Here is a 57,671-nt window from a genome sequence, read left to right on the forward strand (position 1 = left end):
ATTTAAAGAAATGGTGGCTCAGGACGGAATCGAACCGCCGACACAAGGATTTTCAGTCCTTTGCTCTACCGACTGAGCTACTGAGCCATATATTTTCCGTTTTCGCTAAGCAACGAATCTCTTTGTCAGCTTTACTCACTCACATTTTCACGTACTTATATACGTTTCGGTGCTCATGCGCTTGCTTCCTCAATCTTCTTGCTTATCTCAAAACTTATATATTAAATATAAGTTAGTATATATCTTTGATTAAAATGGCGGTCCCGACGGGAATCGAACCCGCGATCTCCTGCGTGACAGGCAGGCATGTTAACCGCTACACCACGGGACCAGATAATTCAAAGTTCAACCTTGAATTATTTATGATTGCGGGGGCAGGATTTGAACCTGCGACCTTCGGGTTATGAGCCCGACGAGCTACCGAACTGCTCCACCCCGCGACGAATTGTAATAGATTAAATGGTGACCCCTACGGGATTCGAACCCGTGATACCGCCGTGAAAGGGCGGTGTCTTAACCGCTTGACCAAGGGGCCATTATGTGTAAAATAATTAATGAGACTTATATGGCGGAGAGCAAGGGATTTGAACCCTTGAGACAGCGTTAGCCGCCTACACGATTTCCAATCGTGCTCCTTCGGCCACTCGGACAGCTCTCCAATGGCTCCGCAGGTAGGATTCGAACCTACGACCGATCGGTTAACAGCCGATAGCTCTACCACTGAGCTACTGCGGAATAATTATAGCCTGGCAACGTCCTGCTCTTGCAGGGGGAAACCCCCAACTACCATCGGCGCTGAAGAGCTTAACTACCGTGTTCGAGATGGGAACGGGTGTGACCTCTTCGCTATCGCCACCAGACAAAATTACTCAACATTTACTATTATAACGCTTTTTATGTATTTTTCAAGAGAAATTTTCATTCTCTCAAAACCAGATAAATGAGTAGGTAAACGCGTGAAACATCGATTTAATTCATATTTGATTAAGTCCTCGATCGATTAGTATCCGTCAGCTCCATGTGTCGCCACACTTCCACGCCGGACCTATCAACCTGATCATCTTTCAGGGATCTTACTAGCTTGCGCTATGGGAAATCTCATCTTGAGGGGGGCTTCATGCTTAGATGCTTTCAGCACTTATCCCTGCCGCACATAGCTACCCAGCGATGCTCCTGGCGGAACAACTGGTACACCAGCGGTGCGTCCATCCCGGTCCTCTCGTACTAAGGACAGCTCCTCTCAAATTTCCTGCGCCCACGACGGATAGGGACCGAACTGTCTCACGACGTTCTGAACCCAGCTCGCGTACCGCTTTAATGGGCGAACAGCCCAACCCTTGGGACCGACTACAGCCCCAGGATGCGATGAGCCGACATCGAGGTGCCAAACCTCCCCGTCGATGTGAACTCTTGGGGGAGATAAGCCTGTTATCCCCGGGGTAGCTTTTATCCGTTGAGCGATGGCCCTTCCATGCGGAACCACCGGATCACTAAGCCCGACTTTCGTCCCTGCTCGACTTGTAGGTCTCGCAGTCAAGCTCCCTTGTGCCTTTACACTCTGCGAATGATTTCCAACCATTCTGAGGGAACCTTTGGGCGCCTCCGTTACTCTTTAGGAGGCGACCGCCCCAGTCAAACTGCCTGCCAGACACTGTCTCCCAGCCGGATCACGGCTGCGGGTTAGAATGTCAGTACAGCAAGGGTAGTATCCCACCAGTGCCTCCACCGAAGCTAGCGCTCCGGTTTCTACGGCTCCTACCTATCCTGTACAAGCTGCACCAACATTCAATATCAGGCTGCAGTAAAGCTCCACGGGGTCTTTCCGTCCTGTCGCGGGTAACCTGCATCTTCACAGGTACTATAATTTCACCGAGTCTCTCGTTGAGACAGTGCCCAGATCGTTGCGCCTTTCGTGCGGGTCGGAACTTACCCGACAAGGAATTTCGCTACCTTAGGACCGTTATAGTTACGGCCGCCGTTTACTGGGGCTTCAATTCGCACCTTCGACCGAAGTCTAAGCGCTCCTCTTAACCTTCCAGCACCGGGCAGGCGTCAGCCCCTATACTTCGCCTTGCGGCTTCGCAGAGACCTGTGTTTTTGCTAAACAGTCGCCTGGGCCTATTCACTGCGGCTCATCTGGGCTATTCACCCAAATGAGCACCCCTTCTCCCGAAGTTACGGGGTGATTTTGCCGAGTTCCTTAACGAGAGTTCTCTCGATCACCTTAGGATTCTCTCCTCGCCTACCTGTGTCGGTTTGCGGTACGGGCACCTATTTCCTCGCTAGAGGCTTTTCTTGGCAGTGTGGAATCAGGAACTTCGGTACTAAATTTCCCTCGCCATCACAGCTCAGCCTTAGAGTGAAGGATTTACCTCCACTCCAGCCTACCTGCTTGGACGCGCATATCCAGCAGCGCGCTTACCTTATCCTCCTGCGTCCCCCCATTACTCAAACGGAAATAAGGTGGTACAGGAATATCAACCTGTTATCCATCGCCTACGCCTTTCGGCCTCGGCTTAGGCCCCGACTAACCCTGAGCGGACGAGCCTTCCTCAGGAAACCTTGGGCATTCGGTGGAAGGGATTCTCACCCTTCTTTCGCTACTCATACCGGCATTCTCACTTCTAAGCGCTCCACTAGTCCTTCCGGTCTAGCTTCACAGCCCTTAGAACGCTCTCCTACCATTGACACCAGAGGTGTCAATCCGCAGCTTCGGTGATACGTTTAGCCCCGGTACATTTTCGGCGCAGAGTCACTCGACCAGTGAGCTATTACGCACTCTTTAAATGATGGCTGCTTCTGAGCCAACATCCTGGTTGTCTAAGCAACTCCACATCCTTTTCCACTTAACGTATACTTTGGGACCTTAGCTGGCGGTCTGGGTTGTTTCCCTCTCGACTACGGATCTTATCACTCGCAGTCTGACTCCCATGGATAAGTCTTTGGCATTCGGAGTTTGTCTGAATTCGGTAACCCGTTGAGGGCCCCTAGTCCAAACAGTGCTCTACCTCCAAGACTCTAACCATGAGGCTAGCCCTAAAGCTATTTCGGAGAGAACCAGCTATCTCCAGGTTCGATTGGAATTTCACCGCTACCCACACCTCATCCCCGCACTTTTCAACGTACGTGGGTTCGGGCCTCCAGTAAGTGTTACCTTACCTTCACCCTGGACATGGGTAGATCACCTGGTTTCGGGTCTACGACCTCATACTTATTCGCCCTATTCAGACTCGCTTTCGCTGCGGCTCCGTCTCTTCAACTTAACCTTGCATGAAATCGTAACTCGCCGGTTCATTCTACAAAAGGCACGCCATCACGCATTAACGCGCTCTGACTACTTGTAGGCACATGGTTTCAGGATCTATTTCACTCCCCTTCCGGGGTGCTTTTCACCTTTCCCTCACGGTACTGGTTCACTATCGGTCACTAGGGAGTATTTAGCCTTGGGAGATGGTCCTCCCAGATTCCGACGGGATTTCTCGTGTCCCGCCGTACTCAGGATCCACTCTGGAGGGAACGAAGTTTCGATTACAGGGCTGTTACCTTCTCTGGCGGGCCTTTCCAGGCCTCTTCGTCTACCCCGTTCCTTTGTAACTCCGTATAGAGTGTCCTACAACCCCAAGAGGCAAGCCTCTTGGTTTGGGCTTTTCCCGTTTCGCTCGCCGCTACTCAGGGAATCGATGTTTCTTTCTCTTCCTCCGGGTACTTAGATGTTTCAGTTCCCCGGGTCTGCCTTCTATTTCCTATGTATTCAGAAATAGATACTACTCCATTACGAGCAGTGGGTTTCCCCATTCGGAAATCTTCGGATATAACGCTTGCTTACAGCTCCCCGAAGCATATCGGTGTTAGTCCCGTCCTTCATCGGCTCCTAGTGCCAAGGCATCCACCATGCGCCCTTTCTAACTTAATCATTTGGTCCATGATAAGCGATGCATTGCTGCGTCAGCTTCTCATTGCCTGATCATAAAAAAAGGTCATACATACTTACGGATAAATCCATAAGGTGATGTTTCTCGGTTTATTGCTTCTCATTTTATCTGGTTTTCAAAGAACGAATAATAAGAGAGTTTAACCTCTCAAAACTGAACGAAACAAAAACGTCTGTTTATGTTGGCACCGCGGCCAACAGTTTCCTTAGAAAGGAGGTGATCCAGCCGCACCTTCCGATACGGCTACCTTGTTACGACTTCACCCCAATCATCTGTCCCACCTTCGGCGGCTGGCTCCCGTAAGGGTTACCCCACCGACTTCGGGTGTTACAAACTCTCGTGGTGTGACGGGCGGTGTGTACAAGGCCCGGGAACGTATTCACCGTGGCATGCTGATCCACGATTACTAGCGATTCCGGCTTCATGCAGGCGAGTTGCAGCCTGCAATCCGAACTGAGAATGGTTTTATGGGATTAGCTAAACCTCGCGGTCTTGCAACCCTTTGTACCATCCATTGTAGCACGTGTGTAGCCCAGGTCATAAGGGGCATGATGATTTGACGTCATCCCCACCTTCCTCCGGTTTGTCACCGGCAGTCACCTTAGAGTGCCCAACTGAATGCTGGCAACTAAGATTAAGGGTTGCGCTCGTTGCGGGACTTAACCCAACATCTCACGACACGAGCTGACGACAACCATGCACCACCTGTCACTCTGTCCCCCGAAGGGGAAATCCCTATCTCTAGGGTGGTCAGAGGATGTCAAGACCTGGTAAGGTTCTTCGCGTTGCTTCGAATTAAACCACATGCTCCACCGCTTGTGCGGGCCCCCGTCAATTCCTTTGAGTTTCAGCCTTGCGGCCGTACTCCCCAGGCGGAGTGCTTAATGCGTTAACTGCAGCACTAAAGGGCGGAAACCCTCTAACACTTAGCACTCATCGTTTACGGCGTGGACTACCAGGGTATCTAATCCTGTTTGCTCCCCACGCTTTCGCGCCTCAGCGTCAGTTACAGACCAAAGAGCCGCCTTCGCCACTGGTGTTCCTCCACATCTCTACGCATTTCACCGCTACACGTGGAATTCCGCTCTTCTCTTCTGCACTCAAGTCCCCCAGTTTCCAATGACCTTCCACGGTTGAGCCGTGGGCTTTCACATCAGACTTAAAGGACCGCCTGCGCGCGCTTTACGCCCAATAATTCCGGACAACGCTTGCCACCTACGTATTACCGCGGCTGCTGGCACGTAGTTAGCCGTGGCTTTCTGGTCAGGTACCGTCAAGGTACCGGCAGTTACTCCGATACTTGTTCTTCCCTGACAACAGAGTTTTACGATCCGAAAACCTTCATCACTCACGCGGCGTTGCTCCGTCAGACTTTCGTCCATTGCGGAAGATTCCCTACTGCTGCCTCCCGTAGGAGTCTGGGCCGTGTCTCAGTCCCAGTGTGGCCGATCACCCTCTCAGGTCGGCTACGCATCGTTGCCTTGGTGAGCCGTTATCTCACCAACTAGCTAATGCGCCGCGGGCCCATCTGTAAGTGATAGCCGAAGCCATCTTTTAACCTTCCTCCATGAGAAGAAAGAAATTATCCGGTATTAGCTCCGGTTTCCCGAAGTTATCCCAGTCTTACAGGCAGGTTGCCCACGTGTTACTCACCCGTCCGCCGCTAACTTCCGGGAGCAAGCTCCCTTCCATTCGCTCGACTTGCATGTATTAGGCACGCCGCCAGCGTTCGTCCTGAGCCAGGATCAAACTCTCGTTAAAGTGTTTGTAGCTCATTTGCTGGTCTTACATGTATTACTTTTTGACGTTTTGTTTCGTTCAGTTTTCAAAGATCAAACTTGTCCGCTGCTTACGACAGCGACTTTATTAATATAACACGCCTATAATTAAATGTCAACATGTTTTTTAATTTCTTTTTTTTTACGCCGCCGCGTTTTCGTTTGTGTCAGCAGCGACGTCTATTAATATACCAAGATTATTATTATCCGTCAAGCATTTTTTAAAATTAATATATCATTTCTTTTATTTTAAATAGCCGTTCACATAAACCCTGGCCACCCACCTGCATTTCTACTGCTTGGATAAAGTCTTTTTCTATCAAGTATTCCATTAAAATACTTAGATCTACCCCATAATATTTAACTTCGGTATGTGAGCTAATTTCTTCTATAGTCCATAATTCCTTTCTCCCCATAATTTCTAAAAGATGTGCAGCTCCTATGGCAGCCCTATTATTAATGAGAAACTCACTCGCTAAAAATAAAAGCTCTAGCCTTTTATCAAGTGATTCTTCGCTCTTCACTAATTCCTCATATAATTTAAATATTTCAGGCTCTAACTTTTTCACCTGATTCCAAACCGTAAGTTCAGGATGAAAACCACTTTCAATAATCGAAAGTCTACCTAAATGATGTAATGAATGCACTATATGATTATAAGCATCTAAATAATGACCATTCTCAAAAAAAGTCTTTCCATCAAAATATCTTCTAATTAGTTTCGCAAATTCTAATCCGATTTTTATCTTCCTTCCATAGAAAGGAAAATCACGCAGTTCAACTCTAAGCTTTTCCAAATAATCATTTCTATCAAATAATATTTCACCTTCGTCGATCCACTCTATTACTTTTCGGTTAGAGCCGAGCAAAACCCAATTTTTCAATTGGTCCTCTTCTATTATATGAAGTGCTGCTTTTTTTTCATTATAAATATAATGTTTAATAGTTATTGGTTTTTCCTGTTCCTTCACTATAATTAATAAAATTACATCAAATGTGTCTGTCAAAGTATTGATTTTATACTTCTTATTAATTTTCAAAATCCCTAACGTATTAATTTGACTAGCCTTTTCTTGATATATCGATCTCAACATAGCTTCCATTGCATTTCCCCCAAATGGATATCTTTATGATTCCTTCTTCGACATGTTTAGAGACTTTTCCTGCTTGTTCAAAAAATCGTTTCATTTACAGTAAGATGTTATCCTTAATTATGTTATAGTTATGCTTTAGGAGGGCTTTGTATATGGCAAAAAAATATTCTAATAAAATTAACAAAATACGTTCTTTCGCGTTAAGTTTGGTTTTTATCGGCTTCATTATTATGTATATAGGAATTTTCTTTAAAACTAACCCACTGGTTATGACTATTTTTATGGTTTTGGGTTTGTTAGCTATAATAGCCAGTACGCTTGTATATTTTTGGATTGGCATGCTGTCAACTAAGGCTGTTCAAGTTGTTTGCCCTAATTGTAATAAACCCACCAAAATATTGGGGCGTGTAGATATGTGCATGCATTGTCGCGAACCGTTGACAGTGGACCCTAAACTCGAAGGCAAAGATTTTGATCAAAATTATAATCGTAAAAATAAATAATAGAGTAATGCTAATAGCAACTAAGCTTGCTTATCACTCCACAACAAACCAGACGCTAGAGCAAGATAGTATGTTTAATCAAAACAGAATGATTTCATTCAAAAAAAAGGATTGCCCTATAATGAGTTGGGCAATCCTTTTAATGTCTTCCTTTTGTGCACTCGGGGCACACTCCGTATATTTCCAAACGGTGATGCGCTACCTGGAAGCCTGTAACATGGGCAGCTAGCTGTTCCACTTCGTCTAAACCAGGATAATGGAAGTCTACAATTTTCCCACAATCTTCACAAATAACGTGATAATGATCAGACGTTACGTAATCGAACCTACTTGATGCATCTCCATATGTTAATTCCTTCACGAGGCCTACTTCCCGAAACACTCTTAAATTATTATATACAGTAGCAACACTCATATTTGGGAATTTACTTTCAAGTGATTTATAGATATCATCTGCAGTCGGATGGGACATTGACTGGATTAAATATTCTAAAATCGCATGACGCTGAGGGGTTATTCTTACTCCGGTATCTTTCAAAGTATGAATCGCTTCCTTCAATTGTATATCTGACATCGCCATGCACCTCTTTTCTAATAATAAATTGATTCTCTTTTTATAATCCTTATAAATAGTGTACTAAGAAAACAATCGCTTTGTCAATCGTTACATATTTCTTCTATATTATGGAGTATGCTTTCCTTAGCTCCAAGTTTCACATTCACAAATCTTGCTACAACAAATAACAAATCAGATAACCGGTTCAAATATGATATTACCATCGGATTTACATTATCAATGCCAACAGCACATCGTTCAGCTCTTCGAACTACTGTACGTGCAGTATGAAAAGCAGCTCCAGATGGATGACCACCAGGAAGTATGAAATTTTTCAAAATAGGAAGCTCCGCATCCCATTTATCTATAGCGTTCTCAAGCTTCGTTATATCTTCTTCTTTTACTTTCCATTTCACTTCTTTTCCCCTGGGAGTTGCTAATTCGGAACCTACATGAAAAAGGGCTGTTTGTATCTCGTGTAAAACCTGAAATACGTCTAATAATTCCATCGCCTCTTTCTCATTAATATAACTAAGTGCTAGGCCGATCATTGAATTCGCCTCATCACATGTGCCGTAAGCTTCCACATGAATATCATTTTTAGCAATTCTTGTACCATATATTAACGATGTCATGCCTTTATCTCCCGTTTTTGTATAAATCTTCATATAATCTCCTCCCTAACCTAATCAATGTATGATGGATCCGCTTTATGACTATCTTTATTGTATTTTAACATCAAGCGGATCTTTTAGAAAAGGATTGAAGGGGGTGTATTTTTCCAATAAAAAAAGGACTGAATAAAATCAGTCCAAATCATTTTTCCTGAGGAGGTATGCCTGCTGTCATTATATGCTACTACTATTGTTCTCAACATGGACAGCAGCCGGCATTTTCATAAATAGGCATAAAATTTTCACGTAAGTTCATGTTTGATAAAATTCAACGCTTCCTCTACATGCCCTTTTACTTTTACTTTTCGCCATTCATGGACAATTGCTCCGTCTTTATCGATTATAAAAGTAGAGCGCACTATACCCATATATTCTTTACCAAAAGTTTTTTTCAACTGCCATACACCGTATTTTTCCGCTACTATATGGTCTTTATCAACAAGCAGTAAAAATGGTAAGCCATGCTTATCAACAAATTTCTCATGCCTTTCAATCGGATCCGAACTAATGCCTAATATTACCGCATCCAATTCGGAAAACTCGGCATGCATATCACGAAAATCGCATGCTTGAGTTGTACAACCTGGTGTCATATCTTTCGGATAGAAGTAAAGAACGACATGTTTTTTTCCATTAAAATCAGATAGTGTAACTTTCTTCCCATTACTTGCAGTCAATTGAAAATCTGGAGCAAGATCATTTTTATTCTCTGCCATAATTAACGCCTCCTAATACATATAGAGTACAGAAAGCATAGTAATAATACAATTAAGTTTATCTCGATCTTTCTTTAGGGTTTAACCCACCTACCACTTAGTGAAGCGTAGGTGAGATTTACCAATCAGGTGGGGTAGAATCCCCACCTGATTCCACGATATTTCAGCTTGCTGAGACGAGTTCACTTCTTTTTTACTTTTGTCGGATCATAATCAATAAACGACCTTACAACAAATGCAGCCGGAATTGTATAGCCTAGCAAAGCTTCTATTATAACGAGCAGTCTCCCCACTCCTATTGGTACAACATCCCCATATCCGACAGAAAATAATGTGATCGCACTAAGATATATAGAAGTGCTTAGCAGCTCTTTCCAGTTTTCTTTTTCGCCCATGTGAGTTGCTATCATTACTTCTAAACCCTGCATTTCCAACATAAGAAACAAAAGGCCAAATCCAATCATAATTATTACATATGTGCAGCCAAGAAATATAAAGTTTTCAAATGAAACTTGCTTATAACTAAACCTTGCTGGAAAGAACAAGGTTCTAAGAGCCATTAATAAACAAAGAATGATGGCAACAAAGATGATATACCACAATGTATAGATCACCTCTTTATTTCTTGTCCAAATACTTTACGCTATTTATTGACCATCTAGACCTTATCTTTGGAATTTCTAACTATTTCTTTCTGCTTTGTTTGCGCTAGAACGACTGCTAGACTACAATAAGGAATGGAACTTTTATGTTTATGGAGGTATTATTAATGAATTTCACACAATCGGAAGCTATTCATAATGAAGCATTAAAACACATAGTAGGTGGAGTTAATAGCCCATCCCGCTCTTATAAAGCAGTTGGTGGTGGAGCTCCAATAGCAATTGAAAAGGCAAAAGGGGCATACCTTTACGATGTAGATGGTAATCGTTATATCGATTATCTAGCAGCATATGGCCCTATCATAACTGGACATGCACATCCACATATTACGGAAGCGATAAAAATTGCTGCAGAAACAGGCGTATTATATGGTACAGCTACTGCACATGAAGTGACATTCGCCAAAATGATTAAAGAGGCAATCCCGTCTCTCGATAAAGTTCGCTTTGTCAACTCGGGAACAGAAGCGGTCATGACTACCATCCGCGTGGCACGTGCTTACACTGGCAGATCAAAAATTTTAAAATTTGCCGGTTGCTATCACGGTCACTCTGATTTAGTACTTGTCGCAGCTGGATCTGGACCATCACAACTGGGCATTCCTGATTCGGCTGGAGTACCTAAAAGTATCGCTCAAGAGGTGATTACCATACCGTTTAATGACATTGACGCTTATCATGAAGCCATGAATAAATGGGGAAATGAAATTGCTGCAGTTCTAGCAGAACCAATTGTTGGTAACTTCGGCATTGTAGAACCTGAACTTGGATTTTTTGAAGAAGTGAAAAAAGTGGCACATGCTTATGGTGCCCTACTCATTTTTGATGAGGTAATTACGGCTTTCCGTTTCACTTACGGGGCTGCCCAAGATATGTTGGGTGTTATTCCTGATTTAACAGCTATTGGAAAAATCATCGGCGGCGGATTGCCAATTGGGGCATACGGTGGTCGTCAGGAGATTATGGAAACAGTGGCACCCCTTGGTCCGGCGTATCAAGCGGGAACGATGGCTGGTAATCCTGCTTCTATGCTTTCTGGAATTGCCTGCTTGGAGGTATTACAAGAAAATGGCCTATACGAGCGTCTTGATAAACTTGGCGCCATGCTTGAAAAAGGCATTTTAGAAATTGCCGAAAAATACGATGTACCCATAACGATCAATCGCTTAAAAGGAGCTTTAACCGTTTATTTCACTCGTGAAAAAGTAGTAAATTATGAACAAGCAGAAGCTACTGATGGTGAATTATTCGCGACGTTCTTCAAGCGCATGCTTCATCAATGTATAAACCTCGCTCCATCTAAATACGAAGCTTGGTTTATTACATCGGCACATACAGAAGATGATATAATCGAGACAATCAACGCTGTAGAGATTGCATTAAAAAAATAGAAACTCTCATATAAAAGTGCGAGTTCAAAAAGGTGCCAAATTAGAAACAAGAAGTTCGAGGCGAGAAGGTTTTGAGGATAGGAGTGCATGCTTTTAATACGTGAGAACCGGAAAAACCGAGCAACGAAGAAATTTGCCGTTTATCATTTGGTGACTTTTTGAACATCCTCTAAAAGAGATACAAGAAAGGATTAAACGAATATGAAGCTTGGTGCCCGCATGTTAAAAACGGGAATAGCCATTATATTGGCGCTTTATATTGCACAGCTTCTAGGAATACCAGCGCCTGTGTTTGCGGGAATAGCCGCTATTTTCGCCATACAACCAACTATTTATCGTTCTTATTTAACCGTTCTTGAACAAATACAAGGAAATATCATTGGGGCAATTATTGCTATCATTTTTGTTATGTTATTCGGTGGCAACCATATTTTCATTATTGGGCTGGCTGCCATCGTCGCAATTATTATCATGGTGAATTTGAAACTAGAAAATTCAATCCGTCTTGCACTCGTAACAATTATTGTCATTATGGAAGCTCCAGCTGATGATTTTCTTCAATTTTCCTTTTTGCGGTCATCTGCCATCTTTTTAGGTATTCTTTCTTCTTTTATTGTTAATCTTATCTTTCTACCACCAAAATACGAAACGAAGCTTTTTCAAAGTATTTCCGGCGTTACGGAAGATATCATTCAATGGATAAGGTTAACGACGAGATTTGCCTCTGAAGACAGATTACTAAAAAAAGATATTGGGAATATAAAAGATAAGTTTCGGCATATAAACCAATTATATTCCATGTATAAGGAAGAACGCCGGTATTTTAAAAAACATAAGTTTTCGGATAAAAGAAAACTCGTCATTTATCATCAAATGATCCAAGTTGCGCAAATAAGTTTTGATATATTAAAATTGCAGCACCGCTATGAAAATATTTTGTATCAACTACCTGAATCTCTCCAACTTCATACGAGGGAAAGGCTCGACTATTTATTAAGCTATCATGAACAGCTTCATTTGAAATTTCTTGGACGTGTGCGTGCGGAAGTTGAGCTTGACACATTAAATCAAGCTACTTTTAATCGAGATCAACTAATGGATGCTTTTATAAAAGAAATAAAAAATAGTGAAATAGAAAATGAATTTCAACCGTATCATTTAATGCATGTCCTTTCAGCGACAATTGAATACGAAGAACAGCTTGAGCATCTTGAATTGCTAATTCGTTCGTTCCAAACTCATCATAAAATAGACAACATCGTCGCTGAAGATAAATAAAAACTCTAAGGGTAAAGATTCCCTTAGAGTTTTTTGCATTTCTACATATCCAATTGTTGAACCTGGAATAATTGATAATAGTTCCCTTGTTTCCTCATGAGTGCCTCATGTGTGCCAGTTTCAACTATTTTCCCATGTTCGATCAATACGATTTTATCTGCATGTGTAATCGTTGATAATCGATGCGCAATAATTAATGTTGTACGATCCTTAGCTAGCTTTTCGAGCGCTACTTGAATAAGTTGTTCGCTCTCAAGGTCTAATGCTGAAGTAGCTTCATCTAAAATTAAAATAGGTGGGTTTTTTAGGAAAACTCTCGCTATTGCTACCCTTTGCTTTTGCCCTCCTGATAATTTTACGCCCCGCTCTCCTACTTTAGTATCGTATCCAGCAGGGAGGCCCATAATAAACTCATGTGCATTTGCTTGTTCTGCTGCTTTATACACTTCTTCATCGGTAGCATCCGGCTTTCCAAGTAAAATATTACTTTTTACTGACTCACTAAACAATATATTATCTTGCAGGACCATACCTACTTTATCACGGAGACTACGCACCTTATACTTTCGAATATCTGTCCCATCTAAAAGTACTCTTCCTTTCGTAACATCATAGAAGCGAGGGATTAAACTTGCTAGCGATGACTTACCTCCTCCACTCATACCAACTAAAGCAATTGTTTCACCATGGTGTACTTCTAGATTTATATCAAATAAAATTGGCTTATCTTTTTCATCATAAGTAAACGTAACATTCTCCAAGTGGATGTTACCATGCACTTTTTGTAATTCTACAGCATCTGGCGCATCATCTATATCATACTTCTCATCTAGTAATTCAAATACTCGATCCATTGATGCTATCGATTGAGTAAGCGTTGTGGAAGAATTAACTAGTCTGCGTAACGGATTGTAAAGTCTTTCTACAAAGCCCATAAAAGCAACCATTGTTCCAATCGAAAGATCCCCATGTATAACTTGATATCCCGCGTAGGTAATAACAATCAGCGGAGCAATATCGGTGATAGTATTTACGACCGAAAATGCCTTAGCTGTCCAACTCGTATGCGTTAATGCCTTCTCAAGAAAATTAGCATTGTTTTTATCAAATCTTTTTTGTTCATGATCTTCAATCGCGAAACTTTTGATAACAGACATACCAGCCACTCGTTCATGTAGATAGCTTTGCACTTCGGCAAGAGCTTGTGATCGCGCCCGTGTCAATTTCCGCAGATTTCCAAAAAAATATCTGACTGCAAATATATACAGCGGGAAAACAGCTAGAGATACGAGTGTTAGTGGTACGTCCATTGTTACCATAATAATGATCGCAATGATGACCGTGGCCGCATCAAGCCAAAGATTCATTAATCCTGTAATGACAAATTCCTTTGTTTGCTCCACATCATTAATTACTCTTGAAATTACTTCGCCTGCCCTAGTATTTGAATAAAATTTAAAACTTAACTTTTGAATATGAGTAAATAACCTATCACGTATGTCGTATAAAATATTACTTGCCGTCCATTGGGCAAAATATTGTCGGTAATATTCAACTGGCGGCCTGATAACTACGAAAATTAATAACATAATACCCATCGTTATCATTAATTTAGTTGTCTTTTCGTCCGGAGACAGTGTTTCGCCACCAACTACATCATCAATCACATACTTCATTAAAATTGGTATTAATAATGGAATAGTAAATTTTACAATTCCGATCAACAACGTAAAAAATATTTTCCAGCGATATGGCTGAACAAATTGCAAATACCTCTTTATAACCCCCAAGCATTAATCCTCCTCTGTCAGCAAAAAACATGAAATCTTTGATTATTATACAATTCAATAGCTTCGATACATCAAAAAGCGTTCATACCATGTATCGATAAAATCTGGAGAAAAAGGTCCCTTTCTTTGTCTAATCCAAAAGATGAGCTTGTCCACATTTCTCTTCAAAATATGATCAATTTCATCAGGATATTGCATCTGCTTTCTATGATATTCGTATTCATCTTCATCTAGGAGTGAAAATGTCATATCTGGATAGACTTTGATGTCTAGATCATAATCAATATATTTTATTGCTTCTTGATCATATACATATGGTGAACCTAGATTACAATAATAATAAATACCGTCTTCTCGAATCATCGCAATAATATTAAACCATAAATCCGTATGAAAATAACAAATCGCCGGTTCCCGAGTGATCCATGTTCTTCCATCCGATTCCGTCACGATCGTCCGGTCATTTCCACCAATAACCAGATGTCTCGTCGCTTTTAATATTTTCGTTTCATCCCAAACCCGATGAATATTTCCATCGTGCTTATAACTATGGATTTGAATATTTTCTCCTTCCACGGGAATAACCATCGTCCCCCCTACTTTCTGATCCAAAGGGCAAGCATGCAATTCGTGATCAATATTTTTTTTAATATGGAAAAGTCTATTCAACCGATTCTAAATTATCTTTTACTCCATCTTTAAGTGTCGTTATTATTATACCGTTTTAGACAGGTTTTTAAAACATTTGCGTTTCTACTATAAAAAAACAACGTATCGAATAACACTAGAAGTGAGGTTAACAGCGTTTTTCCAGGTTGATAAAAACGGGCGTCCTCCATACGAAAACAAGAGGAAATTGGGGTAAGGGCCTTATATTGAGTATTTAAGCTATCAATACGAATAAGGCGATGTTGGGGAATTAGAATCAACGAAAAAAATATGATTATAAAGGATATTCAAAAAATCACCAAATAATAAACGGCGGTTTCTTCGCAGGTAAATAGGTACTTCTACTAAAGTAAGGAACCTCATTTAGGAAAAAGAGGAACTCTTCTGGTAAGGTCGCTCAACACAGAGGTCAGCACGTCGTGTGCAAATACGTCCTATGAGTAACATAGAAGTCAGCACATCCTGTGCAAGTCAGATCCTCAAAACCCTTCTCGCCTCAAACTTCTTGTTTCTAATTTGGCATCTTTTTGAACACGCACTTATATTTCTTTAAAATCCATTTCTTAAGACAACTTTTTCAGCACACAAAGAAGGTGCCAAAAGCATAGCTTTTGGCACCTTCTTTCATTTACTGTGCTTAAGTATTACTGTTGACCAAAGTTACCAGCGTTCTTAGCTTTTTTTGATTCGGCTTGTTGGTTTTGTTTTTTTACTTGTTGAGCGTCAGTTTCACTGCCGAACTCTGTTCCAAAATTACCTTGTGCTTGTGCTCCAGCACCAGCAGATTGTGCGTTTTGTTTTTGCACTTCTTGAATATTTGTTCCAGATTGTGTTTTGTTTGCTTTTTTGTTCATTAGTCTCACCTCCACGTTTGTTATAATAACCAAACGTCGAGATAGTTATCCAAGTTTTTTAAAAAACTTTTAAACAAGAATAGAACGGCCTCCATCAACAATAATCGTTTGACCTCTAATCATCGATGAATCATCCGAAACAAGGAATAAAATGGTTTTCACAATATCATCAATTTCAACCATGCGTCCTGCTGGTGTATTTTTCCGAGCATCCTCTAGTAATTCTTCACGATTCGGAAAATGCTTTAGCGCGTCCGTATCAATAGCGCCACCTGAAACGGCATTTACAATAATGTTTCTCGAGGACAACTCCACTGCAAGATAACGTGTTAACGCCTCTACTGCTGCTTTAGAAACCCCAACTGTCGTATAATTTTCTAAATATCGGATCGATCCTAGCGAGCTTAAGCTAACGATTTTCCCACCACCGTTACGCTCCATTAGCTTTGCTGCCTCCTGAGCACAGAAAAGCAATGCCTTGCTGTTAATATTCATCGTCCAATCCCAATGTGACTCTTCAAGGTCCATAACTGGGCGCAATACACCTGAAGCGGCATTATTGATCAGCACATCGAGTCTGCCAAACACTTCATCGATTTGCTGAAACATCGTTCTGATTTTTGCGACATCACCTACATTTGCTTTTATTAGCAATGCCTTTCTTCCTAGCTTTTCAATTTCCTCCACTGTTTCAAGTGCTGCTGTTTTACTTCGTGCATAATTTACTACAATATCATATCCTTGTTTTGCAAGTGCAATGGCTGCCGCTTTCCCAACGCCTTTGCTACTCCCAGTTATAAGTGCAACTTTATTCGTCATGCTGATGATCCACCTTTCCTTTATAATATATATTTTACACGTCACATGATTGATCAGCAATTGGGATGCTATTTATCAATAAATCGTTCTGTATCATTCTTCGAATGTTTTTTATATGCCTTCCATATTTTTTGGTGCGAGACTGGAAACGCATATTCTTCTAATTCTTTTTTTGTAACTAAAATGTAACCATTGTCACCTTTAACCATACCATCTATTTCCCCTGCAAAAGCATCAATCGTCCAAGTTAAGTGCGTAAATACATGATCTACCTTAATAAAAGCTCCATTTTCAAGATTTGTATCAAGCTGTAAATCCTGTTTTAAATAGGACGCTAAGGCTAATTTAGATTGTTCAAATTGACTATTCCTTTCCACAATAGGGAATTCCCATAAACTTGCGAGTAATCCCTTATTAGGACGCTTCCGTATGATAAATTCTTCTTTGTCATTCTTCAACACCGCGGCAACTAAATCTACATGACGCGTTTTCTTTTTCCGCGTTTTTACCGGTAATTCCGATTGAACTCCCTCTGCAAAAGCTGAACAATGCTCTCTCACTGGACAAAGCAAACAAGCCGGTGATGTTGGTGTACAGATTAATGCGCCAAGTTCCATTAAAGCTTGATTAAAATAAGATGGATGGTCATGATCAATAAGTTCACGCACTGCTGTTTCGAATACTTTTCGAGTAGATGCCTTTGCAATATCTTCCCGAATCAGCAATATTCGTGACAATACCCGCATGACGTTTCCATCCACTGCAGGTTCAGGTTTACCATACGCAATACTTAGTACAGCACCCGCGGTATAAGGTCCAACCCCTTTTAACTTAGAGATTTCCTCAGGGGTATCGGGTACACTTCCACCATAGTTTGCAACAACTTCCTTTACAGCAGAATGTAAATTCCGCACTCGAGAATAATAGCCCAACCCTTCCCATATTTTCAACACAGATTCATCATCAGCGGCCGCAAAAGTCTCGATCGTTGGAAACTTTTCCAAAAAGCGATCATAATAAGGAATAACCGTATCAACCTTTGTTTGCTGAAGCATGATTTCAGAAACCCAAACTTTATAAGGATTGGAATCTTTTCGCCAAGGAAGATCGCGTTGTTCCTTAATAAACCAGCTAATTAAATTGTGTTGGAACTGTGTTATGTTCATTCGTTCAAATGTTTTTTCCATAGAATCTTTCATGTTTTTATCACCTATATGTTATTCCTTTATTGTTTTAGGGAATAATTAATAATAAGAAATTATAATTGCTTTTTATAATTCTTTAAAATATGATTGTTTGGAATACAATTATAGAAATACCGATATCCCTTCCTGGAGGAGGATTAGTTTGGATACAGCCACACATGTTGTTATGGGAATCGCTATCGGCGGTTTAGCTACATTAGACCCAGTAGTAGCCGAAAATGCTGTAAATACGCAAAGCGTTCTAGTTGCCGCGATAATCGGGTCTCAAATACCGGATATAGATACGTTTTTAAAATTAAGAAACAATGCAGTTTATATACGTAATCATAGAGGCATCACGCACTCTATACCAGCAGTTCTGCTTTGGCCTCTTATTGTGACCGCGCTTGTAACAATGTTTTATCCAGAATCCAATTTACTACATTTATGGTTATGGTCATTTTTAGCAGTATTTTTACATGTGTTTGTCGATATTTTCAACGCCTATGGTACACAAGCTCTGCGGCCATTTTCAGCAAAATGGGTGGCCCTTGGTACGATTAATACATTCGATCCAATAATTTTTGGGCTACATATCCTCGGAATTATCCTTTGGATAGTCGGAACACCGCCAGGTTATACCTTTGTCGTAATGTATATAGTAATTATCTTTTATTATATACTGAGATTTATTATGCAGAGAACAGTCCGATCAGCAGTGTTAAAAACAATTCCTGATGCAAATGAAATTATCATTGCTCCAACAATGCGATTTAATCAGTGGCGGCTAGCGATTATTTCTAATAATTATTTCTATGTAGGTCGAGCTTTTAAACGGTCAATTACTATCTTTGATAAATTTCATCGTGTTCCAGTCCCAGACTCCTCCATTATCGTTGCTGCAAGAGCAGATAAAAACATTTCAGCATTTTTATCATTTTCCCCCATCTATCGTTGGGAAATTACTGAGTTTGATGGTTACTACGAAGTGCGTTTTATTGATTTAAGATATAGGAGTAATGGACATTACCCGTTTGTTGCAATCGTTCAACTCGACTTGAATTTAGAAATGATCACGTCATATACTGGTTGGATCTTCAGTGAAGAAAAGCTTAGAAAAAAACTCAATATAGTCACTGATTAATAAATGTTACATCCCATCAATTTACATCTGGTGGGATGCTTTTTAATGTGCATGATTCTCATTATCTAACATATTGTATATGTTAATCATTTATCTCGATCATTCTTTCTTTAGTGTTTAAGCCGTTTCAGCTTGCTGAAACGAGTTCACTGACTTTTTGAACTTCCTCTATTAATAAAATCAGTCGATTACAACCATAATAAGATATGCGGATAAAACATCCGCACTAAAGGAGGCTGTCTTGATGCGTAATAAAGCAAAGGGTTTTCCATATGGCAACGACAATAAGTTCGAAGGAGAGCCACGTGCAAAAGCAGAATTTGCATCTAAACGCGCAAACGGCACTACTAACACAGCCCCACAAGAAAGAATGCGTGCTTCAGGTGCCAGAGAAGATGGCAATCATAATCGATAAGGAGGAAAACACATATGGCTAACAACGAGAATTCTCATTTAAATCGTCAGTTAACTCCTTTTAACCGAGCATGGTTTTCACCGAAAAATATGGACTCGCAAGTAAATGGACATACGCAACTAACTCAGGATGACATCATTAGGCAAAGAGCTGCAGTTACAAAGTACAAAAAGTAATAAGAAATGCATAAAGCATTGACACAGCGCATTATTGCTGTGTCTTTTTTATAAAGATCTTTCTTTAGGGTTTTAAGACTCCCACCTGATTCTACGATGTTTCAGCTTGCTGAAACGAGTTACTTTAATACAGAGATAGGTAACGCTTCTTGTTTACCATTTCCATTTAATCGGTATCCCCATGCAAAAACGCCGTTCATATAATCAATTTTAAAATAAACCCCCGGATCACCATCAACTGCATAAATTTCACCTGGTTTGAAATCCACCGGATCCAGCAAGTATGCCTTTGCCATCAGGGCTTTTCTTTCCAAAACTGCAAACTCGTTAACAATTCCGAGTTGTTCCGCCTTTCGTGCTTTCTCTTTTACTTGGGCAATTTCTTGTTTTAATTCTGATTCTGTCATTTGACTGTATCTTTTTTCTTTTTTTTCCAATTCCGCGTCCATCTTATCTACTCCATTTCTTTTTCTTGCAGAAATCGATCAATCATCTCAATCGCAAAACCTTTGCGGAACAAAACTTGCTTCATTTTTTGTTTGTACTCATAACCAGAAAAGCTTTTATATTTTCGATGTGCTTTTTCGCCTTGTGCTTGCATTGCTTCCCACTCTGCATCATCCTCTTTTTCAAATTCAACTTCTTCCATCGCAATAGAAATAATGTCTGAAGAAAAACCTTTGGTCATTAAATATTGTTGGATTTTCTGCTTGAGCGATCTTTCAGATAAGCTACTGTTTTGTTTCGCTACTTTATTACCGAGCTGAATGGCATGATCTATTTGCTGCTCGCCATCATATTTACTTAATGCTTCTTCGATATAATGACCTGCAATGCCTTTCTGTTTTAATTCTTGCTTAATCGTACCAGGTCCTTTTTTCCCACCGTTTACTTGGGTACGGACATAAGCAGAAGCAAATGCAAGATCATCTATATATTGCCGGTCGTTTAATTTCAATAATACTGCATGGATGACAGGCTCTTCCCACTCTTTTTTCTTTAAATGAGAGCGAATTTCTGATTCCGACCTCATTCGAAATGATAAATAGTTGATCGAAGCATTAAATGCTTTTCTGATTTCATCTTCATATTGAATTTGTGTTATTTCTAGTTCTGTTAATTCTTTTCCTTTTTGAAGCTGAAATCGCATCAATACTTCTTCATCTACGCCAAAGGCGAATTTTTCATCCAAAAAAATGTTATATCGGTCACTCGTATTTTTTTGTGTAGAGATTTTTGTAATAGTTGACATGTTCATCTTCCTTTGTGAAGACATAATGTTTCTATTTTATCATAAAAACACCTGTGTATGTTTTTGAATCCATTGGGTCAAAATGAAAGGAAAGATGAAGGGATGGTAATCGATGAGTAAACGTAAAGATTCAGATACTAAAAGTACTTTGACAACAACTCAGGAAGTACTTTATTCCAGCGAATTTAAACGCGCGGATAAAGCCGGTGGTTACACCCAGGATAATGCCGAAGAAAATAACTTGCCAATTACAAAATATGAAATTAACTTCAAAGGAGGTTTTTACTATGGAACGCGAAGATCAACAAAAAACAAGCGATAAGAACAAACACAAGTTTTCGCAGAAAAAATCAGATGGTTTGGATGTAGAATTTTCAGAAGAACTTGCCGACAATAACGACAAACAGGCAATGGCACGATCAAAAGCTGCTGATAATCGAGCAAGGAAGTGAACTCGTTTCAGGTGGGAATCTCCACCCCACCTGATTGGTAAATCCCGACTACTGTTGATTTTTTAAATGAAGTTTGATAATTAAAAACAAAGTTTAATAAAACCCTAACTTAGGGTTTTTCTTTTGAACCTTTAACTTCAGCTGTATTGTTCAATTAAAGGGCCATTTAATGTAGTAACACTTCTTATGAGATGGATATCTAAATTGTATGAGATTGTAAAGAGTTGTAATTAAACTAACTGGAGTTGAATAAGAAACGTGTTAAAAATAAAAAAACATACAAGGTGCTTATAAATTTAACTAGTGTTTTGATCCAAGGAGGATTAATGCACTTTTTTTAGATACAGTTTAAATTTATAATGGTTCAAACCACTATTATGTGACTTTAACTTGTTAAAATTGTATGGTACGGATCCTTTGTCTCGCAACCATACAGTTACTTATACTCGACAAGCAACCGTAGAGTTGCTTATACTCGATATATGAATTGGGACAAAGAAGCTATATTCAAAGCACTTGGCGATTCGACTCGGCGGCTTATATTAGACGAACTTTCCGAACGCAACGAGCTGACGTTGTATGAACTTACGGTAGGCCTCATTATGAAGCATGACCTTTCCATTTCGCGACAGGCGATAGCTAAACATCTTTCTGCATTGGAAGATGCAGGGCTCGTAAAATCAAAACGAAAGGGAAAATATCGAGTACTAATATTCAACAACGAACCACTTAAAAATTTGTTGAAAGGATGGATACAGTAATTTTTCAAAAAAACTTCTGACGAATGGATAGATTTTTCTGCTTGAAGCTAGATTGTTAGCAGAGTACCATTCGTCACAATATCAAAGGAGGCAAAAACATTATGAAAATCATTGTTACCAGTATCTTCGTTCAAGATCAAGACAAGGCATTGGAGTTTTATACAGAAACGCTAGGCTTTGCAAAAAAGCATGACGTTCCCGTCGGAGAATTTAGGTGGATAGCCCTTGTATCTCCCGATGATCAAGACGGTACCGAGCTTTTGCTCGAACCGAATAACCATCCGGCTGCCAAAGAGTATCAAGAGGAGATATCTGCCGAAGGCATCCCAGCAACAATGTTTGGCGTTGCAGATGTTCGCGAAGAATACAAACGATTAATCAAACACGGAGTGAAGTTTACTATAGAGCCGACAGAAATGGGCGAAGTCACATTGGCTGTCTTCGATGATACATGCGGCAACCTTATTCAGATTGTGCAAAAGTAACTTTATGTCGAAATAACTATTTCTAAACGACTTTTTTATAGGTTTTAAGTTAGGTGAAGTGTATTTTATCAAAAATTAAACATGTATAACCCTGTCCTAGTTTTAGGACGGGGTTATACATGTTTAAGGTATAAAATTAAATAAATTGTTATCATTCTACGATAGAAATGTAATATTGTGAATTAGTTCATTTAAACTCTAAAGGGTGCTTTCCTTTATTAAGAACTTCAGCAAACGGCGGGATTGTGGAACAACCTAGACAGAAAATAATCAAACTTTATCTCAAATCTACAACTACGCTTCACTTAGATGTGGAGTTTTAAACCCTAAAGAAGGATTCAGATAAATAAGAAATGCAGAAGCACCTTGGGTTTGAATTTCAAAAAACAACGAGAGGTGTTAAATGCTCTCGTTGTTTTTTGATTGTCACTGTACCATTGCGGACCCGCATTCACTTAGCTAAAATAAGCTTAGACAAATAATCTAGCCAATGCTGCATTTCTTCATATCTTTCTTTACTCTTATGCCATTGGATTGATGATAACGTATCAGCTACCACATACCATTTCATACGCAGTTCTAAACTTGGTGATAGTTCTCTGCCATACATCCTTAACCACTGATGCCATTTATCGCGGGGAATGTACCAATATAACAATAAACCGAGATCTAAGGCGGGATCAGCAATCATCGCCCCATCCCAATCAATTAAATAAAGATCATCCGTATCTGTTAATAACCAGTTGTTATGATTTACATCACCATGACAAACGGACCATTCATCACAAGTAATCTTTTCTATTTCTTTTTTCAAAAAAGAAAGTGATGATTGAACAACCCTGTTAGACTTGAATTCGTCGTCCAAACTAGCGTTTACTTCCTCAAACATAGTAGCAGGAATAGTAGGGGATTTACCCATTCTTTCTAACATTTTCAGTAATGGTAAAGATTCATGGATCTTTTTTAGTAATTCAGCCGCTCTCTCTTCTGTCATATCTTTTGGTTTAAATTCTCGGCCATCTAAACATTGCTGAGCAGTGATTACATCACCGTTTTCCATTCGTTTCGTCCATATTAATTTTGGAACAATTCCTTCCGCTGATAAAACTGCAAGAAAAGGAGATGAATTCCGCTTCAAAAACAACTTTTCTTGATCATTAGTTGCGAAAAAAGCTTCTCCTGTCGCTCCGCCAGCAGGGATGATCTCCCATTCCTGCCCAAATAAATGTTTCACCGTTATTCACCTTCATTATGTCAACGGAGACAGCACTCCGAATCGTCATCTTAAAAGAAGAAAAGACAGCTATTGATACAGATAAATAACAATAGCTATCCTTCGTTAAATTTTATCGTTAATCGACTTTTTTCGTCAAGTATGTTTTGACATTATTATTGTTTTATTTGAAAAAAACATGCAAAAACTGTTACATATTCTTAGTTACACTTGGCATCTTGAATTAATTTCCATTTCTTCGAACAAACCTTAATATGTAAAGGTGTTTCACCAATATATTCGCCATCTGCATGACTCGTCATAGGTCGATCAAAGTTTATTTTAATATTGGTCCCTTTATATGTTGCTACTTCTTTAAAATTCAAATGCTTTCCTTTAAAAACACTTATAAAAACTAATAATAATTTCCATTTTGGTAATTGATATACAACAATAATACTAAGCTCGCCATCTTGCGGCTGAGCACTTGGAGCAATTTGCATACCCCCACCGTAATACGGCTGATTAGATACAGTGACAAACCACGTTTTATCAAGAGTAATTCTTTGATGATCGACGAAAAGTTCAAGTGTATCTGGTCGATAGCGAAATACTTCTGTTATTAAATATAGAGCATAAATCACATTTCCAAGTGATAAATAGTTCAACCACTTTTTAATAGGTGATTTATTTGCCTTCTTTGCAATAACAGCATCGAAGCCCGCTCCTATACTATTTACAAAATAACCATCTTGCCCATCTTCTCCTTGATAGAAACCAATATCAAACTGACTTGCTTCTTTATTCATAAGTCTAAGAATTAAATCTATACAAGCTTCCGGCTTTACTGGAAGTTCATACCCTCTGGCAAAATCATTTCCAGAACCAGTTGGAACATAACCAAAGCTAATATGTTGATGGGAAACTGCCCCATTTAACACCTCATGAATAGTACCATCACCACCCACTGCAATTATAACAAGTGGATCATTCGTACTTTCTGCAACTTTCTTGGCAAGTATAGTTGCATGACCTTTTGCTTCAGTAAAATATACAATATGAGGAATTTTATCTAATTTCCTCTCGATATTATACCAAATTTTTTGGCTAAAGCCATTTTTCGCTACTGGATTTACAATAAATATTAATTTTTTCAATGTTTCATAAGGTTCAGCCCTATCCACTCTCAATCTCACGATTCCAATCAGGACGTCGAAAAGAAGTCGTCTGGCAATATTCGAGCAGGGCTTTAGCAGCACGGATCTGCATCATTTTCAGAGGGGATCCAGAAGTCCTTTGTTTTTGAAACCAATCTTCGTATGAACGTTTATCAAGCATGATTAAATCTCCAGGTGCATCGGGATAATCCAAATAACCATTGCGAGATATAACCGCTTTTCGAATCGGTAAGTCCACTTCGTATAAAGAAAAAAGCTGTTTAATAATTTTTTCCGTTCTTGAAGCTGATATACCGGGATTTAATACTTTCGTTTCTCTACCACCAGATCTTTGTATCCAAAAATGATCTGGCGAACCTGTATATGCGGCATTTTCCTCTAATTCAATAAATGCACAGCACCAGATCTCAGTTGGAGTAAGTAAAAGCGCCTCAGCCTCAACTGGAGCCTTTTTCAGCAAAAATATCGGTTCATATAGAAGAAAATACGAATCAGGAAATCTTTGCAGGAAATGTTGTAACCTCTCATCATGCTTATATTTCGAATCAACAAATGATTTTTCTGTTATCGTAGAGCTAGCCCAATTAATTTGAAAGCGTAAGAGTTGATCAAGAAAAGCTTGTTTTAATTCCATTTCTGTTTTTGCTTGTAGCGGTAATGTATAGGACAGTTCAAATTGACCTTCTTCACTATCACCGTTTGGAATTGGCGTTTTTATTTCTTCTTCATCAGATAATTCTAGCAAGTCTTTTTTTAGCAAGCCTTTCATTTTCTCTATGAAGCTTTGTTTGGTTCTAGTCTCCTTATCACTGATGTCATATATAGTGTTATCAGGTGTAGGAACAGTCCCGTCTTCCCAAGCCACCTTTAACTTTTCCCATTGTTGTTTTTTCAAACGAACAAACTGTGTAGGATAACGGGATAAATCATTTTCATAACGGGAGACATAGTCTTGTAGTTTAATCAGTTGTGCCACAGTATATGACCTTCCTTTAGATTCAAGCTTGTAACTTGAATGATTGTACTTTTTCATACTTAGGGGTATTTTTTGGATTGGTTCGAAATAACGCGACTTCTGTCGCCTTAAATTTCATATCATGGGAATTAGTTTCGAGAAGAAACTCATTAGCACCTATCCATTTTCGTGCTAATGTAATATGTGATTTAAATGGTTTCTCATCAAGTTTAAACTTCGCATGAATACAAGCTTGATAAACACGTTTTTGGACATCGATGAGTGAATCAGCCTCTTTTGTTCCCATCCATAAAATCCTTGGAGCTTTAGCTGGACCAAAAATGCCTATTGTACCTAATTCAAGAAAAAATGTAGAAGTATTTTTTATTGCTTTTTCACTTAATTTGATTGCTTCTTGAAGCTGAGGTTCATCTGCATGTCCGAGAAATGCAAGCGTAATATGGTAGTCTTCGAGATGCACCCAATTTTTAAACGGAAAACGGGCTTGGAGTTCTTCATTTATTTGCTTTAATCTCTGTTTCACTTCATTTGGTAATACCAATGCAAAAAAATAATGGGACATTTTTAATATACTCCTTTAGTATTATAGTCCTTTGTGTGAATGATTGCTATCCTTATTATAATACCCAAAGATTTATAAAAAAAAGCTTTAGTAGGGGAATTATTTATCCCTACTAAAGCTGGATATACCGAATTTATTGAATAGATGCTTTATCTTAATTAAATACACCAATTTTTTCACATAATAATGCCTGTAGCTTCCTCGTTAACATACCAGGTTGGCCATTGCCAACTACCTCTCCATCTATTCGTATTACCGGCATTACCTCAGATGTAGTGCTAGATACAAATACTTCATCAGCAGCGAATAATTCATCCACACTGAATGCCTCTTCTAAAAATGGAATGTTATTGTCCTTACACAGACTTGCGATCACTTGCCTAGTAATACCATTTAATATGAGGTTTGTCGCAGGGTGCGTTTTAACCGTACCATTCTTCACAATATAGGCATTTGAAGCAGAACCTTCTGTGACCGTCCCATCGCGATGAAGAATCGATTCGTAACATCCTTGCTCAGTTGCATGTTGTTTCGCAAGTAAATTCGGTAATAAATTCAAGCTTTTAATATCGCAGCGTAACCAGCGGATATCATCAGCAACGATTGCACCCACACCATCTTGTAATGCGGATTCTGGTCTCTCAACTACTTTCGTATATGCCGTCAGTACAGGTTTGACATCAGTTCCTGGGAAAATATGATTTCTCATCGCTACTCCCCTCGTAATTTGCATGTATACTGATCCGTTATTTACGCCATTTCCTTTCATTAATTGTTCAAGTAAATCGAGCAACCCCGATTTTTCAAACGGGATAACGATTTTAATTTTTTCTGCACTACTAAAAAAACGATCCAAATGCTCATTCACTGTAAATAACTTTCCACCGTAAATTCGAATTACTTCATAGACTCCGTCACCGAATTGATAGCCACGATCTTCGATATCTATTTTTGCATTCTCTTTGTCAATGATTTGATCATTTAATAATATTTTTTCCATATTCACCATCCCTTATTTGTACTTTTTCTATTTTAAGCGAGCAAGCTCATAAATGGCCTGAGCGTAAATAGCTGTTGCACGAAATAAATCTTCTAATTCCATATATTCGTCTTTTTGATGGGCTACATCCGGTTTTCCCGGAAAGAGTGCGCCAAATGCGACACCTGACTTTAAAGAGCGTGCATAAGTTCCACCACCAATAGATAAAAGCTCTGCTTTACTATTCGTTTGTTGCTCATATACAGATTGTAGCGTTCGAATAAGCTCGTCATCTTTTGGGACATGATGTGGTGCGGAATCTTTTATTGCCTCGATGAAAAAACCTTGTTTCCCTGCTTTTTCCGTAATGGTTTGCATTCCATCCTCCAAGTTAAAAGTAACAGGATAGCGCATATTCAAGCCAAACCGGCCTCCATCTGCTTCATTATAAGACATAACCCCTACATTAATAGTTAATTCACCCGTAATTTCATCTTGATACTGTACTCCCAAATTCCGGCCACGAGAATCTCCGAAAAAAAATTGAATTGCAGCTCTAACAAATTCGTTTCCGTTTTGATCAAGATCAAAGGTAGATAGGAAGTTCGCTAAAAGGAGACCAGCATTTTTTCCTTTGTCAGGCTCCATTCCGTGTGCAGATATACCTTCAAGCTCGATAATTAAGTAGCCACTATCGACAGAATATTTACCTGTTAATCCTTGTGTCTTTATAAAGTCATTAAAATGTTGCATAAATTCCGTATGATCTTTACTTACATCCAGAATAGCCTTAGCATAATCTGGGACCATATTGACACGCCGACCAGCTTCAAAAGCTAGCAACGTGATACTCGCATGATTCTTTTCTACATCATCTACTTTTTGTACAAGATCAAAATTTACAATTCCCTTTTCTGCATTAATAATTGGAAAATCAGCATCAGGTGCAAATCCCATTTCTGGCATTTCTTCTTCCTGAAAATAATGGTCAACACAGCGCCAATCACTTTCTTCGTCTGTTCCGATGATCATACGCACTCGTTTTTCAAGTGGTAATTCTAGCTCTTGGACAATTTTCATCGCATAATAAGCAGCCAATGTCGGCCCTTTATCATCAATTGCCCCGCGCGCATAAATTTTACCTTCTTTGATTTCTCCACCGTATGGATCGACAGACCAACCATCACCTTCGGGGACAACGTCCACATGGCATAACACCCCAATTAATCCATCGCCATTCCCCATTTCAATATGGCCGGCGACATTCCCTACATTTTTAGCTGTAAAACCATCCTTTGTGCCAAGTTCTAGCAGATAATCAAGTGCTTTTCTTACTTCCATTCCAAGCGGTGCTTCATCTGTACCATTTTCGTCGTCAAGTACACTTTTAATTTTTAATAAGCCTTGCAAATCTGCAATCAAATCTGCTTTTCTTTTTTCTACTTCTGCATTCCAATCAATGTTAGCCATAATCGTAACCACCTTTGACTAATAATCTTACTATTTTCTATTGTACCTCTTTTACAGCATTCAGAAAAAGAGAAAAAGATTGCGAAACCAAATTCTAATGATAAAAGTACAAGCAATAATGAAGGTGAAGGGAATGGATAGTGCTATTGTCACCACCTTTTTCCCGTGAAAATAGCCGTCATCTTCTGCATACTTTTTCGTAAATGGATGGTCAACGATTACTTTATGCCACACACTACTAATCCAACTAAGCAAAAATATATAGCCAATACATACCAAACTAATTTTCAACCACATTGGTGGAAGAACTGCGATAGCAGCCGTTGTTACCCCGACAATTTTAAAATAACCAAGAATATATTCTATATTTCTTGTCGTTGCTTTTATAAATAATTCTAAAAAACCTTTCGCAGGTGTTCTCTTCTTAAATATCCGATTGGATTTTGAATAGAGTCGTGGAACTTTTCTCGTCGATGCAGGTTTAGGCATTTTCTCTATATCCATAGACATACCAAAAATCAAGTTCATATGTTTAGTTTTTTCCAGCTCGTCAATCGCAAGGTCTTGTTCGAAGGTTCTAACTGTCGTGAAGCGTTTCTTTATGAATATGAATGATATAATCATATTCAAAATAATGATGCCCACCATGCCAAAGATATATCCATTGAAAAATGCTTGATAACTTACAACCCAAATGATAATTGCAATGATAAACATTGGCAAACTATTTAGCAGATGCCTCCATCCTCTTATATGAATATTCATCCTACCTTTCACAGCCATAAGAAGCCACTTCAATGAGACCCAGAGAAAAGCAAACAGAATGAGACTCGCTTTACTCATATAAAAATGATTCAACCAAAATGGGGCGATCACAATAGCTAAGGCCGCTGCAATCAATAATTCTATTATGTAGGAATAGATAATACCGCCTTGTTTCAATCCTAATAGTAAGCGTTCGTTTTTCATTAGAAATATACCGTCTGCCTCTCTTACATATGTGTGAAAATGTCCACTCCATAACATAAAAAAGAATAAGATAAACAATAGTTCATAAGGTATGCCTTCGAACCACCCGGGTATGTCATGCCACCATGAACGGTAAATTGCTCCTCCGATTACTATAGATGGAATGACAAGATAAAGCATGACGGTCCAATCAACCACCGCTTTGAAGAGACCATATTGGAATTTCCAATTTTGACGAAGCCTTGCGAACAACAAAGACTGACTATTCATCCAAGTCACCTTCACCAGAAATACATGAATATAAGCTACCATCTTCCGCCCCGCATACAGCTAACACCTCAGGTAATGTCCCAGTGGCCTTCATCGTGCCATTTTCAATAATGACGAATGAATCACATATCCGTTGTGCCGTATCCAAAATATGTGTGCACATTAATATTCCTGTTCCTTTATTTCGCTCTTCTTCGAGCATATGAAGGAGAAGTCTTGTTGATCCCGGATCAAGTCCCATAAAAGGCTCGTCAATAATTAGTAAGTCCGGTTTCGTAAATAAAGCGAGCGCTGTCATTCCTTTTTGCTGCATCCCTTTTGAAAAAGTACCTGGGAATTCATGGAGCCGTTCTAACAACCGAAACTTTTTTAAGAGTTCCTTTGCATACAGTAAGCTCATTTCCCCTAGCTCCTCCACGGCTGCAACAAATTCAAAATGTTCCCATAGTGTCAACTCTTGATAAAATATAGGTCTTTCAGGTATGTATGAATAGGTACTTGCAGGTTTTCTATTTATCCTACCATCGACAAAAGATAATTGACCAAGAATCGCTTTAATCGTAGTACTTTTCCCAGCTCCATTTGGGCCAATCATGCCAACAAGCTCAGAGGAATCGATTGAAAACTTCACATCAGACACTGCTGATTTATCTGACACATAACCTGCGTTTTTTAAATGAACTTCAAGTAAAGTCAATAATTCTCACCCCTAGATATATTATTAATATACTTACGTTAGCCAACTATGAAAGTTCCGTACAAAACATCAATTGTGGAAAATTACTGAACAATACTAAACTCATGTAAAATAAAAACGCACTTTTTTATTCACTTTACACGCTTATAGTGTTTTAATTGATTAGTATATATTAATAAGGAGTGTCCGCAGGCTGTGTTGCATTATCGACTTTATAAATCTGACCCTGCTAATCCTTGGGTTACACTAATCCATGGAGCTGGTGGAAGTTCAAGTATTTGGTTTAAACAAATAAAAGAATACCGCAAGCGCTTTAATGTATTGAGCATTGACCTTAGAGGCCACGGTCGTTCAAAAAAAGGGATATGGAAAAAGAACGACTCATTTGTGGAAATTACGGATGATGTCATTCAAGTAATGGATTATGTACATATATCAAAAAGTAATTTTGTAGGTATTTCCCTTGGGACCATTGTTATTCAAACACTTGTGCAAAAGTACCCTGAGCGAGTATCATCGCAAATTTTGGGTGGAGCAGTTATCAAGCTCGATATTCGCACAAAATTACTTGTTGGGATGGCAAATATCGTTAAGCATATCGTACCATATATGTATTTATATAAATTGTATGCATGGATTTTAATGCCACATTCAAATCATAAAGAATCAAGACTCGCTTTTATTAACCAGGCGAAAAAAATGTGCCAAAAGGAATTTATTAGATGGTTCTCATTAACAAAATCTATTAACCCTTATTTAAACTCACTCCAACTACAAGTAAACAATATCCCTACACTTTTTGTTATGGGTGAAGAAGATTACTTATTTCTTTCCCCTGTCAAAGAGCTCGTCAACAAACAACCCGACTTGCATCTCATTACAATAAAAAATTCGGGTCATGTCTGCAATATCGATCAACCAGATACATTTAACGAAGTTACATTACAATTTATTCATAAAGTCCATGACATAGTATGGAAACAAAGACAGCCTGTCGGATGATATTCCGGTATGGCTGTTTTTTTCACAAGCTTATCCCTCATTCATAAGAATGCAAGGGCTCTCACAATTAAAAAAGGTTTAGGTTCAAGCTCAACAAGTCAACAGAATCATATAGCACAGCCTTCCTTTTAATATCCGTATATTCCCTGTTCCCTTTTTTTTACTAATACGTTATAATGGAATTGTCTGTTAGTTAGAATTCACTTTAAATTTGAAAAGGAGTTGTCCATTCGAAAGAAAACCAAACTGGAAAGGCCTGGTACAATCAAGGCCTCAAAGCCGTCCGCAGCATCTGCCAAAGGAATTAAAGATGAGGGAGTGGTTTTTTGAAACCTTCAACAAACAGAATGCTTACCCGAATTAAAGATATTTATATATTCATCAAAGATAACGGCACCGTTACAACTCGGGAGCTCGCAGATGAATTCGGAAGCACTCCTCGCACCATTCAAAGGGATTTGAATGTGTTAGAATACAATGACCTAATCAGCAGCCCGCGTCGTGGGAATTGGACAACAACTAAGAAAAGAGTCAAATTGACATCATAATACCTTAATTAAGAGCTGCCCACTATGTGGGCAGCTCTTTTATTGAACCATTTACTTTACTACCATTCCCACGATATCCAATCTCCGCTACAACTGTTTTATTTTCCAAATGTCTGTTGCATATTCTTGAATTGTCCCATCACTCGAAAATTTTCCCGAATAAGCGATATTTGTTACGCTCATATTAAGCCATGTCAATCGATCTCGGTAGGCCCGCTCAACAAGTTCATGCGTTTCAATATAAGGTTCGAAATCTTTTAACACAAAATAAGGATCATTATGATACAAAATATTATAATATATATCTTTAAACTCTATTTCATGAGAACCAAACTCCCCCTTATTTAATTGGTCTAATATCTGTCTTACCCTATCGTCTGTGTTATAAATATTAGGCGCATTATAACCACCATGTCGATAATAATCTAATACTTCATCCGCTGTTAAACCAAAAATAAACATATTCTGGTCACCGACTAAATCATTAATTTCAATGTTTGCACCGTCTAAAGTGCCAACGGTGATTGCACCGTTCATCATCATTTTCATGTTCCCGGTACCAGATGCCTCCTTACTCGCAGTTGAAATCTGTTCACTAATATCGGCCGCTGGAATAATTTTTTCCGCGAGACTCACATTATAATTTTCTAAAAAGATCACTTTTAGCTTATCACCGATAGCTACATCATAATTAACAATGGAAGCAACGGTATGAATTAATTTAATGACCTCTTTGGCCAAATGATAGCTTGGCGCGGCTTTTGCTCCAAAAATAAATGTACGAGGAGTCATATCCAAGTTTGGATTTTCTTTTAATTCATTATATAAATAAATGATATGAAAAATATTAAGTAATTGCCGTTTATATTCATGAAGTCGTTTTATCTGAACATCAAAAATCGATTGTTCATCTACTGAAATACCTGTTCGCTCATAAATAATATTAGCTAATGCTTTTTTATTTTCCCGTTTCACTTGATCAACTTTTTCTAAAAATGATCCGTCATTCGAATATTTTAATAAACTAATCAGCTGTTTTGGACGCTGTATCCACTTTGGACCAATGGTATCTGTAATGAGCTCAGATAATTTTGGGTTTACTTGCAACAACCAGCGCCGATGCGTAATTCCATTCGTTTTATTATTAAAACGATTGGGGAAGAGTGCATAAAAGTTTTTCATTTCCTTCTTTTTTAAAATTTCAGTATGAATCCGTGCTACACCATTTACACTAAAGCTACCAATGATCGCCAGTCGCGCCATATGAACTTGGTCATCAGCAATGATTGCTAGCTTCGGAATCTCCTCTCTCATCTCCTCATGGTCAAACCAAATACCTTTACAAAAACGTTCATTTATTTCATCAATAATCATATAAATACGCGGCAGCAAATGATTCATCATACCTTTTGACCATGTTTCAAGAGCCTCACTTAGTGTCGTATGATTCGTGTAGGCAAAAACTTTGGTTGTCACTTCCCAAGCACTTTTCCAACTGAAATGCTCTTCATCCATCAAAATCCTCATAAGTTCGGGGATCGCTAGACTAGGGTGTGTATCATTAATTTGAATAACGACTTTTTCAGGTAAGTGCCTTAATGATATTTGATGATTCTTTTTAAAATTATTAATAATATTTTGGATACTGGCGGAGACCAGAAAATATTGTTGTTTTAAACGCAACTCTTTTCCTTCATGACTTGAATCATCGGGATATAAAAATCCGGAAATTTGTTCAATGGAATGCTGATGATCAAGATCATGATAATATTTCAAGCCATCACCTGATAACTCCTCTTCCTTATATTCTGACTCAGCACTCCATAGGCGGAGAGTGTTTATCACTTCGTTTTGATAACCAACAATCGGAATATCATAAGGAACAGCCATAACTTTGTCGGTATTTTCATATTTAAATTCGAGACTACCATCGTTCTTTTTGAACATATGTACATCTCCATGAAAATGAATACAAACAGCTTCGTCCTCTTTTCTCATTTCCCACGGATAATCATTTTTTAACCAATAGTCTGGTAGCTCTATTTGATTTCCGTGAATAATTCTTTGTTCAAATAATCCATAGCGATATCTGATACCAAATCCATGACCTGGATACTTAAGTGATGCTAAGGAATCTAAAAAGCATGCCGCTAATCGCCCTAATCCTCCATTTCCTAAGCCCGCATCATGTTCTTGGGCATAGACTTTCTTCGCATCAAATCCCAACCTTTTAAGCGCTTGATTTGATTGTTCAAGAAGGCCACAATTAAGTAAATTGCTTTCAATTAAACTTCCAACTAAAAACTCCATCGATAAATAATACATTTGTTTACAGTTTTTTTCTTTATATTTCTGTTTTGTTTCAAGCCATTGCGGCATGATTTCCTCATTTACAATCGAGGAAATCGCATAGTAAATATCGTTCTCTACCGCATCCTTTACATCTTTCCCAAAGTCCTTTTTTAGCTTATATTTAACTCGTTCTATAAATTCATCTACAGTTAGCTGTGACAAGCGCCCTCCCCCTATACATATATTGGTGATAATTGCTCATACATAATTGCATATTCACGTGCTGAATCTTTCCAGCTAAACTGGCTTTTATTCACATTTTTTAAAAGCTGTAACCATAGGGAACGGCTGTGATATATAGTCAAAGAATAATGTAAAACAGTCAAAAGTTCATGAGCATTATAATTTGTAAAGCTAAATCCGTTACCTTCACCAGTTAATTCATTAAAGGGAAAGACAGTATCTTTTAAGCCTCCCGTTTCACGCACGATTGGAACGGTTTTATATTGCAAAGCAATAAGTTGCGCTAACCCACAAGGTTCAAACTTGGACGGCATGATGAAGTAGTCAGCACTTGCATATAATTGTCGAGCTACCCCCTCATCAAAGGTTAACAACGTTACTAGTTTCTCTGGATATCGATGAGCAGCATCTGAAAAGTACATTTCGAAAGCTTCATCACCAGTTCCTAATATGATTAATTGAACGTCCTCCTGAAGAAAATCATCTAAAATATGTTGGAGAAGATGCAATCCTTTTTGCTCGACTAATCGAGTAATAATAATATAAAGAGGTTTTTCGCCATCAACTGGCAAACCTACCTTTTCTTGTATCGCGATTTTATTTGCCTTTTTACTTGCTCTCGAGGAACGATATTTCACTGGTATTGATGGATCCGTCAAAGGATTATAATCCTTTGTGTCGATGCCATTAAGGATACCTATAATATCATCTGACCTTTCTAAAAGAAGTGAATGCAGTCCTTCACTATAGTATGGATCTTTTATTTCATCTGCATAACTAGGGCTAACAGTAGTTATTTTGTCTGCATGAAACAAAGCGCTTTTTAGGCAATTTAACATTCCATTCCATTCCATGCCTCCTAAATGCTCAGCAGGCAAATCGAAAAAATCATCAAATGTCCCTAGTGGCATCACACCTTGGTATTTAATATTATGAATCGTAAATATAGTCTTCATATCAGCAATTGGATTCATTATTTTGGCTAAAGCCACAGCCATTCCAGCTTGCCAATCATGGGCATGTAATATTTCTGGTTTAAAGTCAAGATGAGCCATTGCCTCTATCACAGCTTGGCAAAAGAATACAAAACGTTCACCATCGTCATAATAGCCGTATACGCCTTTTCGCGTGAAATAATACTCATTTGCGATAAAATAATAAATAATTTCGTTATATTCTAAAGTATAAATACTTGCTTCTTGATTTCGCCATCCTAGTGGAACATCAAATGACGCATGGTATGTCATTTGCTCCTGCCATTTTTCTGGTATTTCATCATATAAAGGTAGCACTACACGGACATCCATTCCTTCATTTTCTTTCAATGCCTGTGGAAGAGATCCAATCACATCCGCTAGACCTCCAGTTTTAATAAATGGTGTACATTCTGAAGCAACAAATAATACATTTTTCATACTTGATCTCTCCTTCTTTTATTTATTGTCTAGCTATCGGCCCCTTCGCCTTGTATCTTCTTTATTTTGTTTGCGATTAAGAAAGGTCCACAGTAGGACTGTATGTGATCGTTACATGGATATTGCCACAGGACTTGGTAACCTACATTCCATTTACACATACGGCGATGAACAGGGCGCTTTCGCTTCCTTTTTATATTATTTGTCTTTTTGCGATGACGTATGGTTTATCTTGTGAACCAATAAATGTTTGGTTTGCTGTTACATGGACATCTTTATCTAATATTACATTTTCTAAATAGACGCCTTCTTCAATCGTACAACGCTGCATGATGATTGAATTTTTAATGGTAGCACCCTGTTTTACTGCCACTTCTCGAAATAGAACACTGCCCTCGACATCTCCATCAATCACACAGCCATTTGCGAGGATTGACTTTTTAACACTTGCATCACTTCTATGTTTCGCTGGGGGCTGATTTCCAACTTTTGTCCGAATAAACGGTGGCTTGTAAAAGAGCTTTTGATAATTTTCTTCAGATAATAGATTCATATTATGACGATAATAGCTTTCAATTGAATTAACAAATGCACTATACCCGTTATATTGATGGGTTTGAACTTTCAATTCGGACTGTTTATCTTTAATTCCATGAATAAAAAAGTTATCTTTATGATGTGCGATGCATTGATCAACTAATTCCATTAATAACTTTTTGTTAATGATGTAAACCCCTGTAAACAATTGCTGATTTTTCTTATCGTTTGTGATATTTGTTAACCAGGCATTCTCGTCTGATTCGATTCGAAAATAAGGATCGTGTTCCGAAGTTAATTCCTTAACATGTGTAGATATGAGTGTAACATCTGCTTGACGATCCAGATGAAACTTAAATGCTGCTTGAAAATCTGTATTGGCTATAAATTGACTACCGCTTATTAAAACATACTCGGATTTCCCACGAGCAAAATAATCACGGTTATTATGAAAAAATTGTAAATCACCTTTCGAATAATCCGATGGATCATTCCAATCAGGCGGTAGTATAAATAAACCACCGTTTCTCCTATCCAGTTCCCAATTTTCTCCTGTTCCAAGATGGTCCATTAAAGAACGATATTTACTGCGAGTGAAAATCCCAACTTCTTCTATTTTAGAATTGACCATATTTGAAAGCGTAAAATCAATCATTCGATAGCGTCCTGCGAAAGGAATAGAAGCACCGTTACGAAAATATGTTAATTCATGAAAATAGTGATGCTCATGTTCTAAATTAATTAGCCCCATCATTGTGTTCATCCGACTTTTCCTCCAGTAAGTGATAACATCTCTGTTAACTTTTCATTATCAATAACAAGCGGTTCATCGTCCAAATCAACCCTGATATACGTTCCTTCTGGAACTTCTGTGTTTTCCATCACAATGACGCGCTCCAATACTGAGTTTTTACCCACTCTTACCCCAGGATGCAAAATCGATTGGTTAATGAAACTATCACGTTGAATAACTACATTTTCAAATATGACCGAACTTTCTACCGTTCCCGAAACTTGGCATCCCGAGGTGATTAGTGAATGCTTGATTACTGAATATTCACTGATATATTGTGGAGGTAAATTGGATTCATTGGAATATATTCTCCAATTAGGATTGTTTAACGAAAGACTCCAATCTTCATCAAGTAAATCCATATTTGCTTCCCAATAGCTTTGTACAGTGCCAACATCTTTCCAATATCCTTCGAATTGATAACCAAATAAACGGAGATCATTATTAAGCATTGCCGGAATAATATCTTTTCCGAAATCGTGGCTGGAAAAACTAAGTTCAGCATCCTCGATCAAATACGATTTTAAGGTTGCCCATGTAAATATATAAATACCCATTGATGCTAGGTTACTTTTTGGTTTTTTAGGTTTTTCATCAAATTCATAGATTCGTAGGTCCTCTGTTGTATTCAAAATTCCGAAACGTGAAGCTTCCTCCCAAGGTACCGGGATAACAGATATTGTTGCATCTGCTTTTGTTTGTTTGTGCTGATCCAATAGTTTCCTATAATCCATTTGATAAATATGATCACCTGAAATAACCAGAATGTATTCTGGATCATACTGATCGATATAGTGAATGTTTTGATAGATAGCATCCGCTGTTCCTGAATACCAGCTTCCACCATTTTTTGCTGTATAAGGCGAGAGTATTGTTACACCACTATTTTCCCGATCCAAATCCCAAGGCTTTCCATTTCCGATATGTGTATTTAGTTCAAGCGGAGAATATTGGGTCATAACTCCTAGTGTATGAATACCAGAATTCGTACAGTTGCTTAATGTATAGTCAATAATCCGATATTTACCTCCAAAATGTACTGCTGGTTTTGCCAAACTTTTCGTTAATGCTCCTAATCGTTTTCCTTCCCCACCAGCTAACAGCATACCTACACACTCTTTCATAAAACGACCTCCTCAATTGATGGTATAATTTTGCGTTTAAATACGGATATCGCTAAAGGTGGTACTTTTACTTTGATATGTTGCGGCAATGCATGCCACTTTTTGGGAATACTAAAATGATCAGTTTCATTCAATTGACTAGATCCTCCATACTTCTCTTCATCGGAATTAAAAATTTCCACATACGTTCCTGATACTGGAACACCAATTTTATAGTCATAATAGACAATGGGCGTAAAATTACAAATGATGATTAATTCATCCTCCTGACTTTTACTTCGCCTGCGGAAAGCAATAATACTTTGATCGATATTATGTGGATCTATCCATTCAAATCCTTTTGGATTATGATCTAATTCATATAGTCCAGGATTTTCTAGATAAAAATGATTTAACGCTTTTACGTATTGAAACATTGCTTTATGAAGTGGGTAATCCAATAAGTGCCAGTCAATTTCTTTTTTATCCTTCCATTCAGCATATTGTGCTAGCTCACCTCCCATAAATAATAACTTTTTACCAGGATGGGCCATCATATAGCCATAAAGCAATCTTAGATTTGCAAACTGTTGCCATTGATCTCCTGGCATTTTATCCAGTAATGATTTTTTACCGTGAACCACCTCATCATGTGACAATGGCAAAAGAAAATTTTCTGAATGAGTATACATGAATGAGAATGTAAGTAAATTGTGGTGCCACTTACGATGAACAGGATCTTTTTTCATATAGGAAAGCATGTCATTCATCCAGCCCATATTCCATTTAAAATTAAAGCCAAGGCCACCCCCATATGTAGGTGCCGTAACAAGTGGCAGATCGGAACTATCCTCAGCCAACATCAAGGCATTGGGCTCATACGAAAAAACAACCTCATTTAATTTACGAATAAAGGCATATGCTTCCAGGTTTTCCTCCCCACCGTACGAATTATAAATTTTTTCATCATCTTCATGTTTATCGAAATTAAGAAAGAGCATACTTGCCACAGCATCTACGCGTATGCCGTCAATATGGTATTCTTCAAACCAAAATAGAGCATTAGAAATTAAAAAACTTTGTACCTCTGGACGCCCAAAATCAAAGGTCAACGTCCCCCACGACTTTTTTTCCGCTTTACGAGGGTCGGCGTATTCGTATAACGGTTTGCCGTCAAACTCACGAAGTCCAAAGTCATCTTTGCAAAAGTGTCCCGGTACCCAATCCATAATCACTCCAATTTTATGCCTATGACACTCATCAACAAAGTATTTAAAATCGTCACGTGGACCATACCTAGACGTTACAGAAAAATACCCTGTTATTTGATAGCCCCATGATAGATCAAATGGATGTTCTGATAGTGGGAGCAGCTCAATATGGGTATAGCCTAGTAATTTAACATATGGAATCAATGTATCAACAAGTTCCCGGTATGTAAAAAAGTCCCCATTTTCCTTTGTTTTCCAAGAACCTAAATGAACTTCATATATAGAGACTGGTGATGAATGCGCATCAAAACTCTCTTTTTGTTTTTGCCACTCATGATCATTCCATTCATATGTGGATTGTGCCGGGGTTATAGATTCTGTAGCTGGCCTGAGCCCTGATTGAAAAGCATAAGGATCTGCTTTAAATAGTTTTTGTCCATTCGAGGTTACTATTTCATATTTATATGGAATATTCGCTGGAATATCAGTAAAAAAACCGACCCATAATCCTTCATTTGTCATTCTATGTAAGGTATAGGCATTCCCTTTCCATTCATTAAAATCTCCGACAAGCTGTATATTCGATGCATTTGGCGCCCACACCACAAAGCGGTAACCACTCTCACCTTCACACTCAATATAGTGGCAACCTAAAATGTGATGCGTACGATAATTTGTTCCTTGATGAAATAGAAAGATATCTTGTTCGGAAATATTGTATTCCAAATATGTTAACTCCCTTCATAATTTGTTGTTCACTTTTTTCCATGTATAGTGAAATAGATAACAAACTCTATTATAGAAGATAACTTGGATAATTAACCGAAGATTCGATCGACAAATCTCTGTATAAACTAAGGAGTTATAAGTGTTATTGTCGAATATATTATGGAACGATAATACCTCTATTTTATAAAGTTATTTATATATGAAAAAGTATGAATTTCTATTTTAAAGTCGATACTTTTCCCAGAATGAACGTACAAACATATAATGAAATAAGAAAATGCGATCTAAAAGGGGATGCTTTCGTGGTCACACATGTTGCTTGGATTGATGATACTCGTCTATTAACAGTTGAAATCAAAGATAGCACGCTTCTGCCTAATACAAATGAGCGTCCTACCATATATTGGGCCGAAGCTGGAAGATTTTTTAAAACCAGATTAGAAAGTAATAGTGATAGCTCTTCCGTAAAAATAATATTTTATGAAGAATTACCAATGGGAGAAGAGCTTATCCTCAAATGGGGGGATATGAACATACCCATCTATCCAAGAGCGATTGTTAGAACAAATTGGTTCGACGAGCACTATTCAGCTCTGAATGCCAAATTAGGGGCTAAATGTGAAAATGATATTACAAACTTTTCCATTTGGGCACCGACGGCCACTTCCGTAATATTATATTTAAATAATAATAGACATGTATTAAATCGACAACAAAATGGGGTTTGGACATTAATCATTCATCGAAACCTGCATGGTTTAGAATATGATTATGAGGTTATGATCAATGGAAAAGTGATCCGCGTGAATGATCCATACGCGAAAGCTATGCTCGCCAATAGTACAAAAAGTGTAATTGTAGATTTTTCTAAAACAGATAGGAATGTCTCAAAAAGACCGATGGTGCAACATTTGCAGGACGCAATCATTTATGAACTTCATGTTCGTGACGCTACATCTCACAATGAAAGTGGGATCGTGGATAAAGGTACATTTTCCGGTTTGACTGAAATAAATACACATACCAAAAGCAGCTACACTACAGGCCTTTCTTATATGAAAGAACTTGGATTTACACATGTTCAATTATTACCGATTAATGACTTTGCCCGTGTCAACGAGCTTCATCCAAAGGAAGGTTATAATTGGGGATATGATCCATTATTTTTTCAAGTTCCCGAAGGAAGTTATTCTCTAACTCCTACAGACCCTATCGCTAGGATCAACGAATGCAAACAAATGATTCATGCATTTCATCAGGTGGGAATATCCGTTATTCTTGATGTCGTTTATAATCATGTATTTATTATGGATGAATCAGTATTTGAAAAGCTTGTTCCGGGATATTATTTTCGATATCACATAGATGGCACACTTAGTAATGGAACAGGAGTCGGTAATGATTTTGCGTCGGAACGAAAAATGGCAAGAAAGTTCATTTTAGATACAATTGAATTGTGGCTGAAAGAATATAATGTGGATGGATTTCGCTTTGACTTAATGGGAGCAACTGATATTGAAACGATGCAAGCCATTCAGGAACGGTGTGCAAAAGAAATTGTGCCTATTATGCTTCTAGGTGAGGGTTGGAATTTACCTACAGCATTAAATGATGAAAAAAAAGCTTTGTCTTCCAATTCACAGCATTTAGCGGAAATTCGATTTTTCAATGATTATTTTCGAGATTCTCTCAAAGGAAATTTATTTGATCACAATGATACAGGATATGTTAATGGTAATGGTCGTTTTAATGAACGTATGTCTCATTTGGTAACCGGCTCTACATTGAATGTTTATGGGGAACCTTTTGTTTCCGAAGTAAGCCAAACGATTAACTATGTAGAATGTCACGATAATCATACACTATGGGACCGACTCCTAATTACCAATAAGCAAGTAAATGATTCCGACCGTAAAAAAATGCATCAACTCGCTACTGGAATTACCTTATTAAGTCAAGGTGTGCCATTCATTCATGCTGGTCAAGAATGGTTTAGAACAAAACAAGGGGACGAAAACAGCTATACTTCCGGAGACGAAATTAATCAATTAGATTGGAATAAAAGAGAGTTAGAAAATGACAATATAGAATTTATTAAAACACTTATTTCACTTCGAAAAAAATATGATGTTTTCCGTCTGCGTTCTAATGATGAGATTAGGAAAAGATTTCATTTTTTAAATACGCCAGAACCTGTTTTCGGATTTGCCCTATTTGGAAACGATGAAGATTTTTCTATATATGTTAATCCTACGAAAAATTTCTACGAGCTACAATTGCCTTCATCGGGCACATGGCAAATTTCAGCAACAAATGATTTCCATAGAAAACAGCAGCAAGTAAAAGGGGAATTTACTACTATTGAACCTTATGAGCTTATCGTGCTTAAAAAACCTCGATAAAAGAAAAAAACGTCAGATGTACTGGCGTTTTTTTCTTTTCATCATTTTCCTCTACCCTTCCGACCATAATTAGAATTACGATTTGCTCCTTTCATCGGATCTTCTCCAGAAGCAAATTCGGCAGTATAGTCAGATTTCTCTATATTTTCCTTCGGTGTTTTACTGTACTTTTCAACAGCATTTCTCGCAGCTTTTCGTTTTACCATCAATAATCCCCCTTTCTATGATTAAAATTCAATCATAGTTTCCCCGCTCACCATGTTCATATCCATAGGAGATTATAGAAAGGTTATCAATAGTCGTTCTATATTGATTTGAGTTTAAAACTTGGTTATTAAAAATTCTGCCGCGTTTTTTGTAAATCTCTTTCATTTTAATGATCATGAACCGAAGTTTACCTGCCAATCACATTATTTTACTACTATGCACACGATTTATTGGCCACTCACATGATTTACTGGCTACTCGCACGATTTTACTGGCCACTCACATGATTTACTGGCTACTCACGCGATTTACTGGCCACTCACATGATTTACTGGCCACTCGCACGATTTTACTGGCCACTCACATGATTTACAAGTCAAGTCCAGACAATTGTGTAATTTAGTTTACAATGTTTTCTTTATGATATTTAGTTATAGTTGGCTATTTTATTTCATCAAGTGAAAAGGGGGTACCCCCTTTTCACTTGATGAAATTGTCATTTTATAAACTCTTTTTTCCGCTTCGTTCTCTGTTTTCATAATCCATTAGTATTGCACCGATAAGTCGAAATGCAGATTGATTATTCGGGAAGATACGTATGACTCTTTCTCTCCTGCGAACCTCCTGATTAAGCCTTTCAAGTGAATTTGTGCTCGCTAGATAACGATGATAACGAGAAGGCTGGTTGAGAAATTGAATGGCATCTTCGAAGCCATCCTCTAAAATTTCAATTGCTTTCTGGACCTTTGCTTCTTCTTCATATTTATCGACAAATTGCTCTTTATATTGGCGAGCTTCTTCTACTGAAATACTATTAAAGATGCGCCTCATGTCAGCGATTATTTGTTTTGATTCTTTTTTTGGCAATCGTTCAATGATATTCCGTTTAAAATGGACAGTGCAACGTTGCCAAGAAGTGCCTATGAATTCCCGCTGAATTGCTTTTTTCAGTCCTTCATGAGCGTCTGAAATAATAAGTTTTGGAGACTGAAGAGCACGTCCTTTCAGGTGTTGGAAGAATCCTTGCCATGCCTCAAAACTCTCAACATGATCGATTTTTAGTCCAATCACTTCACGTCTCTTGTTTTCATTTATCGCTGTAGCGATATAAACTGCCTTGGAAATCACTTTATTATGTTCCCGGACCTTGATATACATAGCATCTGCATAAACGTACGGATAGTACATGGTATTTAGGGGGCGGTTTGCCCACTCATTTACGATTGGATCTAGCTTTCCAGTAAGCGAAGATACGAACGATTTAGAGACGTTTTCTCCACACAGTTGTTGAACGACATTTGTGACTTTTCGAGTGGAAATCCCATTGACCACCATCTCTAACATCGACAATACAAAAGCCTGATCGACACGGGAAAACCTTTCAAACACGGAGGGAGAAAAGTGTCCCTCACGGGTTCTCGGGACTCGCAGTTGAACCCTTCCAATACTAAGGAGAAGCTCTCGCTCGTAGTAGCCATTTCGGTAATCAATGCGTTCGATCGAGCGCTCGTAGGCAGCTGCTTGGAGATAATCATCGCGTTCCTTCTCCATATATTCATTTAGGACAAGTACAATCGTGGATTTTACTACCGCTTCCAGGTTTGAATTTAGCACTGAGTCTTTTAAAATTTCAATATCTAGGTTAAAATTAAGTTGGGTCATCATCAATTCCTCCTCAATGTGATCGTGGTTGAAAACATTGTAAAGTGAGGTCTTGATGAGACCTTTTCTTTTTACACAATTATACGGACTCTAACTGATTTACTGGCTACTCACGCGATTTAATGGCCACTCACATGATTTACTGGCCACTCACGCCATTTACTGGCTACTCACATGATTTACTGGCTACTCACGCCATTTACTGGCCACTCACATGATTTACTAGCCACTCACGCCATTTACTGGCCACTCACATGATTTACTAGCCACTCACGCCATTTACTGGTTACTCGCACGGTGGCTGTCACATTTCTTTATTAATTATTTGCTGACAAATTATCGATATTCTTTTAAAACATTTATTTCTTCTTGCGTCAATTCCCGGTATTCGCCAAGTTCAAGAGATTCATCTAATACAAGTGGTCCCATGGAAATACGTTTTAAATAAATTACCTTTTTACCAAGCGCTTCAAACATACGCTTTACTTGATGAAACTTCCCCTCCGATATCGTTAATTCAATATCGGATCTGAGACCAGATTTTATAATCTTTAATTCACCTGGTTTTGTATGATAGCCATCGTCGAGAGTAATACCTTTTTGAAATTCTTTCACATCATCTTCCGTTACTACCGTGTTTATTACAGCAAAATAAGTTTTCGGCACATTCTTCTTCGGAGAAAGCAGTTGATGTGCTAGCTGTCCGTCATTCGTCAAAAGTAGGAACCCTTCTGTGTCTTTATCCAGTCGCCCAACAGGAAAAGGGTTGTAGACCGCATCAGTATGAACAAGCAAATCAACTACCGTCTCATCACGAGAATCTTCTGTAGCTGAAATCACGCCATTAGGTTTGTTCATCATCAGATAAATGAACTCCTTATAGTGAATTTCTTCTCCTAAAATAACTATTGAATCATTATTAGGATCAACATGAACTTTTGCATCCTTCACTGTTTTTCCATTAACTGTTACACTTCCATCCTTCAATACTTTCTTCACTTCTTTTCTACTCCCGTAACCGAGATTTGCAAGCAACTTATCGATTCTCATGGGTTAACCTCCGAATTATTATTACTTTCCCAATTTAGGTAAAACGCCCAAACATTCTTTTACCTTTTACATAGGCTATTGATGTAGTAACGAATGAATGGAGTGAATTGACATTATGATGAATTACCCCCAGCATATACCAATGGGAATGATACCGCAGCATCCTGAAAGGCAAACACCACCTCAGCAACAATTTGGTTTTCCTAGTTTTCCGGGATTTCCAGATCAGTCTACAAACAGAAGACTAGATCAACTTGAAAGGCAAGTGCAACGTCTCGATCGACAAGTTGAAAGGCTGGACCGCAGGGTGGATAGACTTGAAAGACAACTAGGCTTTACCGGCCGACCTGAGCACCCTGGACATACAGATACTCAAGGTGGATATTATTAATTATTAAAGTAAAAAAGAGGCTTACCGCGGTAGCCTCTTTTTTCTATCCGTAAATCACGATAGCCGCAGTCGTTTTTTAAGTTTCTGGAGACGTGTACCAAATAATCTATCAGCAAGACCTGATTTTAAACCGAGATAACCATATATGATTCCGCCAATTGCTGCACAGATAACGATAATAACAATCGACTGAAATTTCGTTTCTGGAATGATAAAATAAAGCATGCCTTTGTAGACTAGCCAAACAGGAATAGCCATCATTATGTTAAAAATAACAATCAATATCGATCTTCTTGCTACTAATTTAAATGGATAATGGGCAAATTTCTTAATAATGATTAGATTAATCACGATAGAGACTGTATAGCCCAATGCAGTTGCGTAAACGGCACCCTGCGTTCCAAATGCTTTGATTAATGGGATATTAAAAGCTAGTTTAATAAGAATACCAGTCAATAAGCTTAAAATTGTGTAGCGCTGTTCGTTTATCCCTTGTAATACAGCAGCTGTCACAGAAAATAGAGCAAATAATATCGCTACAGGCGCATATGTTTGCAATACAGAAGCGGCATAGGGATCAAATTTAAAAAATGCTGTATATATTGGTTCAGCTAGTAACGCTAGACCAATTGCAGCTGGCATTGTAATGAATAATAACACCTGGAATGTTTGGTCGAGCTGGCGGAACATGATACGTTTGTCACCTTTTACAAACGATTCCGTCACAAGTGGTACTAATGTTAGGGCAAAAGCCGTTGCAAGCGATACTGGAATGATGACAAGTTTATGTGTAGTCATATTCAAAATACCTAGTGAACTAAGCGCATCAGCTTCTTTTCCGGCCTCAGCCATTGCTCTAACAAATGTGTTTTGATCAATAAATTGATACATAGGGTTTGCTATCCCGACTAATACGAACGGCAACGCATATATAAGGATTTCTTTATACATATTGCCTAGCGAAATTTCAACCGTTCCCTTATCATATTGTAAAAATTCATCTAGTCCTGGCTTGCGCTTTTTCCAATACCAGAGAAGCACAAGAAGGCTCGCAATCCCACCGATAAATGCAGCAAACGTAGCAACACTAATCGCTGTAACGACATTACCGTTTAAAACATACAGAACTATAAAAGAACCACCAAGTAAAAAAGCAATTCGGGCAATTTGTTCCACAACTGTAGAAACCGCAGATGGTCCCATTGATTGGTGTCCTTGGAAAAATCCACGAATCAAACTCATTACTGGAATAATAATTAACGCGAAACTCACTGCTCTCATTACCGTTGTCACATCGGCAACCGTATATGGGGAGTTTTCTAGCCCCTCTAGGACAAGTTCAGCTAACCATGGCGCTAAACCGTACATTGCTAAAAACGACAGAACCCCTGTAACAAACATGACATAAATTCCGGACTTGAACAATTTTCGACCAACTGCGTATTCTTCAATCGCATTGTATTTAGCAATATATTTAGAAACAGCAAGCGGCACACCTGCTGTAGCAATACTAATAAATATAGAATATGGGATATAGCCGGCAGTATACAAAGCTGCTTCTTCATCACCTGCTCCGATGATTGCATAAAATGGAATAACATAAAATAAACCTAATACTTTTGAAAGGATTGTTCCCAAAGTTAATATAAATGTTCCACGAATTAATTTAGATGACATACAATATCTGACTCTCCATTAAAGAATATTGTTATTAATTTATATCTGAGTATTATTGATAATAGCAAATTAGCTATAATTTTTATCTTTTATTAGACACTACTAAATAGTTTACAGCTATCGACTTCATTTGACAATGTACATTATGTGATTAAGTTTGCATTTCCCTCAGAGTAAATTTAAAATGAGGGGACTAAATAACAAGGTGTTGAACGGAATAATGTATGATGTGATTGTAATTGGTGGCGGACCTTCTGGGCTTATGGCTTCTATTGCTGCGGCAGAAACGGGCGCAAAAGTTTTGTTAATAGATAAAGGAAATAAGCTAGGACGGAAACTGGCTATTTCAGGAGGAGGACGTTGCAATGTAACGAACCGCTTGCCAGTCGACGAAATTATTCGACATATCCCTGGAAATGGTCGCTTCCTATACGGAGCTTTCTCCGTATTTAATAACGAAGATATTATTAGTTTTTTTGAAAACCTTGGGATTGCGCTGAAAGAGGAAGATCATGGTAGAATGTTCCCAGTATCAGATCGGGCACAGTCTGTTGTAGATGCAATGCTCGCATTGATGAAAAAGCTTGGAGTTGAAATTCAAGTAAATACGCCAGTAAAAGAAGTATTATATTCAAATGAACAAATCGCAGGTGTACTACTTGAATCAGGTGAACAAATTGCCAGTAAAGCGGTAGTCATCGCTGTAGGCGGAAAATCCGTTCCACATACTGGATCTACCGGAGACGGATTCCCATGGGCAGAGGCTGCCGGACATACGATCACAGAACTTTTCCCAACCGAAGTGCCTGTTACTTCTGCAGAAACTTTTATAAAAGAAAAGACGTTGCAAGGATTATCATTACGAGATGTGGCATTAAGCGTTCTCAATCCGAAGGGAAAAGCAATTATCACTCATAGAATGGATATGATTTTCACTCATCTCGGTGTCTCTGGTCCCGCCGTTCTCAGGTGCAGCCAATTTGTTGTAAAGGCACAGAAAAAATGGAAGCTTGATGAGGTTACGATGTCACTAGATGCTTTACCTGACGTTAAACAAGAAGATCTATTTCAGGATATTCAAAAGAAAATTAAAGAAGAACCAAAAAAGGCAGTTAAAAATGCATTAAAAGGTCTTGTACCTGAACGTTATTTATTATTTTTATTGGAAAATAGTGATATTGATCCAAGTGATCTTTGCGCCTCCATTTCAATGGAAAAACTCCGTGCGTTCACCGTTTCATGCAAGCAATTCCGCTTTGAAGTTAATGGGACATTACCACTCGAAAAGGCATTTGTTACAGGCGGTGGTGTATCTGTTAAGGAAATTGAACCAAAAACAATGGCTTCTAAACTCATGCCTGGCCTTTTTTTCTGTGGGGAAGTACTTGATATATATGGCTACACTGGTGGGTATAACATTACATCTGCTTTAGTGACAGGAAGATTAGCAGGAGCAAACGCTGCGGCTGTTAGCGGCGAAAAAAGTTGAAGAGGGAACTTGTACAGTCCATGACAGGTGCAAGTTCTTTTTAATTAGGATCATTCCAAGTAATTATTATGGATAGATAATGAGGCTAATGTCTGTAGTAGAATCGTAGTTAAGACGGAAGCTGTTTTTTTATATTGTTAATATCCATCTCGTGTATTGCGATTTTTCCGTTTAAGAAGTCAATATCGATCTTGGCACTCTTCGTTTCATTTGAGACGAATCGAAAAACTTCTTGATGCTGATCTAGTCTTTTTTCTATTTGTTTAAAATGGCTCCTCATCTCTGTCGTAAGTTGATGGATTTTTTCGCCATTCGATTGAACTTCAACTTTCACTTCTTGTAGTTCTAAACGCATCGCTTTCTGATCCGTTTTCACTTCTTGTAGTTCCAAATTCATCGCTTTCTGGTCTGTTTTCACTTCTTGTAGTTCTGAACGGATTCCGTTTTGTCCTTCGCCCAATTGTTCAGAATCTGGTCTAATACCTTTTCCACTTTCTCCTTGGCATGTATCATACCACTTATTAATCATGTAGAAAAGGTATCATTTATGGATTCTAGCATATTTATCAACGGCCAATTTAAATGTATTTTTCATTTCACATACAATACCATCGCGCTGAAGCAGTATATTTGCTCCGCACTAGCCTCACCAATCGCTGCTACATGGTATTTGATATCAATAATATCTCTTGTTCCCAACTCGCCAAGAAACTTATTCATTTCCTCTTCAAGATCCTGCTCGTGTTCACAATCAAATAGCTTTACTTGCATCATCAGAATCACCTCTTTATGAGAAGTATATCCAAAAGTCTAAATATTCAATACAAAAATAAAAAAACGATTTTCGAATGATCCAAAAATCGCTTTTTCCTATTATAGTTTCGGTTTCTCAGTTCCTGTCCACTCGAGCATTCCACCAACCATATTTGTTACATCGTATCCTTGTTCCCGCAAATAATCACAAACTCTTCCGCTACGTCCACCTGATCTGCAAACAAGGATATATTCTTTTTCTTTATCTAATTGATCTAAACGCTCTGGAATATCACCCATTTTAATATGTAAAGCCTCGGGTATCATCCCTTCCGCAACTTCATCATCTTCTCGAACATCTATTAAATTCAATGTTCCTCCACTTTGGAGTTGATTCTTTACCTCTTCTGGAGTAATCGTTTTGATTTCAGCCATTCATCTTCACCCTTTCTATTGATATAGAATAAATTCCATTATACCAAAACAACACGCTACAAGCTTTTAATTACAACTACGTTTCCATTTTGGTGGGTTTATATTTTCACGTGAAAACGACCCTCAATGCTCTGAGGGTCGCCATTCATTAATTCGCTACAATATTTACTAACTTCCCAGGCACTGCAATTACTTTCCGGATTGTTTTTCCTTCTATCATGATCTTCACTTTTTCGTCGTTCACAGCAATCTTCTCTAGCTGTTCACGAGTTAATTCACGTGAAATCATCATTTTTGCTCTAACCTTGCCGTTAATTTGTACAACGACTTCTACTTCATCGTCGATAAGTTTATTTTCATCATACACGGGCCAAGCTTCATAAGTTAATGTTTCTTCATGGCCAAGCTTTTGCCATAATTCTTCACTAATATGCGGACAAATTGGCGCCAACATTTTAACAAAACCTTCGATGTAATCTTTTGGCAAAATGTCCGATTTATATCCTTCATTAATAAATACCATCAGTTGAGAAATAGCTGTATTAAAGCCTAGTGTCTCGTAATCTTCCGTCACTTTTTTCACAGTTTGATGATATACTTTTTCCAGTTCAGTACCAGATCCTGAGCGTACCTTTTCAGATATGCTACCATCTTCATTTACAAGTAAGCGCCATACTCTGTCAAGGAAACGGCGTGCTCCATCAAGTCCTGTTGCTGACCAGGCGATCGATGAATCAAGTGGTCCCATAAACATTTCATACAAGCGAAGCGTGTCTGCACCATGACTTTCTACAATATGATCAGGATTGACCACATTACCTTTTGACTTACTCATTTTTTCATTATTTTCTCCAAGAATCATACCTTGGTTAAAAAGCTTTTGGAATGGCTCTTTTGTTGGAACAATACCAATATCATATAAAAATTTATGCCAGAATCTTGCATATAATAAGTGAAGGACTGCATGCTCCGCACCGCCAATATAAATATCAACTGGAAGCCATTTTTTTAATAATTCTTCGTCTGCCAATGCTTTATCATTATCTGGATCGATATAACGAAGATAATACCAACAGCTTCCCGCCCATTGTGGCATTGTATTTGTTTCGCGGCGGCCTTTCTTGCCTGTCACTGGATCTTCAACATTAAGCCAGTCAGAAATATTTGCAAGTGGTGATTCACCTGTACCTGATGGCTTGATTTCATTTGTCACCGGTAAAATGACTGGAAGTTGTTCATCTGGCACACCAGTCATCGTTCCATCCTCCCAATGAATGATCGGTATCGGTTCACCCCAATAGCGTTGACGGCTAAATAACCAATCGCGAAGGCGGTATGTTATTTTCTTCGTTCCAACATTTTTCTTCTCAAGCCAGTCAATCATCACTTTAATTGCTTCGGCTTTATTCATGCCATCAAGGAAGTCTGAATTAACATGCGCACCATCACCTGTATAAACTGATTCTTCTATATCTCCACCAGCAACGACTTCTTTAATTTCTAAGCCAAATTCCTTAGCAAATTCGTAGTCACGTTCATCATGCGCTGGAACAGCCATGATCGCACCAGTTCCATACGACATAAGTACATAGTCGGCAATCCAAATTGGCATTTTTTCGCCATTCACAGGATTCACCGCATAAGCACCCGTAAATACACCCGTTTTTTCTTTAGCAAGATCTGTTCTCATTAAATCACTTTTTGATTTTACTTCTTCAATATAAGCCTCGACAGCCTTTTTCTGCTCAAAACTAGTAATTTTATTAACAAATGGATGCTCCGGTGCTAATACTGCATATGTTGCGCCGAATAGCGTATCTGGACGTGTTGTAAATACAGAAAATGTTTCGGCAAAACCATCGATTCCGAACGTCACTTCTGCCCCTTCTGAACGACCAATCCAATTCCGTTGCATATCTTTGATACTCTCAGGCCAGTCAAGTTCTTCCAAGTCTTCAAGTAAACGATCAGCATATTTTGTAATCCTTAAGATCCATTGTCTCATCGGGCGTCGTTCAACCGGGTGCCCACCTCGTTCACTTTTCCCATCAATGACTTCTTCATTAGCAAGCACTGTTCCAAGTGCTGGGCACCAATTCACAGGCACTTCATCTACATATGCAAGCCCTTTTTCAAACAATTTCAGAAAAATCCACTGCGTCCATTTATAATAGCCAGGATCAGTTGTATTAATTTCGCGGTCCCAATCATAAGAAAAACCTAGTGATTTAATTTGTCTTTTGAATGTTTCAATATTGTGTTGCGTAAATTCAGCCGGATCATTCCCTGTATCTAGCGCATATTGCTCAGCCGGTAGACCAAACGCGTCCCATCCCATCGGGTGTAGTACATTGTAACCTTGCATCCGTTTCAAACGTGAAAGAATATCTGTCGCTGTATAACCTTCTGGATGACCGACGTGTAATCCAGATCCAGATGGATACGGGAACATATCCAGTGCATAAAATTTCTCTCCCTCGCCATTAGCATCCGTTTTATATGTTTTGTTTTCTTCCCAATACTGCTGCCATTTCTGTTCAATTTTATGATGGCTAAAACCCATGTTAGTGCCTCCTAAGTGATATTAAATAATTGTGTAATGCGCTTAAATCTAAAAATAAAAACAGAAAAACCCCTCATCCCAAAGAAACTTCTTGGGACGAAAGGTTTGAATTCTCCCGCGGTACCACCCATATTAGTGTAATTTACACTCGCTTTATCATCCTTAACGCGGAATACGGTACATATTACTAGGATTTTTATTCGATATCCTTTCACATGCACAACTATAAAGGCGAGTTCATGATCATCCCGATTGGCTCGCACCTTCCGCCAATTCTCTTCTTACAGGAAAAAATCACTACTGATCCTTTGTTACTGTTTCGTCTATATCTACTATGTATTCCCTATTGTAGATAATTTTAGACATAAATTCAAGTCCAATTAGATTGTATTTCACAACTTTCATCTCCACGAAGTGAAACCTCTCGACTGTTAATGGTGCATGTGAACTCATTTAAGCAAGCCGAATCACATGGGAATTCCCCACCTACGCTTCGCTTTGAGTTGGGGATCTTTATATATAGATTATAAAGATAGAAGAATTAGCTGTGTTTATAATCAGTAAGTATAAATATGTCCTGCTCGGAAACCTTATATATAGAGGTGATGAGAATGGGAAGAGATAGACAGGAAAAAAAGCTAAAAGAAATGAAAAAAGTTGAATCAGATCGTGATCAAGCCTTACATTATGGTGGTGCAACGAGGCTTGAAAAACCGGGCGAAAAGGGAAAAGTCATAAGCGAATAATATAACTTTAATTTCCAGACAAGCAATAGTCGAGCTATTGCTTGTTTGATTGTAACTCATTAGCTTTAAGCGGTCGATCGTAAAAACAAGCCAAAATTAGCGCAACCAAGAGTAACCCAATTAAAAATCCAAACAAAACAGGCATTCCATACATATCAACAAGAACACCGCCAAGCACTGGGCCTATCATCCTGCCACCTGTGGCCGTACTATTGACAATTCCTTGGTAAAATCCTTCTCTACCTTTTGGCGCTAGCTGATTAGCTACTGTTGGTACAACTGGCCAAACAAGCATTTCACCCATTGTTAAAATAAGCATTGCAGCTAGAAAACCTTTAAAATCACTAGCGATTCCAGCCACTCCAAAAGAAATAATAAAAATGCCAATCCCAACTAAAATTTGCCCTTTTAAACGATTACTGTAATTTCGAAGAGCCCATTGTAATACCGGCTGTGCAAGTACAATCAATGCACCATTTATCGTCCAAAGAACACTGTATTGTTTCAATGAAATATTTACGGCCTGTGTGTAAGCAGCAATCGTTGATTGCCATTGGACATAAGCTACCCAACCAAGAAAATAAACAGCACATAGAATCATGAGCGCATATAGTTTATGTTTGTTTTTAATTGGTTTTCTTTGTTGTATTACGTTTGTTTGCGGCAGCTGTTGACCTGCGATATTTTTATAGCCAAATAAGGCAATGAATAAAAAGACAATATACATCAATAAATTTGCTAAGAAAATATAGTCGAAGGAGTAAGATGCAACAAAACCACCAAGCGCTGATCCAATTGCCACCCCAGCATTTTGCGCTACATAAACAGCATTAAATGCTTTTCTACCACCTTCCTTCCATACAAAGCCTGCCATAGCAAACATTGATGGAAAAATAATTCCGCTCCCAAAACCGATTATAATCAAAAAAATCACATAATGTGGCCATCCATGCCAAAAAGTTAACCCGGTAAGCGCTACGACCGAAATGATAATGCCGAGCATGATTGATCGATATCCACCTAATTTATCATATAAAAATCCTCCCAATAAATTTCCAATAACGCTGCCTCCTGAATTTAGCATTAACACGAAACCGGCAATAGACAAAGATTTCCCTAAATGATCATGTATATAAATAGCATTTAATGGCCACAAAAACGATGCACCTGTTACATTTACAAGCATCCCGATTACTAACAGCCATAAGGCTTTCGGCATGTAATTCATCAACCTTTCCAAACAGATATTTCGATAACCTAAGCAATTTTAGACCTTTCCATGAAGTGGCGCAAGTGAATTATTCGCGAAATATAATAAAAGTAAATTCAGTTAACTTATATGTAAAATAAATTGCGCTACACGGGATTCTTGAGTGTTGATTTCCGTTCTAGATACTCGCTTTCCGCGATTATAGCTCCTTCTTTAAAGCGCTGATATGACATATAAAGAATGGCACATCGGGTTACCCCCTAGTGCCATTCTCCATGTTACCTCTATAACCTAAAGCGGATGATTACGATCTGAGGATCATATTATTCTGCAACTGCTGCACCTTTAGTCGGGCACGATAAAGCTGTTCTCTTTGTTGTGCGTTAGAACTGTCCGAGAGTTTTTCAAGATCTTTAACGGCTACTTCAAGTTGCTCCTGTGCTTCGCCGAATTCCACATCATAATAATGTTCTTGTCTATTCGCTAGATCTTGTTGCTCCTGTGCGACAAGAATGGCTGATTCACACCGATTCAAACAGTCTTCAATCGATTGACGAGTTGCCATGGATATCCACCTCTCATCCGCTTTTTGAATATGCTTTTTACATAACACATTCCTTTGTAGTTTGTTCTCAAAAGTGTAAAGCTATGTTACAATTTTTTTGATATGAGAAGAAAACTGTCTTCCCATTAATGTAGTCGAATATTTAGCAGTTTAAAAAATATATTTGGGTTGACTTCGAATAGTAAGCGATGAATTCATTTGATGTGGAATTGAATGGCTAGTAAATGAAATTTTACGATAACAAAGAGGAGATATTATTATGAACTTACCTCGTGTACTGGAATTTGCACGAATGATTTTACAAACGAGCGTAAATATTGGAGATATTGTCGTCGATGCCACAATTGGAAATGGCCATGATACTTTGTTTTTGGCAAAGCTCATTGGTCAAACAGGGCATGTATATGGTTTTGACATTCAAGAAGCAGCAATTATTCAAACAAACCTTCGACTTAATAGAGATAATTTAAGTGAACGCACCACCCTTTTCCAACGCGGACATGAACAATTACTTGCTATGATTCCAGAACATGATCAAAGAAAGATTACCGGAGCTATTCTCAATCTTGGCTATTTACCAAAAGGCGACAAATCGATTGTCACGAATCCAGATACGACAATTTCCGCCGTCGAGCAATTACTAACTGTAATGTCTAAAGGAGGAACAATTGTCTTGGTTGTGTATTCTGGTCATCCTCAAGGTGCGGAAGAACGGGATGTATTGCTCCAATACGTAAAAGATCTTGAGCAAGAAAAAGCTCATGTTTTACAATACGGTTTCATCAATCAAAGAAATAGTCCGCCATTTATCATTGCCATAGAAAAAAAGTAACCTTAGTGATAATCCATTGAATTGGTATTATTATTATGAAATATATTGGACAGAAGAAAAGTAGGCACTTAAAAGTTCTATAGGTACCTTATAGCATCCGTGATTTGTAGGTATTAGATGGTACAATACTCCATGGAAGCCAAAGGGTAAGGGGAAAATGGAAGATCGTGACTTTTTTTATGAGGAATTCATATTGTTAATATTTACGTTAACAAATTTTGTTTTTGCGGATAGTTATGGAAACTAAGTCTAGTTTTATCTTAATAAACGTACTTAATTTGAAAAGATTAACATGAACTGATATAAAATCGAAATTCCCTGTTTTGGTCGGCCTCGGCCATTTTTTGAACGCGTACTTGTAGGAATTCCGATCATTATTTCCCTTATTTTATTAGTGTACTTTTATCTATCGATTAAGAATAGATACTTTTTTTTCTGGGCCTGAAAACAGTTGCTGTACCCACCGGTATGCTCGACCATTCCAATAGAAAAAATAACTCACCGCACCGCTATGTTTCATTACTTTTCGCGCCATCACTCTAACCTTTTTCTGCTCATTTACTTTCCTATCTGATAAGTAAACTCCTATGAGCCCTCTATTAATTAATTTATGGAACTTTGTATCAGGCAACTCACTTGTATGCCTGTCCGCTTCGTTTAAAAAATGAATAAGTCTTGTAAACAATTCTTCTTCATTAGCATAATAAAAACAGAAATTTAAATCTCCGCATTCTCGATCCTCGTCCTGGTCAATAAAATAATCCAATAAAATATGTAACCCTTGAATATAAGGAAAATAACCATCTCGAATCATGTCTGCATGCTTAGCCTCAAAATCACTGCGTAGTGCATATGAAACAAGACAGAAAATCCCTAAAGTAGAGCCAGAGCAAGCGGAAAATTCATGCCAACCCATT

53 protein-coding genes, 6 tRNA genes, 3 rRNA genes and 1 other annotated feature (1 of these 63 cut by a window edge) are annotated in these 57,671 nt (G+C 38.4%); of the genes, 17 read left to right on the forward strand and 45 right to left on the reverse strand.

Going from position 1 to position 57,671, the window contains the following annotated elements; translation table 11 throughout:
- Nucleotides 1-11: 11 nt before the first annotated feature.
- The 10 genes from MHB53_RS09120 to MHB53_RS09165 form a co-directional block, all read right to left on the reverse strand.
- A tRNA-Phe gene (locus tag MHB53_RS09120) sits at nt 12-87 on the reverse strand.
- Between the two features lie 168 nt (nt 88-255).
- Nucleotides 256-331: transfer RNA gene (locus MHB53_RS09125), tRNA-Asp, on the reverse strand.
- A 35-nt stretch (nt 332-366) separates the two neighbouring features.
- A tRNA-Met gene (locus MHB53_RS09130) sits at nt 367-440 on the reverse strand.
- A 20-nt stretch (nt 441-460) separates the two neighbouring features.
- Nucleotides 461-535 (reverse strand) — tRNA-Glu (locus tag MHB53_RS09135).
- Between the two features lie 31 nt (nt 536-566).
- Nucleotides 567-658: transfer RNA gene (locus tag MHB53_RS09140), tRNA-Ser, on the reverse strand.
- Nucleotides 659-660: 2 nt separating this feature from the next.
- A tRNA-Asn gene (locus MHB53_RS09145) sits at nt 661-735 on the reverse strand.
- Nucleotides 736-744: 9 nt separating this feature from the next.
- Nucleotides 745-860 (reverse strand): 5S ribosomal RNA (gene rrf, locus MHB53_RS09150).
- Nucleotides 861-980: 120 nt separating this feature from the next.
- Nucleotides 981-3,913: ribosomal RNA gene (locus tag MHB53_RS09155) — 23S ribosomal RNA — on the reverse strand.
- Between the two features lie 228 nt (nt 3,914-4,141).
- Nucleotides 4,142-5,693, reverse strand: a 16S ribosomal RNA gene (locus MHB53_RS09160).
- Together the 16S, 23S and 5S rRNA genes with 6 tRNA genes alongside form the textbook arrangement of a ribosomal RNA operon.
- 244 nt (nt 5,694-5,937) lie before the next feature.
- Nucleotides 5,938-6,813, reverse strand: a complete 876-nt coding sequence (locus MHB53_RS09165) for a nucleotidyltransferase-like protein (protein ID WP_340917430.1) — start codon at nt 6,811-6,813, stop codon at nt 5,938-5,940.
- Nucleotides 6,814-6,956: 143 nt separating this feature from the next.
- Between MHB53_RS09165 and MHB53_RS09170 the strand changes: the two genes are divergently transcribed.
- Nucleotides 6,957-7,307: a YgzB family protein gene (locus tag MHB53_RS09170; protein WP_340917432.1), complete on the forward strand. Its 351-nt coding sequence runs from the start codon at nt 6,957-6,959 to the stop codon at nt 7,305-7,307.
- A 139-nt stretch (nt 7,308-7,446) separates the two neighbouring features.
- On the opposite strand, the gene perR is transcribed toward MHB53_RS09170, so the two are convergent.
- From perR to MHB53_RS09190, 4 genes are all read right to left on the reverse strand, one after another.
- Nucleotides 7,447-7,881, reverse strand: a complete 435-nt coding sequence (perR, locus tag MHB53_RS09175; RefSeq protein WP_340917434.1) for a peroxide-responsive transcriptional repressor PerR — start codon at nt 7,879-7,881, stop codon at nt 7,447-7,449.
- Between the two features lie 83 nt (nt 7,882-7,964).
- Nucleotides 7,965-8,531 (reverse strand): cob(I)yrinic acid a,c-diamide adenosyltransferase, encoded by a 567-nt coding sequence (locus MHB53_RS09180; protein ID WP_340917436.1) that lies wholly within the window; start codon nt 8,529-8,531, stop codon nt 7,965-7,967.
- A gap of 248 nt (nt 8,532-8,779) precedes the next feature.
- Entirely contained in the window at nt 8,780-9,253 is a 474-nt protein-coding gene (gene bcp, locus MHB53_RS09185) for a thioredoxin-dependent thiol peroxidase (RefSeq protein WP_340917438.1), read from the reverse strand.
- 182 nt (nt 9,254-9,435) lie between these two features.
- Entirely contained in the window at nt 9,436-9,855 is a 420-nt protein-coding gene (locus MHB53_RS09190; RefSeq protein WP_340917441.1) for a potassium channel family protein, read from the reverse strand.
- Nucleotides 9,856-10,022: 167 nt separating this feature from the next.
- Between MHB53_RS09190 and MHB53_RS09195 the strand changes: the two genes are divergently transcribed.
- Entirely contained in the window at nt 10,023-11,306 is a 1,284-nt protein-coding gene (locus MHB53_RS09195) for a glutamate-1-semialdehyde 2,1-aminomutase (protein WP_340917443.1), read from the forward strand.
- Nucleotides 11,307-11,507: 201 nt separating this feature from the next.
- Nucleotides 11,508-12,584, forward strand: a complete 1,077-nt coding sequence (locus MHB53_RS09200; protein ID WP_340917444.1) for an FUSC family protein — start codon at nt 11,508-11,510, stop codon at nt 12,582-12,584.
- A 41-nt stretch (nt 12,585-12,625) separates the two neighbouring features.
- On the opposite strand, the gene MHB53_RS09205 is transcribed toward MHB53_RS09200, so the two are convergent.
- The 5 genes from MHB53_RS09205 to mutY all read right to left on the reverse strand — a co-directional run bounded on the left by MHB53_RS09205 (nt 12,626) and on the right by mutY (nt 17,915).
- On the reverse strand, nt 12,626-14,374 hold the full coding sequence (locus tag MHB53_RS09205) for an ABC transporter ATP-binding protein (RefSeq protein WP_340917446.1): 1,749 nt from the start codon (nt 14,372-14,374) through the stop codon (nt 12,626-12,628).
- Nucleotides 14,375-14,428: 54 nt separating this feature from the next.
- A complete protein-coding gene (ntdP, locus tag MHB53_RS09210; RefSeq protein ID WP_340917448.1) occupies nt 14,429-14,962 on the reverse strand; it encodes a nucleoside tri-diphosphate phosphatase in 534 nt (177 codons plus the stop codon).
- Between the two features lie 725 nt (nt 14,963-15,687).
- On the reverse strand, nt 15,688-15,897 hold the full coding sequence (locus tag MHB53_RS09215; protein WP_340917450.1) for a gamma-type small acid-soluble spore protein: 210 nt from the start codon (nt 15,895-15,897) through the stop codon (nt 15,688-15,690).
- Between the two features lie 69 nt (nt 15,898-15,966).
- Nucleotides 15,967-16,716: an enoyl-[acyl-carrier-protein] reductase FabL gene (gene fabL, locus MHB53_RS09220; protein ID WP_340917453.1), complete on the reverse strand. Its 750-nt coding sequence runs from the start codon at nt 16,714-16,716 to the stop codon at nt 15,967-15,969.
- Between the two features lie 68 nt (nt 16,717-16,784).
- Complete coding sequence (mutY, locus tag MHB53_RS09225; RefSeq protein WP_340917455.1) at nt 16,785-17,915, reverse strand: A/G-specific adenine glycosylase; 1,131 nt, start codon at nt 17,913-17,915, stop codon at nt 16,785-16,787.
- A gap of 148 nt (nt 17,916-18,063) precedes the next feature.
- Here mutY and MHB53_RS09230 point away from each other — a divergent pair, with 148 nt between their 5' ends.
- The 3 genes from MHB53_RS09230 (at nt 18,064) to MHB53_RS09240 (ending at nt 19,635) form a co-directional block, all read left to right on the forward strand.
- Nucleotides 18,064-19,044 carry a metal-dependent hydrolase gene (locus MHB53_RS09230; protein ID WP_340917457.1) on the forward strand — a complete coding sequence of 327 codons (981 nt, stop codon included), beginning with the start codon at nt 18,064-18,066 and terminating at the stop codon, nt 19,042-19,044.
- Nucleotides 19,045-19,288: 244 nt separating this feature from the next.
- Complete coding sequence (locus tag MHB53_RS09235) at nt 19,289-19,459, forward strand: small, acid-soluble spore protein K (protein ID WP_340917459.1); 171 nt, start codon at nt 19,289-19,291, stop codon at nt 19,457-19,459.
- 14 nt (nt 19,460-19,473) lie between these two features.
- A complete protein-coding gene (locus MHB53_RS09240) occupies nt 19,474-19,635 on the forward strand; it encodes a YpzG family protein (RefSeq protein ID WP_340917462.1) in 162 nt (53 codons plus the stop codon).
- 119 nt (nt 19,636-19,754) lie between these two features.
- Here the strand turns inward: MHB53_RS09240 and MHB53_RS09245 are convergent, their stop codons facing one another.
- Nucleotides 19,755-20,084: a YfhH family protein gene (locus MHB53_RS09245; protein WP_340917464.1), complete on the reverse strand. Its 330-nt coding sequence runs from the start codon at nt 20,082-20,084 to the stop codon at nt 19,755-19,757.
- 5 nt (nt 20,085-20,089) lie between these two features.
- The gene (gene recX, locus MHB53_RS09250; protein WP_340917466.1) at nt 20,090-20,887 is read right to left on the reverse strand and encodes a recombination regulator RecX; all 798 of its coding nucleotides are present in this window, start codon (nt 20,885-20,887) and stop codon (nt 20,090-20,092) included.
- Between the two features lie 112 nt (nt 20,888-20,999).
- On the opposite strand from recX, the gene MHB53_RS09255 reads away from it, so the two are divergent.
- From MHB53_RS09255 to MHB53_RS09270, 4 genes are all read left to right on the forward strand, one after another.
- A complete protein-coding gene (locus MHB53_RS09255) occupies nt 21,000-21,209 on the forward strand; it encodes a YfhE family protein (protein ID WP_340917468.1) in 210 nt (69 codons plus the stop codon).
- Entirely contained in the window at nt 21,175-21,339 is a 165-nt protein-coding gene (locus MHB53_RS09260; RefSeq protein ID WP_340917470.1) for a YfhD family protein, read from the forward strand. The genes MHB53_RS09255 and MHB53_RS09260 overlap by 35 nt, the downstream gene beginning before the upstream one ends.
- A gap of 482 nt (nt 21,340-21,821) precedes the next feature.
- Nucleotides 21,822-22,100, forward strand: coding sequence for an ArsR/SmtB family transcription factor (locus tag MHB53_RS09265; RefSeq protein WP_340917472.1), 279 nt, complete (start codon nt 21,822-21,824; stop codon nt 22,098-22,100).
- Between the two features lie 101 nt (nt 22,101-22,201).
- Nucleotides 22,202-22,585 carry a VOC family protein gene (locus MHB53_RS09270; RefSeq protein ID WP_340917475.1) on the forward strand — a complete coding sequence of 128 codons (384 nt, stop codon included), beginning with the start codon at nt 22,202-22,204 and terminating at the stop codon, nt 22,583-22,585.
- Nucleotides 22,586-23,036: 451 nt separating this feature from the next.
- Here MHB53_RS09270 and MHB53_RS09275 read toward each other — a convergent pair whose 3' ends face one another.
- The 8 genes from MHB53_RS09275 to MHB53_RS09310 all read right to left on the reverse strand — a co-directional run bounded on the left by MHB53_RS09275 (nt 23,037) and on the right by MHB53_RS09310 (nt 30,899).
- Entirely contained in the window at nt 23,037-23,819 is a 783-nt protein-coding gene (locus tag MHB53_RS09275; RefSeq protein ID WP_340917477.1) for a phosphotransferase family protein, read from the reverse strand.
- 200 nt (nt 23,820-24,019) lie between these two features.
- The gene (locus MHB53_RS09280; RefSeq protein WP_340924572.1) at nt 24,020-24,982 is read right to left on the reverse strand and encodes a diacylglycerol/lipid kinase family protein; all 963 of its coding nucleotides are present in this window, start codon (nt 24,980-24,982) and stop codon (nt 24,020-24,022) included.
- Nucleotides 24,975-25,952 carry an NERD domain-containing protein gene (locus MHB53_RS09285; RefSeq protein WP_340917479.1) on the reverse strand — a complete coding sequence of 326 codons (978 nt, stop codon included), beginning with the start codon at nt 25,950-25,952 and terminating at the stop codon, nt 24,975-24,977. The genes MHB53_RS09280 and MHB53_RS09285 overlap by 8 nt, the downstream gene beginning before the upstream one ends.
- Before the next feature lie 22 nt (nt 25,953-25,974).
- Entirely contained in the window at nt 25,975-26,514 is a 540-nt protein-coding gene (thpR, locus tag MHB53_RS09290) for an RNA 2',3'-cyclic phosphodiesterase (RefSeq protein ID WP_340917481.1), read from the reverse strand.
- A gap of 154 nt (nt 26,515-26,668) precedes the next feature.
- Nucleotides 26,669-27,514: a D-amino-acid transaminase gene (dat, locus tag MHB53_RS09295; RefSeq protein WP_340917483.1), complete on the reverse strand. Its 846-nt coding sequence runs from the start codon at nt 27,512-27,514 to the stop codon at nt 26,669-26,671.
- 27 nt (nt 27,515-27,541) lie between these two features.
- Nucleotides 27,542-28,963: a dipeptidase PepV gene (pepV, locus tag MHB53_RS09300; RefSeq protein ID WP_340917486.1), complete on the reverse strand. Its 1,422-nt coding sequence runs from the start codon at nt 28,961-28,963 to the stop codon at nt 27,542-27,544.
- A gap of 60 nt (nt 28,964-29,023) precedes the next feature.
- Entirely contained in the window at nt 29,024-30,202 is a 1,179-nt protein-coding gene (locus MHB53_RS09305; RefSeq protein ID WP_340917488.1) for an ABC transporter permease, read from the reverse strand.
- Nucleotides 30,195-30,899, reverse strand: a complete 705-nt coding sequence (locus MHB53_RS09310) for an ABC transporter ATP-binding protein (RefSeq protein WP_340917490.1) — start codon at nt 30,897-30,899, stop codon at nt 30,195-30,197. The genes MHB53_RS09305 and MHB53_RS09310 overlap by 8 nt, the downstream gene beginning before the upstream one ends.
- Nucleotides 30,900-31,094: 195 nt before the next feature.
- Between MHB53_RS09310 and MHB53_RS09315 the strand changes: the two genes are divergently transcribed.
- Nucleotides 31,095-31,901, forward strand: coding sequence for an alpha/beta fold hydrolase (locus tag MHB53_RS09315; RefSeq protein WP_340917492.1), 807 nt, complete (start codon nt 31,095-31,097; stop codon nt 31,899-31,901).
- A 326-nt stretch (nt 31,902-32,227) separates the two neighbouring features.
- Nucleotides 32,228-32,449, forward strand: coding sequence for a DeoR family transcriptional regulator (locus MHB53_RS09320; RefSeq protein WP_340917493.1), 222 nt, complete (start codon nt 32,228-32,230; stop codon nt 32,447-32,449).
- A gap of 87 nt (nt 32,450-32,536) precedes the next feature.
- On the opposite strand, the gene MHB53_RS09325 is transcribed toward MHB53_RS09320, so the two are convergent.
- The 5 genes from MHB53_RS09325 to glgB form a co-directional block, all read right to left on the reverse strand.
- Entirely contained in the window at nt 32,537-34,963 is a 2,427-nt protein-coding gene (locus tag MHB53_RS09325; protein WP_340917495.1) for a glycogen/starch/alpha-glucan phosphorylase, read from the reverse strand.
- Between the two features lie 11 nt (nt 34,964-34,974).
- Nucleotides 34,975-36,399, reverse strand: coding sequence for a glycogen synthase GlgA (gene glgA, locus MHB53_RS09330; protein WP_340917497.1), 1,425 nt, complete (start codon nt 36,397-36,399; stop codon nt 34,975-34,977).
- Between the two features lie 193 nt (nt 36,400-36,592).
- Nucleotides 36,593-37,699, reverse strand: coding sequence for a glucose-1-phosphate adenylyltransferase subunit GlgD (gene glgD / locus MHB53_RS09335; RefSeq protein WP_340917501.1), 1,107 nt, complete (start codon nt 37,697-37,699; stop codon nt 36,593-36,595).
- Entirely contained in the window at nt 37,696-38,853 is a 1,158-nt protein-coding gene (locus MHB53_RS09340) for a glucose-1-phosphate adenylyltransferase (protein ID WP_340917503.1), read from the reverse strand. Before MHB53_RS09340 ends, glgD begins: the two co-directional genes overlap by 4 nt.
- On the reverse strand, nt 38,850-40,769 hold the full coding sequence (gene glgB / locus MHB53_RS09345) for a 1,4-alpha-glucan branching protein GlgB (RefSeq protein ID WP_340917506.1): 1,920 nt from the start codon (nt 40,767-40,769) through the stop codon (nt 38,850-38,852). The genes MHB53_RS09340 and glgB overlap by 4 nt, the downstream gene beginning before the upstream one ends.
- Nucleotides 40,770-41,074: 305 nt before the next feature.
- Here glgB and pulA point away from each other — a divergent pair, with 305 nt between their 5' ends.
- Nucleotides 41,075-43,174 (forward strand): type I pullulanase, encoded by a 2,100-nt coding sequence (pulA, locus tag MHB53_RS09350; RefSeq protein ID WP_340917508.1) that lies wholly within the window; start codon nt 41,075-41,077, stop codon nt 43,172-43,174.
- Between the two features lie 41 nt (nt 43,175-43,215).
- Here pulA and MHB53_RS09355 read toward each other — a convergent pair whose 3' ends face one another.
- The 3 genes from MHB53_RS09355 to MHB53_RS09365 all read right to left on the reverse strand — a co-directional run bounded on the left by MHB53_RS09355 (nt 43,216) and on the right by MHB53_RS09365 (nt 46,093).
- Nucleotides 43,216-43,380, reverse strand: coding sequence for a hypothetical protein (locus MHB53_RS09355; RefSeq protein WP_340917511.1), 165 nt, complete (start codon nt 43,378-43,380; stop codon nt 43,216-43,218).
- A gap of 502 nt (nt 43,381-43,882) precedes the next feature.
- Nucleotides 43,883-45,043, reverse strand: a complete 1,161-nt coding sequence (locus MHB53_RS09360) for an IS256 family transposase (RefSeq protein WP_340924574.1) — start codon at nt 45,041-45,043, stop codon at nt 43,883-43,885.
- A 336-nt stretch (nt 45,044-45,379) separates the two neighbouring features.
- Nucleotides 45,380-46,093, reverse strand: a complete 714-nt coding sequence (locus MHB53_RS09365) for a pseudouridine synthase (protein ID WP_340917513.1) — start codon at nt 46,091-46,093, stop codon at nt 45,380-45,382.
- Between the two features lie 115 nt (nt 46,094-46,208).
- Here MHB53_RS09365 and MHB53_RS09370 point away from each other — a divergent pair, with 115 nt between their 5' ends.
- On the forward strand, nt 46,209-46,484 hold the full coding sequence (locus tag MHB53_RS09370) for a bZIP transcription factor (protein ID WP_340917515.1): 276 nt from the start codon (nt 46,209-46,211) through the stop codon (nt 46,482-46,484).
- 54 nt (nt 46,485-46,538) lie between these two features.
- Here MHB53_RS09370 and MHB53_RS09375 read toward each other — a convergent pair whose 3' ends face one another.
- Nucleotides 46,539-48,161: a putative polysaccharide biosynthesis protein gene (locus MHB53_RS09375; RefSeq protein ID WP_340917519.1), complete on the reverse strand. Its 1,623-nt coding sequence runs from the start codon at nt 48,159-48,161 to the stop codon at nt 46,539-46,541.
- A gap of 217 nt (nt 48,162-48,378) precedes the next feature.
- On the opposite strand from MHB53_RS09375, the gene MHB53_RS09380 reads away from it, so the two are divergent.
- Nucleotides 48,379-49,650: a BaiN/RdsA family NAD(P)/FAD-dependent oxidoreductase gene (locus MHB53_RS09380; protein ID WP_340924576.1), complete on the forward strand. Its 1,272-nt coding sequence runs from the start codon at nt 48,379-48,381 to the stop codon at nt 49,648-49,650.
- Nucleotides 49,651-49,759: 109 nt separating this feature from the next.
- On the opposite strand, the gene MHB53_RS09385 is transcribed toward MHB53_RS09380, so the two are convergent.
- The 4 genes from MHB53_RS09385 to leuS form a co-directional block, all read right to left on the reverse strand.
- Nucleotides 49,760-50,179: a hypothetical protein gene (locus tag MHB53_RS09385; protein WP_340917521.1), complete on the reverse strand. Its 420-nt coding sequence runs from the start codon at nt 50,177-50,179 to the stop codon at nt 49,760-49,762.
- A 62-nt stretch (nt 50,180-50,241) separates the two neighbouring features.
- Nucleotides 50,242-50,424 (reverse strand): sporulation protein Cse60, encoded by a 183-nt coding sequence (locus MHB53_RS09390; RefSeq protein WP_340917523.1) that lies wholly within the window; start codon nt 50,422-50,424, stop codon nt 50,242-50,244.
- A gap of 99 nt (nt 50,425-50,523) precedes the next feature.
- Nucleotides 50,524-50,838 (reverse strand): rhodanese-like domain-containing protein, encoded by a 315-nt coding sequence (locus MHB53_RS09395; RefSeq protein WP_340917525.1) that lies wholly within the window; start codon nt 50,836-50,838, stop codon nt 50,524-50,526.
- 148 nt (nt 50,839-50,986) lie between these two features.
- A complete protein-coding gene (gene leuS, locus MHB53_RS09400) occupies nt 50,987-53,401 on the reverse strand; it encodes a leucine--tRNA ligase (RefSeq protein ID WP_340917526.1) in 2,415 nt (804 codons plus the stop codon).
- 89 nt (nt 53,402-53,490) lie between these two features.
- Nucleotides 53,491-53,725 (reverse strand) — a binding site (T-box leader).
- Between the two features lie 287 nt (nt 53,726-54,012).
- On the opposite strand from leuS, the gene MHB53_RS09405 reads away from it, so the two are divergent.
- Nucleotides 54,013-54,147, forward strand: coding sequence for a YpzI family protein (locus MHB53_RS09405; protein ID WP_340917528.1), 135 nt, complete (start codon nt 54,013-54,015; stop codon nt 54,145-54,147).
- Nucleotides 54,148-54,181: 34 nt separating this feature from the next.
- Here the strand turns inward: MHB53_RS09405 and MHB53_RS09410 are convergent, their stop codons facing one another.
- Together MHB53_RS09410 and MHB53_RS09415 are read right to left on the reverse strand one after the other, a co-directional pair.
- Nucleotides 54,182-55,366, reverse strand: a complete 1,185-nt coding sequence (locus MHB53_RS09410) for an MDR family MFS transporter (protein ID WP_340917532.1) — start codon at nt 55,364-55,366, stop codon at nt 54,182-54,184.
- A 295-nt stretch (nt 55,367-55,661) separates the two neighbouring features.
- The gene (locus tag MHB53_RS09415) at nt 55,662-55,922 is read right to left on the reverse strand and encodes a YtzC family protein (protein ID WP_340917534.1); all 261 of its coding nucleotides are present in this window, start codon (nt 55,920-55,922) and stop codon (nt 55,662-55,664) included.
- A 259-nt stretch (nt 55,923-56,181) separates the two neighbouring features.
- Between MHB53_RS09415 and MHB53_RS09420 the strand changes: the two genes are divergently transcribed.
- Nucleotides 56,182-56,754 carry a class I SAM-dependent methyltransferase gene (locus MHB53_RS09420; RefSeq protein ID WP_340917536.1) on the forward strand — a complete coding sequence of 191 codons (573 nt, stop codon included), beginning with the start codon at nt 56,182-56,184 and terminating at the stop codon, nt 56,752-56,754.
- Nucleotides 56,755-57,160: 406 nt separating this feature from the next.
- On the opposite strand, the gene MHB53_RS09425 is transcribed toward MHB53_RS09420, so the two are convergent.
- Nucleotides 57,161-57,671: the end of a tetraprenyl-beta-curcumene synthase family protein gene (locus tag MHB53_RS09425; RefSeq protein ID WP_340917538.1), read on the reverse strand. It continues 590 nt past the right edge of the window; 511 of the gene's 1,101 nt are visible here — the last part of the coding sequence; its start codon lies beyond the right edge, outside the window; its stop codon occupies nt 57,161-57,163.

This window comes from Bacillus sp. FSL K6-3431, assembly GCF_038002605.1.
Lineage (GTDB): Bacteria > Bacillota > Bacilli > Bacillales > Bacillaceae_C > Lederbergia.

Bases quoted from the DNA above. Each gene is read 5' to 3' on its own strand.
- MHB53_RS09395 (WP_340917525.1), bottom strand. From the start codon at position 50,838: ATGGCTGAAATCAAAACGATTACTCCAGAAGAGGTAAAGAATCAACTC.
- bcp (WP_340917438.1), bottom strand. From the start codon at position 9,253: ATGGCAGAGAATAAAAATGATCTTGCTCCAGATTTTCAATTGACTGCA.
- glgA (WP_340917497.1), bottom strand. From the start codon at position 36,399: ATGAAAAATGTATTATTTGTTGCTTCAGAATGTACACCATTTATTAAA.
- MHB53_RS09180 (WP_340917436.1), bottom strand. From the start codon at position 8,531: ATGAAGATTTATACAAAAACGGGAGATAAAGGCATGACATCGTTAATA.
- MHB53_RS09360 (WP_340924574.1), bottom strand. From the start codon at position 45,043: ATGACCCAACTTAATTTTAACCTAGATATTGAAATTTTAAAAGACTCA.
- MHB53_RS09410 (WP_340917532.1), bottom strand. From the start codon at position 55,366: ATGCCGAAAGCCTTATGGCTGTTAGTAATCGGGATGCTTGTAAATGTA.
- fabL (WP_340917453.1), bottom strand. From the start codon at position 16,716: ATGACGAATAAAGTTGCACTTATAACTGGGAGTAGCAAAGGCGTTGGG.
- glgD (WP_340917501.1), bottom strand. From the start codon at position 37,699: ATGAACACAATGATGGGGCTAATTAATTTAGAACATGAGCATCACTAT.
- MHB53_RS09245 (WP_340917464.1), bottom strand. From the start codon at position 20,084: ATGGACGCGGAATTGGAAAAAAAAGAAAAAAGATACAGTCAAATGACA.
- dat (WP_340917483.1), bottom strand. From the start codon at position 27,514: ATGGAAAAAATATTATTAAATGATCAAATCATTGACAAAGAGAATGCA.
- thpR (WP_340917481.1), bottom strand. From the start codon at position 26,514: ATGTCCCATTATTTTTTTGCATTGGTATTACCAAATGAAGTGAAACAG.
- MHB53_RS09415 (WP_340917534.1), bottom strand. From the start codon at position 55,922: ATGGCAACTCGTCAATCGATTGAAGACTGTTTGAATCGGTGTGAATCA.
- MHB53_RS09240 (WP_340917462.1), top strand. From the start codon at position 19,474: ATGGCTAACAACGAGAATTCTCATTTAAATCGTCAGTTAACTCCTTTT.
- MHB53_RS09355 (WP_340917511.1), bottom strand. From the start codon at position 43,380: ATGGTAAAACGAAAAGCTGCGAGAAATGCTGTTGAAAAGTACAGTAAA.
- MHB53_RS09215 (WP_340917450.1), bottom strand. From the start codon at position 15,897: ATGAACAAAAAAGCAAACAAAACACAATCTGGAACAAATATTCAAGAA.
- MHB53_RS09420 (WP_340917536.1), top strand. From the start codon at position 56,182: ATGAACTTACCTCGTGTACTGGAATTTGCACGAATGATTTTACAAACG.
- pepV (WP_340917486.1), bottom strand. From the start codon at position 28,963: ATGGCTAACATTGATTGGAATGCAGAAGTAGAAAAAAGAAAAGCAGAT.
- mutY (WP_340917455.1), bottom strand. From the start codon at position 17,915: ATGAAAGATTCTATGGAAAAAACATTTGAACGAATGAACATAACACAG.
- MHB53_RS09270 (WP_340917475.1), top strand. From the start codon at position 22,202: ATGAAAATCATTGTTACCAGTATCTTCGTTCAAGATCAAGACAAGGCA.
- MHB53_RS09305 (WP_340917488.1), bottom strand. From the start codon at position 30,202: ATGAATAGTCAGTCTTTGTTGTTCGCAAGGCTTCGTCAAAATTGGAAA.
- MHB53_RS09370 (WP_340917515.1), top strand. From the start codon at position 46,209: ATGATGAATTACCCCCAGCATATACCAATGGGAATGATACCGCAGCAT.
- recX (WP_340917466.1), bottom strand. From the start codon at position 20,887: ATGTCAACTATTACAAAAATCTCTACACAAAAAAATACGAGTGACCGA.
- MHB53_RS09375 (WP_340917519.1), bottom strand. From the start codon at position 48,161: ATGTCATCTAAATTAATTCGTGGAACATTTATATTAACTTTGGGAACA.
- perR (WP_340917434.1), bottom strand. From the start codon at position 7,881: ATGTCAGATATACAATTGAAGGAAGCGATTCATACTTTGAAAGATACC.
- MHB53_RS09260 (WP_340917470.1), top strand. From the start codon at position 21,175: ATGGAACGCGAAGATCAACAAAAAACAAGCGATAAGAACAAACACAAG.
- MHB53_RS09235 (WP_340917459.1), top strand. From the start codon at position 19,289: ATGCGTAATAAAGCAAAGGGTTTTCCATATGGCAACGACAATAAGTTC.
- MHB53_RS09340 (WP_340917503.1), bottom strand. From the start codon at position 38,853: ATGAAAGAGTGTGTAGGTATGCTGTTAGCTGGTGGGGAAGGAAAACGA.
- MHB53_RS09165 (WP_340917430.1), bottom strand. From the start codon at position 6,813: ATGGAAGCTATGTTGAGATCGATATATCAAGAAAAGGCTAGTCAAATT.
- MHB53_RS09170 (WP_340917432.1), top strand. From the start codon at position 6,957: ATGGCAAAAAAATATTCTAATAAAATTAACAAAATACGTTCTTTCGCG.
- MHB53_RS09255 (WP_340917468.1), top strand. From the start codon at position 21,000: ATGAGTAAACGTAAAGATTCAGATACTAAAAGTACTTTGACAACAACT.
- ntdP (WP_340917448.1), bottom strand. From the start codon at position 14,962: ATGGTTATTCCCGTGGAAGGAGAAAATATTCAAATCCATAGTTATAAG.
- leuS (WP_340917526.1), bottom strand. From the start codon at position 53,401: ATGGGTTTTAGCCATCATAAAATTGAACAGAAATGGCAGCAGTATTGG.
- MHB53_RS09405 (WP_340917528.1), top strand. From the start codon at position 54,013: ATGGGAAGAGATAGACAGGAAAAAAAGCTAAAAGAAATGAAAAAAGTT.
- MHB53_RS09200 (WP_340917444.1), top strand. From the start codon at position 11,508: ATGAAGCTTGGTGCCCGCATGTTAAAAACGGGAATAGCCATTATATTG.
- MHB53_RS09265 (WP_340917472.1), top strand. From the start codon at position 21,822: ATGAATTGGGACAAAGAAGCTATATTCAAAGCACTTGGCGATTCGACT.
- MHB53_RS09195 (WP_340917443.1), top strand. From the start codon at position 10,023: ATGAATTTCACACAATCGGAAGCTATTCATAATGAAGCATTAAAACAC.
- MHB53_RS09390 (WP_340917523.1), bottom strand. From the start codon at position 50,424: ATGATGCAAGTAAAGCTATTTGATTGTGAACACGAGCAGGATCTTGAA.
- MHB53_RS09365 (WP_340917513.1), bottom strand. From the start codon at position 46,093: ATGAGAATCGATAAGTTGCTTGCAAATCTCGGTTACGGGAGTAGAAAA.
- MHB53_RS09385 (WP_340917521.1), bottom strand. From the start codon at position 50,179: ATGATTAATAAGTGGTATGATACATGCCAAGGAGAAAGTGGAAAAGGT.